General features: G+C 60.7%; 51 protein-coding genes and 1 pseudogene (1 of these 52 only partly in view). 36 read left to right on the forward strand and 16 right to left on the reverse strand.

The window, feature by feature from the left end; genetic code table 11:
* The 3 genes and pseudogenes from ROI90_RS11470 to ROI90_RS11480 all read left to right on the forward strand — a co-directional run.
* Window positions 1–112 (forward strand): annotated as a pseudogene (locus ROI90_RS11470) (IS5/IS1182 family transposase); the annotation flags it as partial.
* A 113-nt stretch (window positions 113–225) separates the two neighbouring features.
* Window positions 226–1953 (forward strand): ubiquinone-dependent pyruvate dehydrogenase, encoded by a 1728-nt coding sequence (gene poxB, locus ROI90_RS11475; protein WP_315998487.1) that lies wholly within the window; start codon window positions 226–228, stop codon window positions 1951–1953.
* A 282-nt stretch (window positions 1954–2235) separates the two neighbouring features.
* Complete coding sequence (locus ROI90_RS11480) at window positions 2236–3111, forward strand: transglutaminase-like domain-containing protein (protein ID WP_315998488.1); 876 nt, start codon at window positions 2236–2238, stop codon at window positions 3109–3111.
* Between the two features lie 202 nt (window positions 3112–3313).
* On the opposite strand, the gene ROI90_RS11485 is transcribed toward ROI90_RS11480, so the two are convergent.
* Window positions 3314–3922 (reverse strand): redoxin domain-containing protein, encoded by a 609-nt coding sequence (locus tag ROI90_RS11485; protein WP_315998489.1) that lies wholly within the window; start codon window positions 3920–3922, stop codon window positions 3314–3316.
* A gap of 85 nt (window positions 3923–4007) precedes the next feature.
* The gene (locus ROI90_RS11490; RefSeq protein ID WP_315998490.1) at window positions 4008–4667 is read right to left on the reverse strand and encodes a 4'-phosphopantetheinyl transferase superfamily protein; all 660 of its coding nucleotides are present in this window, start codon (window positions 4665–4667) and stop codon (window positions 4008–4010) included.
* Between the two features lie 140 nt (window positions 4668–4807).
* On the opposite strand from ROI90_RS11490, the gene ROI90_RS11495 reads away from it, so the two are divergent.
* The 9 genes from ROI90_RS11495 to ROI90_RS11535 all read left to right on the forward strand — a co-directional run bounded on the left by ROI90_RS11495 (window position 4808) and on the right by ROI90_RS11535 (window position 15937).
* Window positions 4808–5755, forward strand: a complete 948-nt coding sequence (locus ROI90_RS11495; RefSeq protein WP_315998491.1) for a WD40 repeat domain-containing protein — start codon at window positions 4808–4810, stop codon at window positions 5753–5755.
* A 128-nt stretch (window positions 5756–5883) separates the two neighbouring features.
* The gene (locus ROI90_RS11500; RefSeq protein ID WP_315998492.1) at window positions 5884–6867 is read left to right on the forward strand and encodes a DivIVA domain-containing protein; all 984 of its coding nucleotides are present in this window, start codon (window positions 5884–5886) and stop codon (window positions 6865–6867) included.
* Window positions 6868–7018: 151 nt separating this feature from the next.
* Complete coding sequence (folB, locus tag ROI90_RS11505; RefSeq protein ID WP_315998493.1) at window positions 7019–7375, forward strand: dihydroneopterin aldolase; 357 nt, start codon at window positions 7019–7021, stop codon at window positions 7373–7375.
* Between the two features lie 292 nt (window positions 7376–7667).
* Window positions 7668–8087, forward strand: coding sequence for a BlaI/MecI/CopY family transcriptional regulator (locus ROI90_RS11510; RefSeq protein ID WP_315998494.1), 420 nt, complete (start codon window positions 7668–7670; stop codon window positions 8085–8087).
* A complete protein-coding gene (locus ROI90_RS11515) occupies window positions 8084–10822 on the forward strand; it encodes a M56 family metallopeptidase (protein ID WP_315998495.1) in 2739 nt (912 codons plus the stop codon). Before ROI90_RS11510 ends, ROI90_RS11515 begins: the two co-directional genes overlap by 4 nt.
* Window positions 10823–11062: 240 nt before the next feature.
* Window positions 11063–13666 (forward strand): DUF5916 domain-containing protein, encoded by a 2604-nt coding sequence (locus tag ROI90_RS11520; protein ID WP_315998496.1) that lies wholly within the window; start codon window positions 11063–11065, stop codon window positions 13664–13666.
* 251 nt (window positions 13667–13917) lie between these two features.
* A complete protein-coding gene (locus ROI90_RS11525; protein WP_315998497.1) occupies window positions 13918–14643 on the forward strand; it encodes a dioxygenase family protein in 726 nt (241 codons plus the stop codon).
* A gap of 86 nt (window positions 14644–14729) precedes the next feature.
* Complete coding sequence (locus tag ROI90_RS11530) at window positions 14730–15245, forward strand: hypothetical protein (protein WP_315998498.1); 516 nt, start codon at window positions 14730–14732, stop codon at window positions 15243–15245.
* Window positions 15242–15937, forward strand: a complete 696-nt coding sequence (locus ROI90_RS11535) for a pirin family protein (RefSeq protein WP_315998499.1) — start codon at window positions 15242–15244, stop codon at window positions 15935–15937. Before ROI90_RS11530 ends, ROI90_RS11535 begins: the two co-directional genes overlap by 4 nt.
* A gap of 61 nt (window positions 15938–15998) precedes the next feature.
* Here ROI90_RS11535 and meaB read toward each other — a convergent pair whose 3' ends face one another.
* Window positions 15999–16976, reverse strand: coding sequence for a methylmalonyl Co-A mutase-associated GTPase MeaB (gene meaB / locus ROI90_RS11540; RefSeq protein ID WP_315998500.1), 978 nt, complete (start codon window positions 16974–16976; stop codon window positions 15999–16001).
* Window positions 16977–17105: 129 nt separating this feature from the next.
* Between meaB and ROI90_RS11545 the strand changes: the two genes are divergently transcribed.
* Complete coding sequence (locus ROI90_RS11545; RefSeq protein ID WP_315998501.1) at window positions 17106–18503, forward strand: DUF5723 family protein; 1398 nt, start codon at window positions 17106–17108, stop codon at window positions 18501–18503.
* Between the two features lie 286 nt (window positions 18504–18789).
* Here the strand turns inward: ROI90_RS11545 and ROI90_RS11550 are convergent, their stop codons facing one another.
* From ROI90_RS11550 to ROI90_RS11565, 4 genes are all read right to left on the reverse strand, one after another.
* A complete protein-coding gene (locus ROI90_RS11550) occupies window positions 18790–19890 on the reverse strand; it encodes a WD40 repeat domain-containing protein (RefSeq protein WP_315998502.1) in 1101 nt (366 codons plus the stop codon).
* A gap of 101 nt (window positions 19891–19991) precedes the next feature.
* Entirely contained in the window at window positions 19992–20534 is a 543-nt protein-coding gene (locus ROI90_RS11555) for an NUDIX hydrolase (RefSeq protein ID WP_315998503.1), read from the reverse strand.
* A gap of 93 nt (window positions 20535–20627) precedes the next feature.
* The gene (locus tag ROI90_RS11560) at window positions 20628–21428 is read right to left on the reverse strand and encodes a M57 family metalloprotease (protein ID WP_315998504.1); all 801 of its coding nucleotides are present in this window, start codon (window positions 21426–21428) and stop codon (window positions 20628–20630) included.
* A 105-nt stretch (window positions 21429–21533) separates the two neighbouring features.
* On the reverse strand, window positions 21534–22292 hold the full coding sequence (locus ROI90_RS11565; protein ID WP_315998505.1) for a L,D-transpeptidase family protein: 759 nt from the start codon (window positions 22290–22292) through the stop codon (window positions 21534–21536).
* A gap of 130 nt (window positions 22293–22422) precedes the next feature.
* Between ROI90_RS11565 and ROI90_RS11570 the strand changes: the two genes are divergently transcribed.
* The 4 genes from ROI90_RS11570 to ROI90_RS11585 all read left to right on the forward strand — a co-directional run bounded on the left by ROI90_RS11570 (window position 22423) and on the right by ROI90_RS11585 (window position 25674).
* Window positions 22423–23418, forward strand: coding sequence for an alpha/beta hydrolase (locus ROI90_RS11570; RefSeq protein WP_315998506.1), 996 nt, complete (start codon window positions 22423–22425; stop codon window positions 23416–23418).
* Between the two features lie 7 nt (window positions 23419–23425).
* Window positions 23426–23848: a DUF4174 domain-containing protein gene (locus ROI90_RS11575; RefSeq protein ID WP_315998507.1), complete on the forward strand. Its 423-nt coding sequence runs from the start codon at window positions 23426–23428 to the stop codon at window positions 23846–23848.
* A gap of 44 nt (window positions 23849–23892) precedes the next feature.
* The gene (locus ROI90_RS11580; RefSeq protein WP_315998508.1) at window positions 23893–25053 is read left to right on the forward strand and encodes an NAD(P)/FAD-dependent oxidoreductase; all 1161 of its coding nucleotides are present in this window, start codon (window positions 23893–23895) and stop codon (window positions 25051–25053) included.
* A 141-nt stretch (window positions 25054–25194) separates the two neighbouring features.
* The gene (locus ROI90_RS11585) at window positions 25195–25674 is read left to right on the forward strand and encodes a hypothetical protein (RefSeq protein WP_315998509.1); all 480 of its coding nucleotides are present in this window, start codon (window positions 25195–25197) and stop codon (window positions 25672–25674) included.
* A gap of 84 nt (window positions 25675–25758) precedes the next feature.
* Here ROI90_RS11585 and dnaA read toward each other — a convergent pair whose 3' ends face one another.
* From dnaA to ROI90_RS11600, 3 genes are all read right to left on the reverse strand, one after another.
* Window positions 25759–27258, reverse strand: coding sequence for a chromosomal replication initiator protein DnaA (dnaA, locus tag ROI90_RS11590; protein WP_315998670.1), 1500 nt, complete (start codon window positions 27256–27258; stop codon window positions 25759–25761).
* Window positions 27259–27578: 320 nt separating this feature from the next.
* Window positions 27579–28508, reverse strand: a complete 930-nt coding sequence (locus ROI90_RS11595) for a bifunctional metallophosphatase/5'-nucleotidase (RefSeq protein WP_315998510.1) — start codon at window positions 28506–28508, stop codon at window positions 27579–27581.
* Window positions 28509–28634: 126 nt separating this feature from the next.
* A complete protein-coding gene (locus tag ROI90_RS11600; RefSeq protein WP_315998511.1) occupies window positions 28635–29393 on the reverse strand; it encodes a 5'-nucleotidase in 759 nt (252 codons plus the stop codon).
* A 261-nt stretch (window positions 29394–29654) separates the two neighbouring features.
* Between ROI90_RS11600 and ROI90_RS11605 the strand changes: the two genes are divergently transcribed.
* The 4 genes from ROI90_RS11605 to ROI90_RS11620 all read left to right on the forward strand — a co-directional run bounded on the left by ROI90_RS11605 (window position 29655) and on the right by ROI90_RS11620 (window position 34892).
* Window positions 29655–31433 carry a methylmalonyl-CoA mutase family protein gene (locus tag ROI90_RS11605; protein ID WP_315998512.1) on the forward strand — a complete coding sequence of 593 codons (1779 nt, stop codon included), beginning with the start codon at window positions 29655–29657 and terminating at the stop codon, window positions 31431–31433.
* 124 nt (window positions 31434–31557) lie between these two features.
* The gene (gene scpA, locus ROI90_RS11610) at window positions 31558–33678 is read left to right on the forward strand and encodes a methylmalonyl-CoA mutase (RefSeq protein ID WP_315998513.1); all 2121 of its coding nucleotides are present in this window, start codon (window positions 31558–31560) and stop codon (window positions 33676–33678) included.
* A gap of 20 nt (window positions 33679–33698) precedes the next feature.
* Entirely contained in the window at window positions 33699–34421 is a 723-nt protein-coding gene (locus tag ROI90_RS11615; protein WP_315998514.1) for a hypothetical protein, read from the forward strand.
* A 33-nt stretch (window positions 34422–34454) separates the two neighbouring features.
* Entirely contained in the window at window positions 34455–34892 is a 438-nt protein-coding gene (locus ROI90_RS11620) for a hypothetical protein (protein WP_315998515.1), read from the forward strand.
* Between the two features lie 197 nt (window positions 34893–35089).
* On the opposite strand, the gene ROI90_RS11625 is transcribed toward ROI90_RS11620, so the two are convergent.
* A complete protein-coding gene (locus ROI90_RS11625) occupies window positions 35090–36211 on the reverse strand; it encodes an MBL fold metallo-hydrolase (RefSeq protein WP_315998516.1) in 1122 nt (373 codons plus the stop codon).
* A 271-nt stretch (window positions 36212–36482) separates the two neighbouring features.
* The gene (locus tag ROI90_RS11630; RefSeq protein ID WP_315998517.1) at window positions 36483–37004 is read right to left on the reverse strand and encodes a hypothetical protein; all 522 of its coding nucleotides are present in this window, start codon (window positions 37002–37004) and stop codon (window positions 36483–36485) included.
* Window positions 37005–37238: 234 nt separating this feature from the next.
* On the opposite strand from ROI90_RS11630, the gene ROI90_RS11635 reads away from it, so the two are divergent.
* Window positions 37239–37976 carry a metal-dependent hydrolase gene (locus ROI90_RS11635; protein ID WP_315998518.1) on the forward strand — a complete coding sequence of 246 codons (738 nt, stop codon included), beginning with the start codon at window positions 37239–37241 and terminating at the stop codon, window positions 37974–37976.
* A 59-nt stretch (window positions 37977–38035) separates the two neighbouring features.
* Window positions 38036–38341: a hypothetical protein gene (locus tag ROI90_RS11640; RefSeq protein WP_315998519.1), complete on the forward strand. Its 306-nt coding sequence runs from the start codon at window positions 38036–38038 to the stop codon at window positions 38339–38341.
* Window positions 38342–38459: 118 nt separating this feature from the next.
* Here ROI90_RS11640 and ROI90_RS11645 read toward each other — a convergent pair whose 3' ends face one another.
* Window positions 38460–38948 (reverse strand): ankyrin repeat domain-containing protein, encoded by a 489-nt coding sequence (locus tag ROI90_RS11645; protein ID WP_315998520.1) that lies wholly within the window; start codon window positions 38946–38948, stop codon window positions 38460–38462.
* A gap of 147 nt (window positions 38949–39095) precedes the next feature.
* Here ROI90_RS11645 and ROI90_RS11650 point away from each other — a divergent pair, with 147 nt between their 5' ends.
* The gene (locus ROI90_RS11650; RefSeq protein ID WP_315998521.1) at window positions 39096–39887 is read left to right on the forward strand and encodes an SDR family NAD(P)-dependent oxidoreductase; all 792 of its coding nucleotides are present in this window, start codon (window positions 39096–39098) and stop codon (window positions 39885–39887) included.
* A 101-nt stretch (window positions 39888–39988) separates the two neighbouring features.
* Here ROI90_RS11650 and ROI90_RS11655 read toward each other — a convergent pair whose 3' ends face one another.
* Entirely contained in the window at window positions 39989–40417 is a 429-nt protein-coding gene (locus tag ROI90_RS11655) for an OsmC family peroxiredoxin (RefSeq protein ID WP_226269841.1), read from the reverse strand.
* A gap of 171 nt (window positions 40418–40588) precedes the next feature.
* On the opposite strand from ROI90_RS11655, the gene ROI90_RS11660 reads away from it, so the two are divergent.
* From ROI90_RS11660 to ROI90_RS11680, 5 genes are all read left to right on the forward strand, one after another.
* Window positions 40589–42085, forward strand: coding sequence for a GH3 auxin-responsive promoter family protein (locus ROI90_RS11660; protein ID WP_315998522.1), 1497 nt, complete (start codon window positions 40589–40591; stop codon window positions 42083–42085).
* A gap of 193 nt (window positions 42086–42278) precedes the next feature.
* The gene (locus ROI90_RS11665) at window positions 42279–42893 is read left to right on the forward strand and encodes an SMI1/KNR4 family protein (RefSeq protein WP_315998523.1); all 615 of its coding nucleotides are present in this window, start codon (window positions 42279–42281) and stop codon (window positions 42891–42893) included.
* 52 nt (window positions 42894–42945) lie between these two features.
* Window positions 42946–43791 carry an endonuclease/exonuclease/phosphatase family protein gene (locus tag ROI90_RS11670; RefSeq protein ID WP_315998524.1) on the forward strand — a complete coding sequence of 282 codons (846 nt, stop codon included), beginning with the start codon at window positions 42946–42948 and terminating at the stop codon, window positions 43789–43791.
* 16 nt (window positions 43792–43807) lie between these two features.
* On the forward strand, window positions 43808–44239 hold the full coding sequence (locus tag ROI90_RS11675; protein ID WP_315998525.1) for a hypothetical protein: 432 nt from the start codon (window positions 43808–43810) through the stop codon (window positions 44237–44239).
* Window positions 44239–44685 (forward strand): 3-oxoacyl-ACP synthase, encoded by a 447-nt coding sequence (locus ROI90_RS11680; protein ID WP_315998526.1) that lies wholly within the window; start codon window positions 44239–44241, stop codon window positions 44683–44685. Before ROI90_RS11675 ends, ROI90_RS11680 begins: the two co-directional genes overlap by 1 nt.
* Here ROI90_RS11680 and ROI90_RS11685 read toward each other — a convergent pair whose 3' ends face one another.
* On the reverse strand, window positions 44686–45162 hold the full coding sequence (locus tag ROI90_RS11685; RefSeq protein ID WP_315998527.1) for a hypothetical protein: 477 nt from the start codon (window positions 45160–45162) through the stop codon (window positions 44686–44688). It lies immediately after the preceding gene.
* 295 nt (window positions 45163–45457) lie between these two features.
* Between ROI90_RS11685 and ROI90_RS11690 the strand changes: the two genes are divergently transcribed.
* The 3 genes from ROI90_RS11690 (at window position 45458) to ROI90_RS11700 (ending at window position 48706) form a co-directional block, all read left to right on the forward strand.
* On the forward strand, window positions 45458–46630 hold the full coding sequence (locus ROI90_RS11690; protein ID WP_315998528.1) for a 1-deoxy-D-xylulose-5-phosphate reductoisomerase: 1173 nt from the start codon (window positions 45458–45460) through the stop codon (window positions 46628–46630).
* A 93-nt stretch (window positions 46631–46723) separates the two neighbouring features.
* Entirely contained in the window at window positions 46724–48070 is a 1347-nt protein-coding gene (gene rseP / locus ROI90_RS11695) for an RIP metalloprotease RseP (protein WP_315998529.1), read from the forward strand.
* A 129-nt stretch (window positions 48071–48199) separates the two neighbouring features.
* Complete coding sequence (locus ROI90_RS11700) at window positions 48200–48706, forward strand: DUF6702 family protein (RefSeq protein ID WP_315998530.1); 507 nt, start codon at window positions 48200–48202, stop codon at window positions 48704–48706.
* A 183-nt stretch (window positions 48707–48889) separates the two neighbouring features.
* Here ROI90_RS11700 and ROI90_RS11705 read toward each other — a convergent pair whose 3' ends face one another.
* Complete coding sequence (locus ROI90_RS11705) at window positions 48890–50962, reverse strand: OmpA family protein (RefSeq protein WP_315998531.1); 2073 nt, start codon at window positions 50960–50962, stop codon at window positions 48890–48892.
* 429 nt (window positions 50963–51391) lie between these two features.
* On the opposite strand from ROI90_RS11705, the gene lon reads away from it, so the two are divergent.
* The 4 genes from lon to ROI90_RS11725 form a co-directional block, all read left to right on the forward strand.
* On the forward strand, window positions 51392–53848 hold the full coding sequence (gene lon / locus ROI90_RS11710) for an endopeptidase La (RefSeq protein WP_315998532.1): 2457 nt from the start codon (window positions 51392–51394) through the stop codon (window positions 53846–53848).
* Window positions 53849–53999: 151 nt separating this feature from the next.
* Window positions 54000–55061 carry a type IX secretion system protein PorQ gene (porQ, locus tag ROI90_RS11715; protein ID WP_315998533.1) on the forward strand — a complete coding sequence of 354 codons (1062 nt, stop codon included), beginning with the start codon at window positions 54000–54002 and terminating at the stop codon, window positions 55059–55061.
* A gap of 118 nt (window positions 55062–55179) precedes the next feature.
* Window positions 55180–56589, forward strand: a complete 1410-nt coding sequence (hslU, locus tag ROI90_RS11720) for an ATP-dependent protease ATPase subunit HslU (protein WP_315998534.1) — start codon at window positions 55180–55182, stop codon at window positions 56587–56589.
* An 80-nt stretch (window positions 56590–56669) separates the two neighbouring features.
* Window positions 56670–56865, forward strand: the 5' end (the start) of a protein-coding gene (locus ROI90_RS11725; RefSeq protein ID WP_315998535.1) for an SDR family NAD(P)-dependent oxidoreductase. It continues 563 nt past the right edge of the window; the window shows 196 of its 759 coding nt (coding positions 1–196); its start codon is at window positions 56670–56672; the stop codon falls past the right edge of the window.

Raw genomic sequence — 56865 nt, forward strand, 5'->3', positions numbered from 1 at the left:
TAGCCGCCTCAAGCAGTTTCGCCGCGTGGCCACGCGCTATGACAAGTTGGATGCCCATTTTCTGGCCTTTGTTCATCTTGCCGCAACCGTACTCTGGCTGCGTGACTGTTAACACTTCCTAAACCCCAAGCCAGCGTAATCCGTGACTTATGCGCCCTGGTGGGCCCTGAGTCGGCGCCACCGTACCCTTTGCCGTATAGCCTTCCAAACTTACTCTGGAAGATTATGGCGAAGAAAACTGTCGCGGAAATACTGGTAGATACTCTCCTGGCTGCTGGCGTAACGCGGGTGTACGGCGTGGTAGGCGACTCGCTCAATGGCATTACCGATGAAATCCGGAAGCGGGAGGGCATTGAGTGGGTGCACGTGCGCAACGAGGAGGCCGGCGCGTTTGCCGCTGGTGCGGAGGCCCACCTCACCGGCTCCCTGGCCGTGTGCGCCGGTAGCTGCGGCCCCGGTAACACCCATTTGCTCAATGGCCTCTACGACTGCCACCGCAGCCGGGTGCCAGTACTGGCCATTGCGGCCCAAATTCCCAGTGCCGAAATCGGGACGCAGTATTTTCAGGAAACTCACCCCGAAAACACTTTCAAGGAATGCAGCGCCTACTGTGAGCTGATTGGGCACCCCAGCCAAGCCGTGCGCTCCATTGAAAGGGGCATCCAGACGGCCATTGCCCAGCGCGGCGTGGCGGTGCTGGTGATTCCCGGCGACATCAACTACGAGGAAACTGAAGCACCCGAACCCCGCCTGCCGGTGCTGCGGAGCCGGGCTAAGCTGGTGCCGGCCATCGAAGATTTGCGGGCCGCTGCCGACCTGCTCAACACGGCCAGCAAGGTGACCATTATGGCCGGGGCCGGTTGCGCCGAGGCCCACGCCGAATTGCTGCAAGCGGCCGAGGCTCTCGGGGCTCCCGTGGTGCACGCCCTGCGCGGCAAGGAGTACGTGGAGGGCAACAACCCTTACGATGTGGGCCTGAGCGGCTTATTGGGTTTCACCTCCGGCTACCGCGCGCTGATGGATGCTGACGCCTTGCTTATGCTCGGTACCGACTTTCCCTACACCCAGTTTCTGCCCCAGGAAACCCGCACCGTGCAAATTGATTTGCGCGGCGAACATATCGGCCGCCGCACGCGGGTGGAGGTGGGGTTGGTGGGTGATGTAGCGGCTACCCTGCAGGCCCTGCTGCCCATTCTCAACCATAAGCAGGACCGCCACCACCTTGTAACGTCTCTGGAGCACTACCAGGAAGCTCGCCAAAGCCTGGATGAGCTGGCCACGGGTGAGGCCGGCGACACCAGCATGCACCCGCAGTACGTGGCCCGGCTCCTGAACGAGCAAGCCGCCGAAGATGCCATTTTCACCTGCGACGTGGGTACCCCCACCATCTGGGCTGCCCGCTACCTGCGCATGAATGGGCAGCGCCGGCTGATTGGCTCTTTCAACCACGGCAGTATGGCCAACGCCATGCCCCAGGCCTTGGGGGCGCAACTGGCCTGCCCCGGCCGCCAGGTAATTGCCCTGGCCGGCGACGGAGGCTTTGCCATGCTCATGGGGGAGCTGCTGACCCTGAAACAACTGAAAACGCCCGCTAAAATAGTCATCTTCAACAACGCCAGTCTATCATTTGTGGAGCTGGAGATGAAGGCAGCCGGCATTCTGGAATACGGCACCGAGCTGGAAAACCCCAACTTTGCCGCCCTGGCCGAGGCCGCCGGGGTGCGGGGCATCCGCGTATCGGACCCCGCCGACTTGCCCAGGGCCATTGCCGAAATGCTGGCTCACCCCGGCCCGGTAGTGCTGGATGCTGTAGTGAAACGCACGGAGCTGTCGATGCCACCCACCATTCAGGCCAGTCAGGTGAAGGGTTTCAGCCTCTATGCCCTCAAAGCTATTATGAGCGGGCGGGGCGACGAAGTACTGGAGCTGGCCAAAACGAACCTGCTGCGGTAAGGCTGAAAACGTCAGCTACTGGGCGTGATGAACGTGTCAGCTTGAGCACAGCAAAGGGCTTTATTGCGTTGCACCAACTTGCGCCAGCGTAATAGGGTTCTTCGCTCCGCTCAGGAAGCAAAACCCCAGGGCACCTCCACCGATTCGCTAAAAACTCTTCTGCACGAACAAAACGGCCTTTACTGGCTGTTGTTTGCTGATACATCCGTGGGTTGAAACGCGCGGGTTGTGTTTATTTGCTACTTCTGCCTTGCGCGGCCTCGGCCGCCCCTCCGCGCTTCCATGACCAACAAAGAAATTAAAGCCCTTATCTCCCTGCTCGACGACCCGGAAGTTGCCCCGCAGATTCAGGAGAAAATCCAGACCCTGGGCGAAACCATTATTCCGTTTCTGGAGGAAAGCTGGGAAGAAACCCTGGACCCTCAGCAGCAGCAGCGCCTCGAAGACCTGATCCATCACCTGCAGTTTGAGGGCCTGCAACAGCGCCTGCGCGTATGGCGCGACTCGGGAGGGGAAAACCTGCTGGAAGGCATGTGGCTGCTCAACAGCTACCAGTACCCAGATGCCGATTTTCAGGTGCTCAACCGGGCCATTGAGCAGCTACGCTTTGAGGTCTGGACGCTGTTGCAGCCCGAAATGCACCCCGCCGACCAGGTGCAGACGCTTAACCACGTGCTGTTTCGCACCCATAAGTTTGCCGCCAACACCCAGAACTTCCACTCCCCGGCCAACTCCATGCTGCACCGGGTGCTGGAAACCCGCCGGGGCAATCCGCTGACCCTCTGCGTGATTTACCTGCTAGTGGCCCAGCGCCTCAAGCTGCCGGTCTTCGGGGTGAATTTGCCCAACCTGTTTGTGCTGACCTACCGCGTGGAGCCCCCGCTGGAGCCGTTTTATATCAACTGCTACAACCGGGGCCTGGTGCTGTCGCGCACGGATATCGAGCACTACATTGCCCAGCTCAACCTCACGCCCAACGACATGTTCTTCGAGCCCTGCTCGCACCTGGACATCGTGCGCCGGGCCCTGCGCAATCTGCAGCTCAGCTTCGAGAAGCTGCAGGAACCCGCCAAAGCTGCTGAAGTAGGCCAGCTGCTCGCCATTCTGACGGTGGAAATGGTAGCCGATAACAACGACGCGGCCCCGGATGAGGAGTAGTAACCAGATCTGAGAATAATAAGCAGGGAGGGGTGAGACTTTCGTTCTGGCAGTGCGCCATCTGAACGAAAGTCTCACCCCTCCCTGCTTATTATCCTCAGATCTGTTTGGGAAGTGGTAGCACGTCATGCTTCGCTACGCTCTGCATGACGTGCTGGTAAGTTTTACAACTTTCTAAACAGCTTCTATATCATATCTTTACTTAAAACTTCTTAATCAGGCAGCCGGCGGCGCGTTTGTCGGCCAGGGTAGCGGTGCGGCCAGCCAGCAGACCGTCGAGCACCTGCTCCAGGTATTTTTCTTTCACGTAGGCCTCCACCTGAGGGTTGTCATCAATGGCGCCTTTGTAGCGCACAGCAAATCCGTCGCCAGCGGGCTGCAGCACCACCGCCTCGGGCGTTTTGCTGGCGCCCAACAGCGTGCTTACTTTCTGGCCTTCATCGGTGAGCAAGGGCAAATCAGCCCCCATGGCTTTTACTTTCAGCTTCTCGGCCTCGCCCGTTTCAGTGCTGGCTTCCAGGTTGATGGGCGCGTTTACGAACAGGAACTGCACGCCTTTGGCGCCATACTCGGCACTGAGCGCCGCCAGACGGTTTTGGTAGAGTTTGGAGAAAGCGCAGGCCGGATTTACGAATACTACTACAATGGCCTTGCTGCCGGCGTAGCTCTTGAGCGCAACTTCGGCGTTGGCGCCGTTCCGGAGGTTGAAATCCGCCACGGAGCGGCTGCCCTGGGCGCGGGCCACGCTCACGGCTACCGTGCAGAACAGCAGGGCAGCGGCAGTGACAAGAGAAATTCGGCGGAAAGACATAGCAGAGGCGAAGTGGTGAGGTTGTGAAGGGTGAAGTTGTGAATTGGTGAGTGGTAAGCGCAGAAAAAACATCAAACTCACCATTTCACTGACTCACAATTTCACCAACGGTGTAAGTCAGAATATAGCCGGGGCTGGGCTGCGAGTACTGAATCTGGTGTTGGCTGCGGGAGTTTTCGAGCAGCAGGTGTCCCGTCAAAACACCGGCCTCCCGCAGCTCAAACGGGCTGAGCAGCAACTGCTCTTTAAACACCAGGCCCCGGCGGCTGTGCAGCTTGTACAACGTCTCCTTGGCGCTCCAATACAGACAGTACTTCACCGCGTCGTCGCCGGCATTGGCCAGCTCGGATTCCGCTAGAACCCGGTGAGCCAACTTTTTAGCTTTGGGGCGGATCATTTCAATATCTATGCCAACTGCCTCCTGCGCAGAAAGTACCGCCGCCACCCACTCACCGGAGTGCGAGAGAGAAACGCCGCCAGCGGGCAGCTCCGGGAAGTAGGGCCGGCCATTTTCGTCGTTGTGCAGGGTGGCGGGGGCGTCGCTGAGTTCCCGTAGCAGCTGGTGGGCCAGCACCCGGCCCGCCAGCCACTGCCGGGCCCGCAACTCGTCGCGCCCCTGCGGAAAGCGGGCCAGGTAGTGCGCCTGCGCCGGCAGCAACGGCCACAACTCCTCGGCCGGCTCAGTTAGGTGCCAGAGGCCCAGCACGGCCGTGTGCGAAATGGGGGAGAGGGAGTGCAGGGGCAAGTGGGGAAGTTGGGAAATGGTGGAGGTGTGAATGGGAAAGGTACGAGGGAAAACGGAGGCCGGATGCTTGAGTAGCGAGCATAGTAGCCGCTGGGCGGTATCTTCGCCCTTTCACAACTTCACCCTTCACATTTTTACCCTTGTCTTCCCGTCCCCAGGTTCAGAAACTCGCCTCCCTTACCGGCCACCGCGACTGTGTGTATGCCCTCACCGGCCACGCGGGCCAGGATACGGTATACTCCTCGGGGGCCGATGGGCTGGTGGTGGCCTGGCGCGCCGACGCACCCGAGCAGGATGGTGACTTGCTGGCGCGGGTGGAAAACTCAGTGTACGCTTTGCTGCACCTGCCGGGGCGCAACCTGCTGGTGCTGGGCCACAACTTTCAGGGCATTCAGGTGATTGACTTAGCCACCAAGGCGTTGGTATACGCCACGGCTTTGCCGCCCGTCGCCATTTTCGACTTGACGTATTCCGAGCTGCGGCAGCGCCTGTACGTGGCCCTGGCCGATGGTACCTTGGCCGTGCTGCGCGCCACCGACTTCACGCTGGAAACCCTGCTGCGCCTCTCTGATAAAAGCCTGCGCTGTCTGGCTCTGCACGAGCAGCGCGGGGAGCTGGCTGTGGGCGGCTCCGACCACTTAGTGCGGGTGCTGGATGCGGACTCTTTACGGGTGCAGCACGTGATTGAGGGCGCCACCAACTCGGTATTCACCTGCGCCTACTCGCCCGATGGCCGCTACCTGCTCACGGCCGGCCGCGACGCCCACCTGCGCATCTGGGACGTGGCCGCTGAGTACCGGGAGCACCGCAGCATTGTGGCCCACATGTTCACCATCAACCACCTGGCCTTCTCGCCCGATGCCCGCCTGCTGGCCACGTGCAGCATGGATAAGAGCATCAAGCTCTGGGACGCCGAAACCTGGCAGCTGCTGCGCGTGGTTGACCGGGCCCGGCACGCCGGCCACGGCACCTCCGTAAACAAGGTAATTTGGCCGGGCAGCGGGAAACGGCTAGTTTCGTGTAGCGACGACCGTAGCCTGGCCGTGTGGGAAGTGGTCGGGGGTGAGCAACAAGAAGTGAGCGGGTAGCAGGCAAAGCGGTAAAGCCACGGCTTGCGCTTGCCTCCCCGTTTCATCGGCCTGCTTGTACCTCCAACGCCGCCCAGGTTTCTGTAAAATTTCGCTTCTGCCTCCTAACTTCTGTCTTCTAGCTTCTCATGAAAATTACCGCCCTCGATATCCGGCAGAAAACCTTTGAAAAAGCTTTCCGGGGCTTGGATAAGGACGAAGTACAGGCGTTTCTGCAAACCCTTTCTCAGCAGTGGGAACGAATGGGCGACGAAAACCGGGAGTTGCGCCTCAAGCTCGACCACGCCACCCAGGAGGTGAGCAAGATGCGGGAGGTGGAAACCAGCCTGTACCGCACCCTCAAAACGGCCGAAGACACGGGCAACAGCATTACGGAGCAGGCCCAGCGCGACGCCCAGCTGCGCATCCGGGAAGCTCAGCTCCAGGCCGAGCAGCTCCTGAACGATGCCCGCCAGAAGGCCCGCGCCGTGGTGGACGAGGCTTACCAGCAGGCCGAGCGCACCGTGGCCGAAATGCAGAAGGAGGTAAGCGGAATGGGGCAGGAGTGTCAGCGGCTCGAAAACCTGCTGGATGGCCTCACCCGTGACCTGCACAACCTGGCCTCCGAGGCGCTGGATAAGGTGGAGAAAACCCGTAACCGGCCGAAAGCCGCTACCTCGGCCATCCTTTCCCGGGCCGCCAGCGTAAAAGTGAATCGTCCGCACACCGCCGACGACTTACCCAAACCAGACGCCGCCATGTACGTTTCCACTTCTTCTACTGCTTCCGTGGCCGCCGTAGCGGGCGGAGCCGCTTTCCACGATGGCTCGGCCGCCAATACGGAGCGCCGCCCCATCGGCTACAACCCCAAGCCCGGCCAGCAGCCCGACCCGGGTCAGCAACCGGAACCCAACCAGCCCGAACGGCCCGAGCCCGAAATTGAGCGGCCCGGCTCCCCGATTCCCGGTGCCCCCAACCCCGACGTGCAGCCCGGCCAGCCCGATATCCGGCCCAGCGGCCCCGACCGCCCGGAGATTCCGCAGCCGGTGCCGCCCACGCACCCCGGCCAGTCGGACCAGCCCAGCATGCAGGGCGCGGCCCTTGGCGAGAAGTCGTTTTTCGACGAGCTGTAAGTCAGTCGTAGTACGTTTGAATTGCGCAAAGCCTACCTTTCGGGGTGGGCTTTGCTGTTTTACGCCTTCGTCGTGGAGTTGTACCTGTCAGGGCTTACCGGGGCCAGCTGAGTTATAATCCGGTATTCGTTTCACTTGCTTAGCTTATTCTATGGACCAGGTTGCGCTTGAAGGCATGGAGTTTTTTGCCTTTCACGGGTACTATGAGGAGGAGCAGAAAATTGGCAACAAGTACAGTGTAGACCTGTACATCGACACCGATTTACAGCAAGCCGGCACCTCTGATGAGTTGGAGAATACGGTAAACTACGTGGTGCTATACCAACTAGTGGCTGAAGAAATGCAGATACCGGCCCGCCTCCTGGAGCACGTGGGGCAGCGCATCATTAGTAGAGTGCAGGCGGCATTTCCGCACATTAGCGGAGTGAAAGTGAGCGTGTCGAAGTATAACCCGCCTTTTGGAGGTATCTGCTTCCGCTCCCGCGTAACCCTGGAGCGGAAAAGCTGACTTCGGCTGCCCGGGCTAAGTAAGAGTCACCCCTTGCCGCTACTGATGCCGAGTGCCCGTAGCTGCGGAAATAGGATAGCAGGCTAGTTGCAGAGCTGTTTTTCAAGTAGTTGAAATATTATACGAAGCATATCGTAGATTAAACTTGTATCTACGATATGCTTCGTATATGTTTGATGTACGAACTGATTCGTAGCTATGTCGTTGGCTGCTCCTGCGCGTAGGGGGCAGCTGGCAGGCAACGGTTGGCGGCAGTTCGGTAGTCATTCCCAGTACCTCTTAGTTTGTCTCCATGAGTAAATCTCCCATCCCCAAGCCCACCGAATCGGAGCTGGAAATTCTGCAGGTGCTCTGGCAGCACGGCCCCAGCACCGTCCGCTTTGTGAACGACGAGCTCAACAACCGCCGAGAGGTGGGCTACACCACTTCCCTGAAGCTGCTGCAACTGATGCTGGACAAGGGCCTGGTGCTGCGCGACGACGACAGCAAAACCCACGTGTACCGGGCCGCCGTGCGTGAGGAGGAAACCCAGGGCCTGTTGCTCGACCGGTTCGTGGATTCCACCTTCGGGGGGTCGGCCATGAAGCTGGTGATGCAGGCGCTGGGCAACCGCCGCACCTCCCGGGAAGAGCTGGCTCAGATTCGGCGCCTGCTCAACGACATTGAAATTCAGAACGACACCACTCCACCTTCAACCAACGACGCGCAATGAACTGGCTGGAAACCTTACTGCCCGCTGCGCTGGTGCGCGCCCTGGGCTGGACGTTAGTACACTCTCTCTGGCAAGGAGCTGTGGTAGCTCTGGCCCTGGCCGGCCTGCTACTGCTGCTGCGCCGCCACCAGGCCGAAATCCGCTACCGTACGGCGGCGGTGGCCCTGTTGGTACTGCTTGCGCTGGCTACCATCACGTTTGCCAGGTACTACACGGCAACGCCGGAGCCTTCCCCGGTAGCTGGGTTTGTAGTAGGGGATGAGGCCGCCGTGCGCGCCGATGGGGTAATGCCGCTGGCCACTGCCGGTAGCGCACCCGCCACGCTCTCAACCACCCCGGCCGTTGCACCAACTGCGCCTACGGGCCTGCAGGTCTGGCTTACATACTTTGATAACAACCTGCCGGTATTGGTAGCTGCTTGGCTACTGGGGTTGCTGGCTATGACGCTCCGCTTGCTGGGTGGCTTGGCCTATGTGCAGCGCCTGCGCCGCTACCGGGTGCAGCCTCTGGCCCAGGAGTGGCAACAGCGCCTGGGCGCGTTAGCCAATAAGGCCGGCCTGAAGCAGCCAGTGCAATTGCTGGAGTCGGCACTGGTGCGGGTGCCGGTGGTAGTTGGCCATGTAAGCCCCGTCATTCTGCTGCCGCTGGGTACCGTTACGGGCCTAAGCACGGCGTATCTGGAGGCCATTCTGGCCCATGAGCTGGCCCATGTGCAGCGCCGCGACTATCTGATGAACCTAGTGCAGTCGGTGGCCGAAACGCTGTTCTTTTATCACCCCGCCGTGTGGTTTATTAATGCCTGCCTGCGCACGGAGCGCGAAAACTGCTGCGACGACGCCGCCACGGCCCTGGTGGGCGGCAACCCCCTGACAGTAGCCCGGGCCCTGGCCGCCCTGGCCGAGCTAACAGCCACGCCCGAACCCACCGAAACCCGCCTGGCCATATCGGCCCTGGGGCCCGATGGCTCCGTGTTGGGCCGCATCCGGCGGCTGGTACAGGGCCGCACGGCGCCCACTTTCACGGAGGGCTTTATGGCCGCTTGCATCGTGCTGGGTGGGTTGGTGCTGCTGACCTCGGCCGTGGCCATTGCCGATCCGCACCCGGCCAGCGGCCTCAGCACCGACAGCGCGCTGCAACAGCTGCCCTTCCTGCTGGATGAGCCTGACACCACGCGCAAAGCTGCGGCAACCGACAAAATGCTGGCCGGCCTGGCCCCTGAAACGTTACCTGATGCGGCCCCCATAGCGGGCGAAGATGACCTGGCCGCGCTGAGCGCGCCCGAGGCAGCTCCTCTTGCCTCGGCTGCTGCCTCGGTTTCTTCATCGGCTACCCCGGCACCAAGCCTGGATGATGACGGGGACGACGACGGCAAAAAGCGCAAGCGTAGCCGGCAGCAGGTAGTAGTGGTGCCGGGCCCTGGCCGCAACCGCCCCGGCACTCTCGTAATCGAAAAGGATAAAAAGGGCCGAATTACCAATCTGCTGGTTGATGGACAGCGGGTAGAAACGGCCTCGGCCGGCAAGTCGAAAGGCAAAAAAACGGCCAGCCAGGTAGAGGTTATTCAGCTGCCGGGCAGGGGGCGGGGGTGGGCCAATGGGCAGAACTTTAATTTCAACTTCGACGACAACTTCCGCCGGAGCTTCCGTTTCCAGGGCCCCGGCCTGAGCACTGCCGAGGTGACCCGCATCAAAGCTGATGCCCAACGCATGGCCGAGGATGCCCGCCGCCAGTTTGGTAACAACCCGCAGTGGAGCCGCAACCTGGAGCAGAACACCGAAGTATGGGTTGACCAAGCCATGAAAGCCCGGGCCCAGGGACTGAAAATCCGGCTGCAAGCCCTGCAGGGTGCCGAAAAATCCTTGCGCAGCACCCTGGAAGACCGAGACCTGAGCGAGCAGCAGCGGGAACAGCTTCAGGAGCAGTTGGAAAACCTGCGGGAGCAGCAGCAGGACGCCCGCGACGACTTCCGGGACGAGGCGCGTGACCTGGCCGAGGAGGCCGAAGGCCGCACCCGCAACGGCGGCAACGAGGACGAAGCTGCCCGCCGCCGGGCCGAAGCCGAAATGCGCCGCCACGAAGCCGAGATGCGCCGCCTGGAAACCGAAATGCGACGCCACGAAAGTGAAATTCGCCGTAATGAAGCCGAGATGCGCCGCCACGAGTCGGATGACCGTCGGCGCGAGGCCCGGGACTCGGAAGAAGCCTTGCTGCGGGAACTGCGCAAGGATGGCCTGATCAAAAGCACCAGCAACGTGCAGGTGAATCTGTCGGCCGCTACGCTTATCGTAAATGGTAAAAAGCAGCCGGCCGCCGTGCGTGACAAATACCTGAAGCTGGTGGAAAAGCAAACCGGCCGCAAGCTCACCAAAGGCTCGTTTGTGCTCAACCGCCAGACTTCGGGCAGCACCACTACCACCCGCAGCCTGCAGGCCCCCCCGGCACCACCGGCCCCCCCAGCCCCGCCAGTAGCAGGTGCTCCGGCCCCGCCGCCGCCCCCAGCCCTTCCGCGTGCTCCCCGCTTCAACTCCGACAACATTCGGGCAGAGCTGCGCAAGGACGGTATCATCGGAGCCAACGAAAAGAGCTTCCAGTTTCAACTGAACGATGCCGGCCTGACCGTCAATGGTAAAAAGCAGTCGGCGGAGTTGACCGAGAAGTACCGCAAACTGGTGGACGCCCCCGATGCCAATGGCCGCAGCACCCACCGCAATATTCAGATTTCTATAAGTGAGTAAGGAGTGATAATGCCAGTATCGGCCGCCGCTGCAACGGCGGCCGATTTTTTTATCGGAAAGATGCCCCTACCTAGGCAACGGTTCGGGTAGGAGTGGCATCTATTACAAAATTCCGCCCCAGCGGGCCAAAAAGCCACCTTCTGCACCAATGTGCCAGCCAACTATTCTGGCAGGCAATTGGGCCTCCCACCTCCCTATTTACTGATTCGCTTGTTGTACTTTTCCTCTCGTCGTTGCGTCGTGAAGCGTTGTCGTGTGCTTTTACTGCTGGTGGCCCTGTGGGCTGCTACTGGGTCGGCGCAAGCTCAGTCGGCCCCCGAAACGGCCGCCACGGCGGCCCAGCCGGCTCCCAAGCGCCAGTTGCAGGCCTTGCGCATTACCGAGGCCATGAAGCTGGACGGCGCCCTGGACGAGGCCGCGTGGCAGCAGGCTCCCCTAGCCACGGATTTCATCCAGAACCGCCCCAGCCCCGGCCTCCTCGAAAAGCACAAAACCGAGGTGCGCGTGCTCTACGATGATGCCAACCTCTACATCGGGGCCATCATGCACGATGTGAGCCAAGACTCCATCATGCGGGAGCTGTCGGCCCGCGACGACATGGGCAACACCGACTTTTTCGGGGTTTTCCTGGATACCTACCACGATAAAATCAACGGCTACGGCTTCTTCGTGACCACCGGCGGGGTGCAGGCCGATGCCCGCTACTCCCCGGCCGGGGGCGAGGATTTCAACTGGAACGCCGTGTGGGACTCGCGCACGGCCCTGCGCGGTACTGATTGGGTGTGTGAGATGCGCATTCCGTACTCGGCCATCCGCTTCAGCAAAGCCCCCGAGCAACTCTGGGGCGTGAATTTTGTGCGCCAGCGCAAAAAGGATAATCAAGCTTTCTTCTGGAACGAGGTGAAGCCCGCCGTGGATGGGTTTGTAAATCAGTGGGGCGAGCTGACGGGCATCAAGGACGTGCAGCCCCCGCTGCGCCTCTCGCTCACGCCCTATATCTCGGCCTACGCCAACCATTACCCCTACGATGTGCAGGGCACCCGCAACACCAGCACCAGCTTCAACGGCGGGGCCGACGTGAAATGGGGCATCAACGAGAGCTTCACCCTGGATGCCACCCTGGTACCCGATTTCGGGCAGGTGCAGAGCGACAACCAGGTGCTCAACCTCTCGCCTTTTGAGGTACAGTTTCAGGAAAACCGGCAGTTTTTCACCGAGGGCACCGAGCTGTTCAACAAGGGCAACCTGTTTTACTCCCGCCGCGTGGGCGCCACGCCCATCGGCTTTGGCAACGTAAGCGGGCAGCTGCGGGCCGGCGAAACGGGCCCCGACGGGCAGCGGCGGCCGGGTGAGGCCGTGGTGAGCAACCCCGGCGTGACGCGCCTGCTCAACGCCACCAAAGTATCGGGCCGTACCAAGAACGGCTTGGGCGTGGGCGTGTTCAACGCCCTCAGTAATGATGTATACGCTGTGGTGCGCGACTCGGTGGATGGGCGGGAGCGGGACGTGCTGACCCAGCCCTTCAGCAACTACAGCATCATGGTGCTGGATCAGAGCCTGAAAAACAACAGCTACGTGTCGCTCATCAACACCAACGTTACGCGCTGGGGCAGCACCTACGATGCCAACGTGACGGGCGGCCTGTTCCGCTTCGCCGATAAGAAGAATGCCTACGCCATTGACGGGCGCGTGGTGTACTCGCGGCGGCGGGGCAACGTGTTCGGCTCGGAGGAGCGCATTGACGACCAGAACGGCTACAAGTACCAAGTGGGGCTGAGCAAAATCAGCGGCAACTTCACCTGGCAGCTGGGCCAGGGCATTGAGTCGGATACCTACAACCCCAACGATTTGGGCATTCTGTTCGGCAACAACAACATCTCCCAGTACGCCAACATCAGCTACAACAAGTACCAGCCCTTCTGGAAGGTCAACAACTTCTACTCCTGGGCCGGCCTGAGCCACTCGTTGCTCTACAAGCCCACCCGCTACCAGAACGCCAACATTGCGGCCGGCTGGAACACCACGTTCACCAAGAGCTTCCTGACCACGGGCATGAACTTCGATGCCAACCCCGTGACCCACGACTACTACGAGCCCCGCCAGTTTCCGCTGGGCGACTACTACGTGCGGGTGCCGGTGAATGCCAACGTGGGCGGCTTCGTTTCCACGGATTACCGCAAAAAGCTGGCCTGGGATGCCAATATCGGCGTGCGGTGGTACGCCCGCGACGAGCGGTTTGAGCGGCCCCGCCGCATGGGCTACGGCCTGAGCCTCTCGCCGCGCTACCGCGTGAGCAACCAGCTCAACTTCCGGTATAGCTTTGATTGGAACCTGCGTCAGAACCAGGTGGGCTACGTGAACGGCGGCCTCAACGGCAGCCTGCCCGACGACGCCCGCTTCCGCGACGACCACCCCGGCGACGTGCTGCTGGGCGTGCGCCGCGTGCTCACGGTGACCAACACACTGTCGGGGGGCTACACGTTTAACAACCGCATGTCCCTGACGGTGCGGGCGCGCCACTACACCAGCACCGTGAACTACAGCGAGTTTGCGCGCCTGGGCACGGGCGGCCAGGAGCAGCCCGTGGAGTACCGCCGCAACCGCGACAATACCTTTAATGCCTTCAACGTGGATGCCGTGTATGCCTGGTGGTTCGCGCCCGGCTCCCAGGTGAGCATCGTGTGGAAAAACGCCAGCTCGTCGTTTCTGGAAGCCAACGAGGCCACTCCGCTCTACTTCGATAATCTGAGCAATACCATCAATACGCCCCACAACAACAACCTGAGCATCAAAATCCTGTACTACCTGGATTACCTGATGCTCAAGCGCCGGGCCAAAGTGTAACCCGGCCGCGCGGGCCCGGCCTGAGTCAGCCGCTACGGCAGAAAAACACAAGCCCCCGGCGGTAGCGTCGGGGGCTTGCTTTTTTTGTCGGTACGGTGGAATGATGGAAGAGGCCTGCAATGCCGTTACGGTCCAGCTATCTGGCCCGGCCATCGGTAATTATGGCGTGCTTGTCGATAAGAATTGGTAACGGGGGAGGAGCAGGGCAAATTCAGCCAGGATTTCGCCAACTATCTAACCCGTAATGTCTTATGGAACGCAAGAATTTTCTGAAAAGCCTGTTTGTGGGCGCTGTTTCGGTGCCGGCCGTGCTGGCCGCCTGCAGCAAGGACGACGCGGACGCCGCCACGCCCGCCACCGGCGGCAGCACCTCGGGCGGCGGCAGCACCTCGGGCAGCTGCGCCGTGGCCCCCACCGAAACCGAAGGGCCTTTCCCCACCAAAGTGCCCTCGTCGTACGTGCGCGCCGATATTACCGATGGCCGCGCGGGCTACCCGATGACGGCCACCATCACCATTACCAACAGCAATAACAGCTGCGCCGCCCTGGCCGGCGCTTTGGTGGATATCTGGCACTGCGACGCTGAGGGCAACTACTCCGAGTACGGCGGCACGGGCATGCAGAGCACCAACTACCAGGCCGTACACTTCCTGCGCGGCCGCCAAACCACCGATGCCAGCGGGCAGGTGAAGTTTACCACCATCTTCCCCGGCTGGTACTCGGGCCGAGCCACCCACATTCACGTGCACGTGTACTCGGCCACCGGCACCTCGCTCAAAGTCACCCAGATTGCCTTTCCGGAGGGCACGGGCACGGCCGTAGCCGCCGTGAACGGCTATAAGAAGGGCCTGAGCGGATACACCAGCAACGCCCAGGACAACGTGTTCAGCGACGGGGTAGCCCAGGAGCTGGCCACCGTAACGGGCAGCACCACCGCCGGCTTCCAGCTGAATAGCACGTTTGCGGTACCGGCCTAGTGGGCCGCTCACGCCCCCACACCCGCGGAAACTGCGCGGGAGCGAGCCGCTGCGGCGCGGTTTTTTGCTGACCTGACCTCCTGACTATGGCTGAGCGTGTTATTACCCTGTGCTACCGCAAAATCGTGGATGCCACCTCCCAACGGCCCTGGGACAGGCTGGTATTTGAGGATACCTACGCCGAGCTGCGCCTCCAGGCCCAGACCTATAACCCCGAGGGCCGCTACCGTACCTATGCCGAGCTACTGCGCCACGCGCCGGGAGCCGGCCAGCTGCCGTTTCTGGTGAGTGCCGTGGCCCGGGCCTACCTGCCCCAGCTGGGCGGGCTCATCCCCGACGTGGCCGACAACCTGGGCCGGCATTTTCTGCGGTTCAGCCGGTTTCAGTTCGAAATCATCAACTCCGATTTTCAGGACAAAAGCCGCCACCAGGTAGCCATCAACTTCTTCTCCGACCCGCTCACCTGGCACGAAACCATCAACAGCCTGCTGCTGGTATCGGCGGCGGCGGCCGTGCCCGAAGGCGGGGAACTGCTCACGCATATGGTGGCTTTGCAGCCTTATCTGAGCATCTGTTCCATCCAGACAACTCCTGCCCCATGAGTCCGCCCTTGCCCGCCCGCATCTTTTTGGCCGACCAGCACGGGCTGCTCACCACGCCGCAGTCGGGCCGGTGCAGCGTGTTTTCGTTTGGCCCGTACCAGGATGCGCAGCGCCAGCCGCTGGGCCGGCTGCTGGCCATCAATGAGGAAACCCTGCACGGCGGCCAGGAGCTGGTGCTGCCCGCTTCGCAAGCGGCGTACTGCCTGGTGCTGCCCCTCACCGGCGAAATCAGCTGCGGCGTGGCCGCCGAGCTGGCGCTGGTGCAGGTGGAGCAGGCGTGGGGGGCCACGGTGGCGGCCGGCGCGGCCCTGACGCTGCGCAACCCCTACGCGGCGGAGGCGGTGCGCTTTCTGCACATCTGGGTGGCCGCGCCCGAAACCCCGCCCGCGCCGCCCGAAACCATCAGCTACACCTTTGCCCAGCTGGAAAACAACCTGGCGGAACTCGTCAGCACGTCCGGGAACCGGCCCTTTTCCCTGAGTCTGGGGCGCTTCAACGGACGGGAGGAAGCCGTGTATCACCTGCGCCACCCCGATGCCCTGTTCTTCGCCTACGTGCTGGCCGGGGCCTTTGAGGTAGAAGGCCGCCTGCTGCACGCCCGGGATGGTCTGGCGCTGTGGCAGCTGCGGCAGGCGGAGCTGGAGGCCCTCAGCAACAACGCGCTGGTCGTGGTGCTGGAAGTAGTGCCGTAGCGTGAGCGTTGCGGCTGGCCTGGTGCTTCCACGCAACGGGGCGGGCGGCCCCGGCGGCGCGCTACAACCCCAGCAGCTCCTCGGCCGCCCCGAAAGCCGACTTACCGCCCTGCATTACCTGCCGGCGCAGCTCCGGCAGAAGGGCGGCCACCTCGGGGCGGGCGTAGAAGCGGGTTTCCAGGGTTTCCCGGATGGTTTCGTGGAGCCAGTGCAGGTTTTGCTCCTGGCGGCGCTGCTGGAAGTAGCCGTTGGCCTGGGTGTGCCGCACGTACTGCTCCACCACCTGCCACACCTCGGGCACCCCGGCCCCCGTGAGGGCCGAGGAGGTGGTAACCACCGGGCTCCACTGCGAGGCGGCCAATGGAAACAGGTGCAAAGCGTTCTGATACTCGGCCCGGGCGCGGCGGGCGGCCAGCTCGTTGCCGCCGTCGGCTTTGGTGATGGTCACGGCGTCGGCCATTTCCATGATACCTTTCTTGATGCCCTGCAGCTCGTCGCCGGCCCCGGCCAGCATCAGCAGCAGAAAGAAATCCACCATGCCGTGCACGGCCGTCTCGCTCTGGCCCACGCCCACGGTTTCCACAAAAATCACGTCGTGGCCGGCGGCTTCGCACAAGGCCAGGGCCTCACGGGTACTGCGCGTGACGCCCCCGAGGCTGCGCCCGGCCGGGCTGGGGCGGATGAAAGCCTGCGGATGCGCGGCCAGCTCGTTCATGCGGGTTTTGTCGCCGAGGATGCTGCCGCCGCTGCGCTGGCTGCTGGGGTCCACGGCCAGTACCGCCAGGCGCTTGCCCTGCTCGCGCACCAGATGCAGGCCCAAGGCCTCAATAAACGTGCTTTTGCCCACGCCCGGCACGCCTGTAATGCCCAGCCGCACCGAGCGGCCGGCGTGGGGCAGCACCGCATCCAGCACCTGCCGGGCCAGTTCCTGGTCGGTGGGCAGGGTGCTTTCCACCAGCGTGATGGCCCGGCTGAGCATGACGCGGTTACCGGCCAGCACGCCGTCACTATATTCAGTAGAAGAAAAGCGTTTGGGCACGGGCAGAAATAAATGTGGCGTAAGCTTTAGCTTGCGCCGGACGCCGGTAAAACCGGCTATATTCAACGGCTGCCTGCCAAGGGGCGGCCAACTAACGGCGCAAGCTAAAGCTTACGCCACATTTTCGCTATGAACTTCTCCCGATTCGCCGCCGGCCTGGGCCTGGTAGTGGCTGCCGCTACCACCGGGCACGCCCAGAACGAGCTGAGCAACTTCACGGCCACCGGCCGGGGTGGCGTGGCCACCACCTTCGCCTCCGACTACCAGGCCATCGGCATCAACCCCGCCAACCTGGGCCGGGTGGGCGGGGCCACGGTGGCGTTTACCATTGGCGAGGTGGGGGCCGGGGCCGCGTCCCAGTCGCTCACGCGCCAGCAGCTGCGCCGGTTTATCCTCAACCCCAACGAGCAGCTCACGCCCGCCGAAAAGCAGGCGCTGGCCACGGCTTTCAACTCCGATAACGCCCTCAACTTCAACGCCGATGCCACCACCCTGGCGCTGGCCGTGCAGCTGCCCGTAATCGGGGGTATTGCCATCAGCAACCGGGTGCGCACCGCCGGGCACGTGGGGCTCAACAAAAATGCGGCGGATATTCTGTTTCTGGGCCGGGACGCGCCGCTGTACACCAGCACGGCGGCCGGCAACGTGCCCTTGGTATCGGAGGCGCTGGCCGGCACCGAAATGCAGCTGTCGGTGCTCAACGAGTTCAACCTGGCCTGGGGCACGCGTCTGCTCGATTTGCCGCTGTTCCAGCTCTCGGCCGGGGCGGGGTACCGCTACGTGCAGGGCGTGGGCATTGTGGATGTGCGCGTGCAGCCCGGCAACCTGCAGGCCTACACCTCCATGTCGCCGGTATTTGATATCGACTACGGCACCGTGGCCAGCAACCCCGGTTTCAACCTGCGCACCGGCAGCGGACTGAGCCCCGTGGGCAAGGGCCACGGCTTTGATCTGGGCCTGGCCGCCGAGGTGGGCAAGTCGTTGCGCCTGGGCCTGGCCGTTACCGACATCGGCCACATGACCTGGAACGGCAACCTGCTCACGGCCAACGACCAGAAGCTGAAGCGACTGAAATCCAGCGGGGTCGACAGCTATAACTTCGTGAAGGAAGCCGTCGAAATCTTCGCCTCCGGCACCGACAGCCTGTTTCAGTACCAGCCCGACCAGGCCCGCCGCGCCGCCCTGCCCACCAAGCTGCGGGCCGGGGCTGGGCTGCGCCTGAGCGAGTATTTCGAAGCTGGTCTGGATGTGACTATGCCCCTGAATGAGGTGGCCGGCAACCTGCCTTCCCCCTTCGTGGGCGCCGGCCTCGACTACAAACCGGCTAAGTGGCTGCGCCTGAGCAGTGGCCTGACGGGCGGAGCCGGCTACGGCTTCAGCGTGCCGCTGGGCGTTACGCTCGTCACCAGCTTCTACGAGGCCGGCCTCAGCACCCGCGACGTAGCCGGCCTGCTCACCTCTGAGCACCCCTACCTGTCGGCGGCCGGGGGCTTCCTGCGGTTTAAGCTGGGCGGGAAGTCGCAATAGGTGAAATGGTGAAGTTGTGAGTTGGTTAACCGTCATTGCGAGGCGGAGCCGAAGCACCCGCAGGACAGCGCAGCTAACCTTCCTTCACCATGCACCAAGCTTGAAATACGCCAAAGCCCCTGACGACCGTGCTGGCGTCAGGGGCTTTCTGCTTCTTCCAAGGGTTCACGCTGCGAAAAGGAGGGATTAGCTGCGCTGTCCTGCGGATGCGTCGACACTGGCTTGATGCGCCACATGCTCGCAATGACGGTTAATCAACTCACAACTTCACCCTTCACAATTTCACCTACTTCCCCGGCTCAGTGATGAAGATGGGCAGGCCCAGCTTGCTGCGGCGGCCCCCGAGTTTCAGGCCATCATCCACGTATTTGGCGGCCTCGGAGTTGGGGTTCTGAATGATGCCCAGAAACTGGTTGTCCTCGCGAGCCACGTAAATATTACCGTCGGGGGCGCGCTGCAAAGAGCCTACTTTGCGGTTCGAGGATTTGCCGATGACGGTGGCTTTGCCGGTTTTCAGATCGAACTGGTACACCTGGGCCTGGCCGCCGCCCTCGCCGTTGCTGGAGCCGTAGAGCTTGGAGCCGTCGGGGGAAAACTCCACGCCATAGGCTTCGGGGTAGGGGGCAAATGCCTTTACGTTCTTCACCAGGCCGGTGCTGCGGTCAAAGTCGAACACCTCGTACTTGTTGGCCTCCCGCCACAAAGCCACGGCCAGCTTGCGGCCATCGGGCGAGAACTTCATGGCCCCGATGGCATTGCGGCCGGGGCCGGCGTGCATGCTGCCCACGTTGCTCATAATGGGCTTGCTCTGGACCCCGTCGGCCGTCACCAGGAAGCTCACAAAGGCGTTGGAATTCCAGCGGTGGGCCACAATCCACACGTCGCGGCCGTTCTGGTGGCGCACGGCGGCCAGCTTCTCGGCCACGGGCGTAATCAGGAGGGCATTCAGGCGGGGCACGTCGCCGAGGCCGTTTTCCCGGGTCATATCCACCACCGAGTAGCGCAGACCGTTGGAGCCGCCCTGGGCGCCCACTGTAAACACGTAAAACACGTTGCCACTGCCGGGGTCGGGCACGATGAGGGCGCTCTGGGTGCTGGAGTTGGAGCCCATCAGCTTGCGGCCGTTGGGCATCACCTGATGCTGGCGGTTGAACACGAACTCGCCGTTGGTGTAGAACAGCAGCTGGCCCTGTTGGTTGGTGGCCACGGCCGAGCCCTCGTAGGTGGTCATTTTGCTGGTGAGCAGGGGAGTGGGTGCACCTCCGCCCTCAGGAAACTGCAGGCCGGCCTGCTGCCCGAACAGCCAAATGGATTGCTCCCGCTGGGCCAAGGCGGCTCCCGGCAGCAGCAGGGCCAGTAGTAGCGGCAAAAGGGAAAGTCGTTTCATATCAGGTCAGATGATTCGGTGCCAGTCAGGATGCAATTTCGTGCCAGATTTTTTCAAGGAGGCAAGAAGATTGAGTGCCAGCCTGCTGCCCGTTAAAGCTTTTATATTTCCCACTCCCCAGCCAGCAGGCGCGGAATGAGAGGGCGAATGATGTTGTAGCTGGCACCCCAGAGCGGGTGCCCGCCTGCTAGGCGGTAGAACGGGATGCGGCGCGGGCCGGGCCAGCCGGGCAGCTCCCAGGTTTCCTCGGTGTGGTTGGCGGCATCGGCCAGGAAGCGGAGCGGAATTTCCAGCACTTCATCCACCTCGCTGGTTTGCCACTGCCACGCCGCCGGCCGCCGGATGCGGCCCAGAAACGGGCTGATGCGGAACCCGGTAAGCACCGGCACAACAGGGAGGGCCGTCAGAATTGCAACGTTGGTGGGCGGCAGATACACTTCTTCAAACGCTTCCCGCAGAGCTGTGGCTTGCAAATCGGCATCCTGGGGTTCGGGCTTGCCGCCCGGAAACGCCAGCTGGCCGCCATGCACACCGAAGGCCGCCCGGCGTACCATCACCACCTGCAGCTCACCCGCCTCGTCGCGGAAAACAGGTACCAGAACGGCGGAGTCGCGGAGGGTTTTGGGAAACAGAAAATCAGACATAACGCAACAGCGCCGACGCGGGCTATTCCGCGTCGGCGCTGGCAAGTTACGGCTTCGGCCGACTCGGAGTTGAGCCGGCAACAGCCGCCCGTTTTAGTACAGGTAGCTTAGGGCGGTCCGGTCGTTGGCATTGAAGGGACGGCTCTGGCCCGAGCCAATGCAGGCCAGCATCCAGGAGCTGGGGTCGGCGCTGGAGGGTGTGCCCGGAATCAGAACGGCGCCCACCGTGCTGGCACCTTCATTGGCCGTGGAGCCCCCGCAGCTGTAACTCCGGTCCATGTAGTCGGTGTGGCGGAAGCCAATGCAGTGGCCAATTTCGTGGGCCAGAATGGTAGCTAAGTAGGCGGTGGCCGGGGTGTTGCCAATGGCCCGCGAGTTCACTTTTACCTCATTAAACGGTGCCCCCGCGCTGGTAGGGAAGCCCGCCGAAGCCAGGTAGCTGCCGTTGCCGCGCACGATGCTGATGGCTGCTCCCGAGGCTACGCGCTGAAAAGTGAGCTGCAAGCCCTGGGCGTTGTAGCGGGCAATGGCTTCATCGAGGCCGGCCACGTAGGAGGCGGGCAGCTGGCTGGCAATACTGATGGTTATTACCCGGGGCAGGCCGGTAACCAGGTTGGTAGTGCGGTATTGCTCATCCTGGCCCACGCGCAGCAGCTGCACCGGGTTGTGGGCGCTCAACTCAGCCGGCGACAGGGCAATGTCTCCCTCCACAATGTAGCTGCCGTCCTCGTCGCGCGAAACATTGGCAATACTGAAGCCCAACTGCCGGATTTGCGTCAGCGCCTCGGCGCTAATGTCCTCCTGCTTGTTCACTACGGCTTCTTTTTCGGAGCAGCCACTCAGTACAGGCAACGCGGCAATGCCTGTCATCAGTAGAAATGAGGTGAGCTTCATAGGTATGTGGTTGTGGTGAATGGATGCTGATAATGTAGCTATATAAATGAATGCTAGCGTTATAGTAATCTGATTTTAATGCTGCGGCCGAGTGCCACTGCCATGCTAGTTAGCGCAAGCGTAGCTGCCAGAGGCCGTAATGGCTACCGTGGGCAGCTCGTGGGTGCGCTCGAAAAACTGGTAGCCGGGCGCCAGCTGCTGCCAAAACACAAAGTGGGGGCTAGCCATACGCCGGGCCAGGTTCTCGTCCGTTAGCTCAAAGGGAAAGATGTGAACCGGTATACTGGCCTGCCCGGCGCCGCGCGCCTCCACCGCCAGCACGTACAGCTCCCGGATGCCCTCGTCGGTGATAGGCAGGCAGCCAATGGTTTCATCGGAGCCGTGGATGAAAATATCGTTGCCGGGGTCGAGGGTACCGGCGCGTACCTGGTCGGCGGCGTTAGGGTAGTCGAGGCCCAGCGAGAGGTAGTACTTGCTGTCGGGGTTGAAGCGGTTAATGGTATAAAATCCCTCCGGAATCTGCCCGTCGCCGGCCTGGCGCTTGGGACCCAGCGTGCCGGAGGTGCCGGCGAGCCGGAAGGTGCGCAGCAGCACAAACTGCCCCCGGCCCCGGTTGCGCCCCCACACCTCTACCCGCCGGCCCACTTTAAATGCCCGCAGAAACAGCTCCAACCGCTCCGGGGCCAGGCCATTGCGGCGCAACAGGGCGTGGGCCGCGTTCTGGTGGGCCGCGTAGGCCACTCGTACCCTGGGGAACAGCAGTTGGTTGGCTCGGAAGGCTGGGTTGGGCTCAGGCGCGCGCACTGAGGAGCGCGCGGCGGCCGCTACCAGCAGCACAGCGGCCGTTAGCACTAGAAAACGCATACGAGGGAGAGAAAAACGGCTACTTAGCCGCCAGAGACAAGTAAACGGGCCAGCCAGGTGGTTTCGTATAGAGCAGGTGCTATATTCAGCAACAGCAGTATCGGGGGGCGCGGTTTTGCGTAGGCAGGCTATGGCTCCCACTCCTACGTCCCTTCCTACTTACCAGCCCGATGTATTGGGGGCGGGTTTCGAACAGCTCATTCTGCCCCAGCCCGCCGACTATGAAGGGCCCGTGCGGGCCGTGCTGATCCGGTGCCAGTCCGGCCAGGAGGGCCCCTCCAGCGGCCGGGCGGTGCTTTATGTGCATGGTTTCAACGACTATTTCTTCCAGCGGGAGCTGGCCCTGGAATGCATTGCCCACGGCTACGGCTTCTACGCCCTTGATTTGCGTAAATACGGCCGGGCCCTGCTGCCGCACCAGCAGCCCAACACGGTGCGCCACCTCAGCGAATATTACCCCGACCTGGACGCCGCGTTGGCTCAGCTGCGCCAGGAAGGCTATGCGGAAGTGGTGCTGATGGGCCACTCCACGGGCGGGCTGATTACGGCCCTCTACACCGCCCAGCGCCAGCCAACCCAGGTGCGGGCATTGGTGCTGAACAGCCCGTTTCTGGAGCTGCACCAGTCGTGGCTGCGGCGGCATGTGGCCGTGCCGGCGGCCGTGGCCGTGGGAGCGGTATGGCCCACGCTGCCGTTGCCCGCCGGCCTGCCCGATACCTACGGCCAGAGCCTGCACCGTGCCTACCGGGGCCACTGGGACTATAACCTGGCCTGGAAACCCAACCATGTGTTTGCGGTGAATGCTGGCTGGCTGCGGGCCATCCGGCGGGGCCAGGCCCAGGTAAAGCGGGGTCTGGGCCTGCGCCTGCCGGTTCTGGTGCTGCACTCCGACCGCACGGCCACCGGCCGGCGCTGGCAAGCGGATTTTCAGCGCGCTGATATTGTACTTGATGTGGAGCACATCCGTCGGCTGGCGCCCCGCCTGGGTTCCCAGGTAACCAACCTGCCCCTGCCCGGAGCCGTGCACGACGTATTTTTATCTGGTTCGGAAGTGCGGGCCACGGCTTACCAGCAGCTGTTTGCCTGGCTGGATACGGTGCCGGTTTTGGCTACACACTCCTTATAACCTGGCTATGCTACTCCGAATAAGCGTGGTACTATGCTGCCTGGGGTTACTGGCCACAACCTGCCCGGCCCAGACTTCTCTGGCAGCCTTGCTTAAAGCCAGCAAATGGCAGAAGCGCGTGTTGTTGCTTTGTGCTCCCACCGCCGATGACGCTAATTTGCGCCGCCAGCAGCAACTGCTCGGGCCCGTTGGGGCCGACATGAATTCCCGCGACCTGCTAGTGCGGGAAGTGCTGTTCGACCATCTCTCTGACCCCGACCGGCGCTACCTGCGTGAGCAATTGGGCGTGAAAACCACTGGCTTCACGGTGCTGCTGATTGGCAAAGATGGGGGCGTGAAGCAACGCGCTGGCACGCCCCTGCCACCCGCCCGGCTTTTCACCACCATCGATGCCATGCCCATGCGCCGCCAGGAAATGCGCCGCCCCTGATAGGGGGCCAGACTGCAAAGACAAGTTGCTGCGTACTTTCGGCCATGAGCTCACCCGCGCCGGAGTATGATGTGCTGATTGTTGGAGCCGGCCCGGCTGGCACGGCCTGCGCCCTGGGGCTCGGAGGCAGTGGCCTGCGGGTGGGGCTGCTAGACAAAGCGCAGTTCCCGCGCGACAAGGTGTGCGGCGACGCCATTCCGGGTCCCACGCTCAAGGCCCTGGCCCGGCTCAATCCCCGGTACGCCCGGGACCTGCTCGCCCTTACCGCCCCCCACCGCACCGATGTAGCGTGCAGCCGCCTGGTGTCGCCGGCGGGGCAGGAGGTAAGCGTGGCGTGGCAGGCCCCGGCCTTCAACAGCCCCCGGTTGCAGTTTGACGCGGCTTTGCTCATGCTGGTGCGCCGCCACACGGCCACCGAGGTACTGGAAAGCAGCACCGTAAAAACGGTAGCGGCCACCGCCAGCGGTGCCACTGTTACGCTCCACAACGGCACTCAGCTTGCGGCCCACTTGTTAATCGGCTGCGACGGGGCCAACTCCGTAGTGGCGCGTCACTTGGCCCCGCACCCCCTCAACCGGCAGCGACACTGCGCCGCCGTGCGGGCCTACTACCAGGGCGTAACCGATGCGCCCGAAACCACCAGTGACTTCCTTTTTATCCGGCGTTACCGGGCGGGCTACTGCTGGGTATTTCCGGTGGGCAACGGCCTGTACAATGTCGGTTTTGGTATGCTGTCCTCGGATATAGCCCGCCATAAAGTAGACCTGAAGCGGGTGCTGGCCGAGTTACTGACTGCCCATCCGCACCTAGCGCTCCGCTTTCAGAACGCCCGCCAACTAGGGCTGGTGCAGGGGTTTGGGCTACCGCTGGGTGGCTCCCGGCGGCCCCTTACCGGTTCCCGCGCCCTGCTCTGCGGAGATGCCGCCGCCCTCATCGACCCCCTGCAGGGCCACGGCATCGATAAAGCGGTTATCAGTGGCTTGCTGGCCGCCGAGCACGCCCGCCGCTGCTGCGCCACGCAGGATTTCACGGCGGCAGCGCTGCTCCCGTACGAGGTGGCTGTGCAGCGGCGGCTGGGCCAGGAGCTGGGGCAACGCTACCGCCTCATGCAGCTGCTGGCTCGGGCACCGTGGCTGGCAGAAGCGGCCTTTTGGGCAGGCCGCTGGCCCTGGCTGCGGCGGCGGCTGGTGCGGGCGTTGGGGTAAAGGGAAACAGAAAACCGGCCATCAAGCCCAAAACAGCGTAGAAACCCAAGAATGGCCCGGCAGTTCAGCTGGGCTTTAACGCATAGCTTCCGCAACAAATAAGTACTTACTTTTGCGGGCCTCAGCGACTCTTCCGCCCTTATGCATCCAGATTCTACCCGCATCCGTCTTCAACCCGCCAACACGCAGCGCATCCCGTTCTGGGGTCAGCTTTTCCTAGGCCTGCTCTGGATAGCCTACACTGTGTCTCTGATTGTGACGGGCGAGGGCGCCAGCGACATGCACTTTCTGCACTATGTGTTTCTGGTATTCAGCTTGATTTACCTGGGCTATGTGCTGGTGCACAATGCACCGGTGTTCGGTACGCAGAGTTACCTGGAGTTCACGCCCGCCTACATTGTGCATAAAGACGGCCTATTCCGGCCCAAACAGGCATTTCCCGCCGAAAATATTGCGGGTCTGGAGCTGGCACCCCAGCAGCTGCGCGTGCAGCTCAAAGAAGGTGGCAATTACTCCCTGAGCCTGCGCCAGGTGAAGGGTGCCAAGCGCAAGCGTATGCTGCGTGAGCAGGTACGCAGCTTCGCCGCCAAGCATAACTTGCCCCTCCGCGACGCCCAGTAAGCATCAACCTCCTCTCCAAAAAGGCCACGGGCCGCAACTTCTATGGTTGCGGCCTGTGGCCTTTTCATGTCAAGCGCAGCGTGTTTACTTGCCCGCAAACTTCTTGCGCAGCTCCACAATGGTGCTGCGGAACGACTTGTCGGAGTCAATCAGATCGGACACGGTTTGCACCGAGTGAATCACGGTGCTATGGTCGCGGCCCCCAAAATGGTGGCCGATGCTTTTAAGCGAGTGGGTGGTGTGCTCCTTGGCAAAGTACATGGCCACCTGCCGGGCCGTTACCACTTCCTTCTTGCGCGTTTTGGCCTTGAGCAAATCCAGGGAAACCCCGAAATACTCGGCGCAGGTCTTCTGAATGAAGTCGAGGTTTACTTCGGCCTCCACTTCCTCAATAATATGCCGCAATGCCTGCTTGGCCATTTCCAGGTCAATTTCGCGGCGGTTGAGGCTACTCTGGGCCACCAGGGAAATCAGCACGCCTTCCAGCTCCCGCACGTTGGTGTTCACCGAGTGGGCCAAATATTCCACCACCTGCGGCGGAATATCAATGCCATCCTGCTGCATCTTGTTCTGGATGATGGCCATACGCGTCTCGAAGTCGGGGCTCTGCAAGTCAGCCGTGAGGCCCCATTTAAAGCGCGAGAGCAGCCGGTCTTCCAGCCCTACCAGGTCGCGAGGCGGGCGGTCCGAGGTCATCACAATCTGCTTGCCCGCCTGGTGCAGGTGGTTGAAGATGTGGAAGAACATTTCCTGGGTTTTGTCCTTGCCCGAGAGGAACTGCACGTCGTCCAGAATCAGGATATCCACCAGTAGGTAGAAGTTGGCGAAGTCCTGCACCTGGTTGGAGCGCAGGCTTTCAATGAATTGGTTGGTGAACTTCTCGGCCGACACATACAGCACGAACTTATCGGTGTTCGTGGCCTTGATGTGGTTACCGATGGCCTGTACCAGATGGGTTTTGCCCAGGCCCACGCCCCCGTAAATCATGAGGGGGTTGAAGCTGGTGGTACCGGGCTTGTTAGCCACGGCCAGCCCCGCCGAGCGGGAAAGGCGGTTACAGTCGCCCTCAATGTAGTTTTCGAAGGTGTACGTTGTGTTCAGCTGCGACTTCAGGTAGTCGCGCTCAATGGTTTTGCTGGCCTCGAAGGGGTTGCGCAGGGTGGCCGGGGTAGGCGCCGGGGCCACCGAAGCCGCCGCCACGTTGCGGGCCGAGGCCGTCATGGCGCTGGTGGCCATAGCCGTAGCGGCCGGCGTAGCGGAAGCGGCCGGCCCCGCCGATTTGCGGGCCGTAGGTAGGTTGAGGGTGCGGGGCTTCTGCTGGGCATTGCCCTGGTCCACCACAATGCTGTACTCCAGGCGGCCATCGGGTCCCAGCTCCTGGTGGATAGCGCGCTTCAGCTCCTCCACGTAATGCTCCTCCAGAAATTCGTAGAAATAGGTGCTTGGCACCTGAATCAGCAGAATGTTATTATGGAGCTGCACCGGCACAATGGGTTGAAACCACGTCCGGAAACTCTGCTCACCAATCGTTGCCTTGATGACACGCAGACAGTTGGCCCATACGGTTCGACAATCCTTGAGCATCAATAAGATAGGGGCAGGAGCAACGGGTGTGCAGGTGAGAAAAATAACGGGCTGGCCCAGGGCCGCAAACGGCCCGTTTTTTCTAGGGGGAGACAAAAATGTGGAAAACTCCTCAGACAAAAAAAACTTATACCCCTTGGATTTTTCGCGCTTTTACCACTTGCCTCATTCCCTAACAGCCGGGTTAGCCTAACGCAGGCCGTCCCCCGGCGGTATACGAAACGCCCGAAAAAAGACGGCCTTTATCCGCGCAAAACCGCACCGGTCCGGCGGGTTTCCCCGGCCAAACCGGTGCGGTTTTGCCGTCCGGTAACTGCGCCTTACGCCTGCCGGATGGGTACCACCGCCGAAGCGGCCACCGTGGGGCGGCGGGTGCCGTGCTCGAATGAGTAATCGAGGCGGCCGAGGTTGATGCCCGACCAGCCCACCTGATTTACCAGCGTTGCCTGGCCATTGGGACTGGCAATAGGCTCAGGCTGCTCCAGGAAGGTATGGGTGTGCCCACCCAAAATCAGGTCGATGCCGCTGACCTGCGCGGCCAGCTTCCGGTCGTCAAGTTTGCTGCTCTCGTACTTGTAGCCCAGGTGGGACAGGCAGATAACCAAGTCGCATCGCTCGGGGCCGCGCAGCTTGGTTACCATATCCTTGGCTACGGCTACGGGGTCGAGGTACTTGGTGGCGCCGAAGTTTTTATCGGCTACCAGCCCGGCCATTTCAATGCCCAAGCCAAACACCCCAATGCGGACGCCCTGCTTCTCAAACACCTTGTAGGGTTGAAACTTGCCGGCCAGGATAGTGCCCGTGAAGTCGTAGTTGGCAATGAGGAAGGGGAAGGTGGCGTGGGGCAGCTGCTTTTGCAGGCCCTCCAGGCCGTTGTCGAAATCGTGGTTGCCGAGGGTACTGGCGTCGTAGGCCATCTGGCTCATGAGCTTGTACTCCAGCTCGCCCTGGAAGAAGTTGAAGTAAGGGGTACCCTGCCAGATGTCGCCGGAATCCAGCAGCAGCACGTTGGGCTCCTGCTTCCGGATTTGCTCGATAAGTGTCGCGCGCCGGGCCATGCCGCCCATGCCGGCCCACTGGGCGGCATTATCGGGGAAGGGCTCGATGCGGGAGTGCATATCGTTGGTGTGCAGAATGGTCAGGCGCACGGCCCTTTTGTCGGCGGCAGCGGCCGGCAGCGCGGCAGCGCCCAGCAGGCCCAGGGAAGCGGCACCCAGGCCGGAGTATTTCAGAAATTCGCGACGATCCACAGTGGTAATGTGCTGAATGTGGTGGAATGTGAGAAATGTGGAAATGGTGGGAGGAAAGGATGGAGTTACAGGATTAGCAGGGTATGCAATCCGCATACTTTCCCTATTCCACGCACATTTCTCACATTAAAACTTTACCCGACCTTCTACTTTGGCCTCAATGGGTTTGCCCTGCTTGGTTTGCTCCTGGATGTACTCGGCAATGGCGGAGCGCAGCAGTACGCCGGTACCCCGGGGCTTAATGGGCTTGAAAAACACCATATTGTCGCCGCCCCCGGCCAGATAGTCGGATATGGCCACGGTGTAGGTGCGGCTGGCATCAAACGGCTGCTCATTGATGAGGATGTCTTGGGGCTTGCCATCGGCAGCCACAGTGTAGGTAGCGCCCGAAACAGCCATTTTGATGCGGGCCGCGTAGGCAAACAGCTGCTGCACCACGGCCCCGGAGGCATCCAGCACTACCAGTTCGTTCTCGAAAGGCATCAGCTCAAACACCGAGCCCATGGTTACGGCTCCGGCCGGAATAGGGGCCCGCAGTCCGCCGTTCGACATCACGCCCAAATCCACGGGCTCACCCAGCTCCCGGCTGGCGCGCACCCGCTGAATATCGGCCACAAAGTTAGACAGCGGCGACTCCCCGCTGTTTTTGGTGAGAGCCACCGGAGCCTGGCCGATGACGGCCGTCATCTGGTCGGTGACGCGTTGGCGGTAGGGGGCAATAGTAGCGGCGGCCTGAGCATTGTCGGGCAGGGCTTTGCTAACGGGCTGGGCCGTAACGGGCGCCAGCTGCGCCTTGGGCAGGTAAGCACCACGCTGACAGGCGGGAGCCAGGGCCACCGTAGCCAGCAGGCCCAACGCCGCCACCCGGGAACGAATAAACTGCATGAGTTCAGGAAAAGAAGGAAGGCAAAGCGCAAAGATACAGCCACCCGCTGGGAGTTGGAATTCGTTGGCCTTCTATTACGCCTTTCCCATGCCTGCCTAGTTGCCATCCGGCCAAAAGCGGGGCAGTATGGACACCATCTGTTTCGATAGGTCTGGATTCTGACCAAATCTGCCGGATGCCGGATGGCTGGCTTTCCCCTGCCAATCCGGTATCTTTAGCCCGCCCCTGGGGCTTGTTCCACCCATCCCACCCGCTGCCGTATGGCCGATTTGCCGCGCCCCGCCCTCGTTTCTTTTTCTGAGTTTGATGCCGTGTCCACCGCCCAATGGCAGGAGCGCATCACCCGCGACCTGAAGGGCAAAGACCCCGCTACCCTGGTTTGGGCCACGCCGGATGGGTTTCCGGTGCAGCCGTTTTACCACCAGGAGGCTCTGGCAGCGCTGGGGGGCACCCCGCTGCCCCAGGCCCGGCCCGCTGGCTACTGGAGCAACGTGCCTACCTACTCGGTGCCTGCTTTGGAGCGGGGGCACAACGCCATTGAGCGGGCTGCCGAAGCGCTGAAACGCGGAGCCGATGGGGCGCATTTTGTGCTGGGTTTGGCCGAGGGTTTTGACACGGAGCACCTGCAGCAGCGCCTGCCCCTGGCCGATACCTATGTGGGCTATACTGTGCGCAACGGGGCAGCCGGCCTGGTGCAGCGCCTGGCCGCCGCGGGTAGTGCCCCGCGCGGCTTCCTGGTATCCGACCCTATTACCCGCCATGCGACTAACATGACGGCGCAGCTGGAGGAGCTACGGGCGGCGGTGCAGACGGCCCACAATTGGCCGGAGTTTAAGGCGCTGGGGCTGGATGTGGCCTACTACGGTAACCGGGGCGCTACTGCCACCCAGCAAATTGCCTTTGCCCTGAGCACGGCCGCCGCCTACCTGAGCGAGCTGCCTACCGCCGACCTCCCGGTGGCCGAGGTGGCGGCAGCCCTGCACCTGCACGTAGCAGTAGGCCCCAACTACTTCTTCGAAATGGCCAAGCTGCGGGCGTTGCGCCGGCTGTGGGCTACGCTGCTGCACGCCTACGGCCTGCCGGCTGAAGCCGCTCAGCAGCTCACCATTTTCGCCAGCACCGCCACCTGGAGCCAGACCACCCTCGACCCGCACACCAACCTGCTGCGCACCACTACTGAAGCTATGAGTGCCGTAATGGGCGGAGCCGATGCTGTAAGCGTGGGCACCTTCGACAGCCTGTTTCACGCCCCCAACGAGTTTGCCGAGCGCTTGGCCCGCAACCTGCCGGTGCTGATGCGCGAGGAAGCCTACCTCGACCGGGTGCAGGACCCCGCCGCTGGCTCCTACTACGTGGAAACCCTCACCGACCAGTTGGCCCGGGAGGCCTGGACGTTATTTCAGCAGATAGAGCAGCAGGGGGGGCTGCCCGCCGCCACTGGCTTTGTACTGCAGGAGCTCCACGCCTCGGCCCAGGCCCAGTTCCAGCGTATTGCCAGCGGGGAGCAGGTGGTAGTGGGCACCAACAAGTTTCATAACCCCCAGGAGAAGTTCGACTACAACCCCAAGCGCCTGTTGCGCAGCCGGGACTTCGACAGCACCCGCGCCACGTATCCGGCGGAGGTGTTGCGCCTGGCTACGGCCCTGCACTTTGAGCGGCGGGAGAAAAAGAAGAAGCGGGCTGCGCTGGTGCTGCTGGGTTCGCACACCAACCAGACCATTCTGGAGTCGTTTCTGCTGACCTTGCCCGAGGCCGACCGAAGTGAGCTGCACAAGGCCCGCCCCGAGGGCACGCTATCGGTGCTGTTTTCTTCCCCGGAAGAAGCTACGCTGATGTACGCCACGCCCGAGCAGTTCGGGCGCCTGGCCCGGGCCATCAGCCACGTGCCCATCGACGAGCCCAACTTCATTCCGCCCGCCCTGCTCACCGCCGACCTGGCCACCATGCAGGAAGCCACCCAGCTCTTCGGCCTCAAGGAGTTCAGCGTGCACGGCTATTCCACTGAGGACGTGCTGGCCCGTTTGCAGGGGAAGAAGTGAGATTGTGAAGTGGTGAAATGGTGATTGACGCTCCGGCGGCGCTACCTGCGCTTTGCTGTTCTACAATCCATTTCACTATTCCCATCCATTCACAATTTCACAAACTCACCATTTCACTATTGCCATGAAGCCCGACTTCTCTACTATATCCTACGACGCGGCCCAATTGCCTGCGCCAGCCATTGAACCTTCTGAAACCAGCACACCCGAGGGTATTGCCTTAAAGTCGTTCTACACGGCGCAGGATGTGCAGCACCTCACGCACCTCGGTTTTGGGGCGGGGCAGGCGCCCTACCTGCGCGGCCCCTACGCTACTATGTACGTGCAGAACCCCTGGACCATCCGGCAGTACGCGGGGTTCAGCACGGCCGAGGAAAGCAACGCCTTTTACCGCCGCAACCTGGCGGGCGGGCAAAAGGGCCTGTCGGTAGCGTTTGACCTGGCTACGCACCGGGGCTACGACTCCGACCACCCCCGCGTGGAAGGCGACGTGGGTAAGGCCGGCGTGGCCATTGACTCGGTGGAGGACATGAAGGTGCTGTTTGACCAGATTCCGCTGGATCAGATGTCGGTGAGCATGACCATGAACGGGGCCGTGCTGCCGATTCTGGCGTTTTACATTGTGGCGGCTGAGGAGCAGGGCGTAACGCCGGATAAGCTGGCGGGCACCATTCAGAACGACATTTTGAAGGAGTTTATGGTGCGCAACACCTACATCTATCCGCCCCTGCCGAGTATGCGCATCATTGCGGATATCTTCAGCTTCACGGCCCAGAAGATGCCCAAGTTCAACAGCATCAGCATCTCGGGCTACCACATGCAGGAGGCCGGGGCCACCGCCGACCTGGAGCTGGCCTACACCCTGGCCGATGGGCTGGAGTACGTGCGGGCGGGCCTGTCGGCGGGTATGAAGATTGACGATTTCGCCCCGCGCCTGTCGTTCTTCTGGGCCATTGGCATGAACCACTTCATGGAAATTGCCAAGCTGCGGGCCGGCCGCTTGCTCTGGGCCAAGCTCATTAAGCAGTTCGAGCCCCGGAACCCCAAGAGCCTGGCCCTGCGCACCCACTGCCAGACCTCGGGCTACTCGCTCACCGAGCAAGACCCCTTCAACAACGTGGCCCGCACCGCCATTGAGGCCATGGCGGCGGCCCTGGGCGGCACCCAGAGCCTGCACACCAACGCCCTCGACGAGGCCATTGCCCTGCCCACCGACTTCTCGGCCCGCATTGCCCGCAACACCCAGCTCTACCTCCAGCACGAAACCGACATTACCCGCGTGGTGGACCCCTGGGGCGGCTCCTACTACGTGGAAACCCTCACCCACGAGCTGGCCGACAAAGCCTGGGCCCTGATTCAGGAAGTGGAGGAGTTGGGCGGCATGGCCAAGGCCATTGAAACCGGCCTGCCCAAAATGCGCATCGAGGAAGCCGCCGCCCGCAAGCAGGCCCGCATCGACTCGGGCAAGGAAACGGTGGTGGGCGTGAACAAGTACCGCATCAACGAGGCCACCGACATTGAGGTGCTCGACATCGACAACGCCGCCGTGCGCGAGTCGCAAATCACCCGCCTGAACACCATCAAAGCCGCCCGCGACACGGCCGCCGTGCAGCAGGCCCTGGAGGCCCTCACGGAAGCCGCCCCCACCGGCACCGAGAACCTGCTGGCCCTGGCCGTAAACGCGGCCCGCCTGCGCGCTACGCTGGGCGAAATTTCGGATGCGCTGGAGAAAGTGTACGGCCGTCACCAGGCTACTATTCGGGCTATTTCGGGCGTGTATTCCCAGGAAATGAACTACGACGAGGAGTTTGCCAAGGCCCGCCAGCTGGCCGATGAGTTTGCCCAACGGGAAGGCCGCCGCCCCCGCATGATGGTAGCCAAAATGGGCCAGGACGGCCACGACCGGGGCTCCAAAATCATTGCTACCAGCTTCGCCGACGTGGGCTTCGACGTGGACATTGCGCCTCTGTTCCAGACGCCCGCCGAGGTAGCCCGCCAAGCCGCCGAAAACGACGTGCACGTAGTGGGCGTGAGCAGCCTCGCCGCCGGCCACAAAACCCTGATTCCGCAGCTACTCCGGGAGCTGCAGCAGCTCGGCCGCGAGGATATCCTCGTCATTGCCGGCGGCGTCATCCCCGCCCAGGACTACCAGTTCCTCTACGATGCCGGCGTGGCCGGCGTGTACGGCCCCGGGACGGTTATTGCCGTAGCTGCGCAGGAGATTTTGGGAAAGCTTGGGGAATAATATACCTAATACGTTGAATCATGAATATAAAATCTAAATCATTAGAGCTTATAGCTGATATACTAAGAGCATTCGGGCTAGATGAGTATGGAAATAAGACAAGGCGTCTAAAAAACACAAAAGGCGATGTAGACAAAAATGACATAATATTTGGATACTTAGATGCAGTAGACAAAGGATTTGCTGTTCAAAGTGAATCTAAAAAACAACAAGCTCTTGTTTATATTAGTATCCCGCAGCATTATATACAAAACGAAGACCTAGACAATATTCTAGAAAGCGTAAGCACATTCATGAGTGTTTGTGGTTTTGAATATCAATCAGAGGAAGAACCAATCCTTGGATCATTTATTCAAAGCTTAATTTTTTGGACAAAAAAGCCTAAAACGCAGCAACAGGTCCACGAAATATATGATAAAGGTAAAGCTGCATTAGAGGCCAACTATCTGGGTAAACCGGTCGCAGAGTCAACGGCACAACTATCAAGTGCGGCAGCTCAGCTTATAGCTGCTTGTCAGAATGTTGATGAAATAGTTCTTCGAACAGGAGCACTAATTATTGTAAAGGCGATAATTGACGGAAGAACTATAATGAGTGTAGAAACGATTTCTCCTCAACTAATGAATCATCTTGATCAAAATCCTGGATTACTTAGAGACCCTCGTTTGGTATATCACTTTCTAGATAATCTCCCGGCAGCATTAAAATCAAGTTCTAGCCAGTCTTTAACATTTGGTGGATAAGCTTTATGCACCGTCTTATACAAGCATTCAATCATGCGCATTCACGATATCGACCAAGAAGACGCCGACATTGATTACTTCGCCGCCGACGAGGCCGGGCACATTGTGCACGTCGCGTCCGGGGGCGGGGTGCTGCCGGAATCGGTGGCGGCGGATGAGGTGGCGCTGCTGGAGCTGCACCAGTATTTCCTGACGCGGCCGGAAACCGATTCGGCGGTGGCGGCCGCGCCGGCTTTGGCCCAGGACGGGGCCTACCCGGGTGCCGCCCGCTACGCCCGGCGCGGGCTGTTCTCCTTCGCCAAAACCCGCCTGCATGAGCGCGCCGATTCGCGCTACTACGCGGTGGCCCGGCCCCTGCAGCCCCTCACCCTGGCCGAGCTGCCGCCGCCACTGGCGGAGCTGCTGCGCCGCACCCAACTGCCCGGCCCCGCAGCCGAGCTGGAAACGCTGGATATGGCCAGCATTGCCTGAAACTGAAACCGGCCCGCTGCAGCAGCGGGCCGGTTTTTTAGAGCTAAAGCTAGTTCCCCTCCTCAGATGAGGAGGGGCTAGGGGTGGTTGATGAACGCCAGGATGATTATTAGAGCTCGATGATGTGCAACGATTGTCAACCACCCCTAGCCCCTCCTCATCTGAGGAGGGGAACCAGTTTTTTAACAATAGCCTACTTACTCCCACCACCGCAGTTGCGGCAGGGGCTGGCCGAGGGTGACGGGCTGGCCCAGCTCGGGGGTGGTGATGGGGAGCTGGTGGAGGGCCGCAGCGGCGGTGGCGCGGCGCACGGGCTCGTTCCAGGCGTGGTGGGCCTCGGTGAAGGCGCCCCAGTGCACCGGCTGCATGGTGCGGGCGCGCACATCCAGGGCGGCCTGCACGCTTTGCTCGGGCAGCATATGAATCTGGGCCCAGCTGGCGTCGTATTGTCCGCACTCCATCAACGCTAGGTCGAAGGGGCCGTGCTGGCGGCCGATTTGCTGGAAGTGCTGGCCGTAGCCTCCGTCGCCGCTGTAGAATACGCGGTGGGCGGGCGTTTTTAGCACCCAGGAGCTCCAGGAAGTAGAGTTGCGGTTGGTGAGGCCCCGGCCCGAAAAGTGGCGCGCGGGCGTGCTGATGATGGTAAGGCCCGACAGCTGCACCGAATCCTGCCAGTTTAGCTCCTGCACTTTCGCGGGGGCCACGCCCCAGGCCAGCAGGTGCGCCCCCACGCCCAGGGGCACGTAGAAGTGGGCCACTTTGTCCCGGAGCTTCACAATGGTCTGGTAGTCGAGGTGGTCGTAGTGGTCGTGGGAGATGAGCACGGCGTCAATGGCCGGGAGCTGCCCGGCGGTAATGGCCAGGCTGGGGTTGTAGCGTTTGGGCGTCACCCAGGAAAGCGGCCCCATCTTCACGCTCAGCATGGGGTCGAGCAGCACGTTTTTGCCCCCGATTTCCACCAGCGAGGCCGAGTGCCCGAACCACGTCACGCGCACCAGTTCGGGCGTTTTGCGGGTGATGCTGGCGGAGTCGAGCGGCTGCGTAGGGAGGGGCGCGGCCGGGGCCGCGTTGGGTACTTTGGTAAACAGGAACCGCCAGAGCACCGAGAACGTGCTGCCGTCCGTCATCATGGTAGTGGGCTCCAGGTTCTGAAACTCCCCGTCGTGGTAGCGGCCGGTGCGGGCGTAGGCAGCTTTTTGGGCTTTAGTGGGTTTGCCGCCCAGCTCGGGGCTGAGGTTGGCAAAAGCCACGCCGGCCACCACCAGTATGGCTACCACTATCAGCGCCAGTCGGCCGGTTATCTTCAGAAATCTGCGCATCAATTCGAGCTATAAGCACCGGCCTGCGGGGACGGTCTTGAGGTAGTCGGATTGATACGGGAAATATTGCACCGGCGCTGTCTGCTCCGGCAGGGCGGCCCGGTCCGGCGGCTGCAAGCCGTCGGGCCGGTTGTCGTCTGGTTTAGCCGCACGAGGTCATAGCAACATCAGCAACCAACGGCCCGATGGCTTGTCGCTGGGCCAGGCCAAATGCAACCACCCTGCCCGGTTTCCCAGGCAGGGTGGTTGCATGTGGCGGCCAGCAAGCTGCTTAACCCCGGCCGTTGAAGTCGCGGCGCTCGGGGCCGCCGCGCCGCTCACCGCCCTGGCGGCTTTGCATCTGGCGCATGCGCTCCTGGCGCTTGGTTTCAAACTGGGCATACTGCTTTTTGGACAGCACGTCTTTCAGCTTCTTGTCGGTGCCTTCGTGGATGCGCTTGAAATCGGCCATCCGCTGGCTGCGGTCCTTTCCGCCCGATTGGCCGCGCAGGGCCTGCATCTGCTGCTGTTGGTCCTGGAAGATTTTCTCCACCTTGGATTTCTGCTTGCTGCTCAGGTCCAGGTCTTTGGCCATCTGGTCGAGGCGTTGCTGGCGGCGCTGACCGTCTTGGCGCTGACCGTCTTGGCGCTGGCCATCCTGGCGCTGGCCTTTGCGGCCCTGGCGGCCGTCTTTATCGTGGCGGTCATCCTGGCGCTGCGCCTGCCCGAAAATGGCGGGGGCGGCCAAGGAGGCTTCGGAAGCCGAGGCAATCAGACCGAGAAGCAGGGCAAGGCTCAACAATTGCTTTTTCATGGGTACTTGGGTTGGAAAGTGAAAGTCGAAGGGAAGTGGGGTTCAGAACCGTGCGTTCTTGTCTCCCTGTATTCAAACCCAGTGCCGCAGATGGGCCGCGTTGGGCCAGAATCCAGCAACCCCGCAGAAAAACCGACCAACCGCCGCATTTCTTCGCCCACGCCCTGCGCCTCCAATTCGGCGCGGAGCTTTACTTTGCCGCTTCCGGATCATTACCCCTATTCCCTTACTTCTATGACGCCTGCCACCACCCAGCTGCAGCTGCTCGGCCACGCCAGCTTCCGCATTACTACACCTGAGGGCCGCATTATTCTGCTGGACCCCTGGCTGAGCAATAACCCCTACGTGCCAGAACACCTGCGCCACCCTGAGCGCGCCGACCTCTTGCTGCTCACCCACGGCCACGACGACCACTTGGACGCCGAGCTACCTGCTCTGCTGGCCCGTACCGGAGCCAAAATAGCTGCCCCCGCGCCCGTGCGGTTCTACTTGCAGGAGCAGGGCGTACCGGCCGGTCAGTGCGAAGCCATGAACGTGGGCGGCAGCATTGACGTGCTGGATGTGCGCCTGACCATGACGGTAGCTCACCACGCCGCCCACGTCGACCGGCCCGACGGTACCACCAGCCACCAGCACGAGGGGGTAGGCTTTATTCTGCGCTTCTCGGATGGTACAGTGCTATATGCCGCCGGCGACACGGCCTTGTTCGGGGATATGCGCCTGCTGGCCGAACTCTATCAGCCCACCATTGCCCTGCTGCCCATCGGCGACCGGTACACCATGGGGCCGCTGGAGGCCGCCCACGCCGTGCGGCTGTTGGGTGCGCGCCATGTAGTGCCGTTTCACTACGGCACATTTCCTTCACTGGTAGGCACGCCCGAGCAGCTGCGGCAGCACTTGGGCCCAAACCAATCTGTAACAATACATATCCTGCAGCCCGCCGAAACGCTAATCCTGAGTGAGTTGCGCTAGTGCTCGGCGGCGAGCGGGCGGCTTGCGTATAGCGAAGTCGCACCCACCTGATTTCAGTTATGACTGCCGATACTTTCTCCACCGGCCCGGCCGGCGTGTACGCCCACATTGAACACCAAGGCCAGCGGGTTACCGTTGTGAAGCTGCAGGAAGCCCTCCTCACCGAGGCCAGTACGCTGGAACCGCAACTCCGCTCCGCGCTCGGGCTGGCGGCTAACGAGCTACTGTTGGTGCTGCCCACGGAAGGCGCACCGTTACTCGGTCAGGGCCCAGCCGAGCAAATCTACAACGACTTCCTATCCACGAATACCGCCGCCGTGGTAGAACAACGCTGGCTACCCCTGGAAAAGCGGCAACCAGAGTAGCTACAGAAAAACGGCCTTCCAAGCAAAGCCGAGAAACCTTGCGGGTTGATGTTGCAGGATTCACCCTGACATCAGCCCGCGAGGTTTCTCGGCTTTGCTTGGAAGGACAGTTAGCTACTTATTCCTGCGGCAGAATTTGCAAGGCGGTTTCGTTGCCTTGCTGAATGGCCAGGTCGCGGGCAGAGAGGCCACGCACGTCGCGCAGGGAGGTATCGGCGCCGGCGTTCAACAACAGGGGCACGATGTTGTGGCGGCCGAACAAGGTGGCAAACATCAGGGCCGTACCATCGTTGCCATTGCGGGCGTTAAGGTCGGCGCCGTTGTCGATGAGCAGTTGGGCAATTTCGGGGTAGCCTTTGAAGGCCACGCCCATCAGAGCGGTGTTGCCGCTGGCATCGTGCACGTTGGGGTTGGCTCCGACTTCCAGCAGCAGGCGGGTGGCATCGATGTGGTTGTCGTAGGCCGCCAGAATCAGGGCCGTGAAGCCGCGTCCGTCCTGGGTGTTTACGTCCACGCCTTCTTGCAGCAGGCGTTGCAGGGTGACCACGTCGCCCTGGCGGGCCGCGTTAAAAAACAGGTCTTCGGGGCGGGAAGAGGTGAACTCCATGAGTAGGTTGGTTGGGAAATACGAGGGCAGATGCTGCGCGTAGCTAGCCTGGGCAGTTACGCAGCCGGCCCGAAATGGATAGTCTGGCAGACAAAATAGCGGCCGTGGAGTTATACAACTTCATTCTTTCCATTCAGGTTATTTCCCATGGATTTACAGCTCACCAATAAAACTGCCTTGGTTACGGGCTCCACGGCGGGCATCGGCCTGGCTATTGCCCGCCGCCTGGCCGCCGAAGGCGCCGAGGTTATCATTACCGGCCGCACCGAAGCCCGCATCAACGAAGCTCGAACGGCTATTCTGCAGGAAACGCCCAATGCTAAACTGCGGGGCGTACCCGTCGATTTTGGCCGGGCCGAGCAGGTGCAATATCTGCTGAATGAAGTACCTACGGTGGATATTCTGGTAAACAACGTGGGCATCTTCGAACCCAAGCCCTTCGCCGACATTACCGACGAAGACTGGCTGCACTTCTTTGAAGTGAACGTGCTGAGCGGGGTGCGCCTCTCGCGCCAGTATTTCCCGCAGATGCTGGAAAAGAAGTGGGGCCGCATCCTGTTCATTTCCAGCGAATCGGGCCTGCAGATTCCGCAGGAAATGATTCACTACGGCACCACCAAAACGGCCCAGCTGGCCGTAGCCCGGGGCCTGGCCGAACTCACGACCGGCACGGAGGTAACGGTTAACTCGGTGTTGCCCGGCCCCACGGCCTCCGAAGGCGTGGAGGAGTTTCTGCAAAAGCTGGCCGGCGACGGCAAAACCCGGGAGGAGGCTGAGCACGAGTTCTTCCGCGACGCGCGGCCCTCGTCCTTGCTTAAGCGCTTCATCACCCCCGAGGAAATTGCCAACATGGTAGCCTACCTCGCTAGTCCGCTGGCCGTGGCCACCAACGGGGCCTCCGTGCGGGTAGATGGCGGCGTAATCCGCAGCATTGGGTAAGCATAGCCAAGCGGAGCACGCACGAAAACGCCCCCGGCGTGGTGGTTCAGCCACTGCACCGGGGGCGTTTTCATGCGTAGCTAGCAGCTATAAACAGTAGGCTACTTCAGCTTGGCCGAGGCCAGTTCCATTTCCGGTACAGCCTTCAGCAACACTGAAATAGGGCAGTTTTCCTTGGCTTTCTCGGCGTACTGCTGGAATTCTTCCTGCGAAATGCCCTCTACTTCGCCTTCGGTGCTGAGGCTGATTTTCACCACTTTCGGTACGTCGCCCGAAGTGTCCAGGGTTACCTTCGATTCGGTGTGCAGTTGCTTTACCTGCTTACCGTCTTTGCTCAGGATGCTGTTCAGAAACATGGTGTAGCAGCCGGCGTGGGCCGCGCCAATCAGCTCCTCGGGGTTGGTGCCCTTCTGGCCCTCAAACCGCGCCCCTACTGAGTAGGGAGCTTTTACGGTGCCGCTCTGGGTAGAAATTTCGCCGCTGCCTTTAATGTCGCCGTTCCAAACGGCCGTGCCACGTTGGTTGATCATGGGATGAAAGAAATATGGTTGAGTTGGTAGGTCGGTAATACGGCGGGTAACCGGGAAAGGATGAGCCCGGCGGCTCCTGGCAGAAGATAGGCGGAAGTGTACCTTTGAAAAGCTGCTGGCGTAGGCCGGCCAGCGCCGCCCCCATCTGCCACTTCCCTCATTCCTTCCCCCATGGGCCTGAAATCAACCCTCAGCCGACCTTTGGCCGCCTACATTGCCCGGCAATACGCCCAGTGGCAGCACGACCCTATTGGCACCCAGCAGCGGGTGCTGCGCGAGTTGCTGGAGCGCGGGGCAAACACGGCCTTCGGGCAGGCCCACCACCTGGGCGGGGTGCGTACGGCCCAGGATTTTGCCTGGCAGGTGCCCGTGCGCGACTATGAGGCCCTGAAACCCTGGTTTGAGCGGGTGAAGCAGGGGGAGGCTAATGTGCTCTGGCCCGGTAAGCCCCTGTACCTGGCCAAAACCTCCGGCACTACTAGTGGGGCCAAGTATATTCCGCTAACTAAGGATAGTATTCCCAACCACATCAACGGAGCCCGGGATGCCCTGCTCCATTACGTACATAAAACGGGTAAGAGCCGTTTCCTGGATGGCAAGCTGATGTTTCTGTCGGGCAGCCCGGAGTTGGAAATGGTGAGCGGCATCCACACCGGCCGGCTCTCGGGCATCGTGAACCACCATGTGCCGGCCTATTTGCGGCGCAACCAGCTGCCCAGCTATGCTACCAACGTAATTGAGGATTGGGAAACCAAGCTCGACCAGATTGTAGATGAAACCGTAAACCAGCCCATGACGCTGATTTCGGGGATTCCGCCCTGGGTGCAGATGTATTTCGACCGGATTGTGGAGCGCACCGGCCGGCCGGTAGGGGAGGTGTTCCCGGGGTTCGACCTGTTTGTGTACGGGGGCGTCAACTTCGAGCCCTACCGCAAAAAGCTGCTCGAAACCATTGGCCGCCCCGTGGACAGCGTGGAGCTGTTTCCGGCTTCCGAAGGCTTCCTGGCCTTCCAGGATGAGCCCGGCAACCCCGGCCTGCTGCTGCTGCTGGACGCGGGTATTTACTACGAATTTGTGCCCGTCGAGCGGTTCTTCGAGAAAAACCCGCCCCGCTGCACGCTGGCCGATGTGGAGCTGGACCGCCAATACGCCCTGGTGCTCAGCAGCAACGCCGGCCTCTGGGGCTATTCCCTGGGCGATACGGTGCGCTTCGTGAGCAAGTACCCGTTTCGGGTGGTGGTGACGGGCCGCATCAAGCACTTTCTGTCGGCTTTCGGTGAGCATGTTATTGGGGAAGAAGTGGAGCAGACCCTGCGCGAAGCCATGCGCCAGCACCCCGAGGTAGAGGTGGTAGAATTCACGGTGGCCCCCCAGGTCAGCAACAACCCCGCCGTGCCCTCCCGCCACCAGTGGCTCGTAGAATTCGCCCGCCCGCCCCACGATGCCGCCGCCTTCGCCGCCACCCTCGATGCGGGCCTTCGCCAGCGCAACGTGTACTACGACGACCTGCTGCGCGGCCACATTCTGGCCCCACTGCAGCTCACGCCACTACCGGCCGGGGCTTTCCAGCGCTACATGAAAAGCCAGGGCAAGCTCGGCGGCCAGAACAAGGTGCCCCGCCTCAGCAACGACCGGACGCTGGCTGAGGGGCTGTTGAGCGTGGGGTAAATCGGCTTCAACAAATACTGTAGCGGCTTTCGAACGGTGTAGAGACGCGACACTTCGCGTCTCGTAGTTGAACGGCTCGTTCGAACCGCTTTACACAACGTCAGCAACGAGGAGACGCGAAGTGTCGCGTCTCTACAATCTGGTCTGACCATGCACAAATCCGCTATATTCCCTTTCTATACTATCACTCAATATGAACTTCACAACGCCCGCCGAGTGGTTGGAGCTGCTTCAGCTAATCAACAAGGAAATTCTGACCGACCCGGATTTTACGGATGGCAACTTGGCCGAACTGGTAACGCCAGCCCAACGGCAGGCCGGCTGGCTGGGCGCCCCAGGTGCTACGGAAGCTGAAGTGCTACAGTTGGAGCAACGGCTGCAAACCAACCTGCCGCCGTCTTACCGGACGTTTTTGCTGGCTTCCAATGGATTTGGTCCGATGGAGCAATTGATTTGGCGGTTGCGGCCAATTCAGGAGGTAGATTGGCTAGTGAATACCGATGCTGATCTGGTAACCTTATGGGAAAAAGATGTTGAATCAATTCCAAGCGTGCCTGATGAAGACTATTTCCGCTACGACGACAACCAAATAGATGGTCAGGCAAGGGGAGAATACTTTCGGGGGCTGCTGATGATTTCAGATTGGGGCGACGCCGGGTTTTGGGCCCTGAATCCGGCCGTGCAGCAGGCCGGTGAATGGGAGGCGTGGCACTTTGCCAACTGGATGCCCGGGGCCGTTCGTTACCGCTCTTTTATCGAACTCGTGCAGGCCAGCTTTGCCGGATACAAGGAAACCCGTAACGGGTAGCACAAAGGCCAGAACCCGTAATTTGTCCCGCCTTCCACCTACCACTTCCTCCATGCGCCTGCTTTTTCTCGCTCTGCTGACTTTTATACTCGGGAGTCAGCCCGCCGCCGCTCAGAAACAAAGCCAGCCCTTGCGGGTAGCTACCTATAACCTGCGCCTCAATGTGGCCAGCGACGGAATTAATGCCTGGCCCAACCGCAAGGAGATGGTCAAAAATTTGGTTAAGTATCACAACTTCGATGTGTTTGGTACCCAGGAAGGCTTTCGCGGCCAGCTCAACGATATTGTTGAACTGCCCGAGTACAGCTTCGTGGGCCACGGCCGCGACGATGGCAAAGAAGCGGGGGAACATTCTGCCATCGTGTACAAAAAAAGCCGCTTGCAACTGCTGCAATCCGGCGACTTCTGGCTAAGCCAGACGCCCAATCAGCCCTCCAAAGGTTGGGACGCCACCTGCTGCAACCGCATCTGCAGCTGGGCGAAGTTCCGGGACCTCGCCACCAAAAAAGAACTGTTCTTCTTCAGCGTCCACTTCGACCACGAGGGCGTAGAGGCCCGCCGCCAGTCGGGCCTGCTGATGGTGCAGAAGATCAAAGAAATTGCCAAGTCTGTCCCGGTCATCTGCGTAGGCGACTTCAACTCCACCCCCGATACCGAGCAAATCCGGACGATGCAGACGCTGCTCCGTGACTCCTTCCGCGCCACCAAACAGCCGCCCTACGGCCCCGTAGGCACCTTCACCGGCTTTAAAATCGATGCCCCGCTGACGGACCGTATCGACTATATCTTCATAAGTCAGCAATTCACCGTATTGGATTACGCCGTCCTCACCGATTCTATGCGCGGCCTGTACCCTTCCGACCATTTCCCGGTAACGGTGAACGTAGTGCAGCTGTAATAAATCCGTGTTTGATATGTTACAAGGAAATATATTGATTCGTGCCAGCCTCGATGAGTATGATTACGATTGGTGTGAATTTGAAGTGACTATAACCAAAGGCCGGTCCGAAACTCAAGTCCATTTTGGTAGTGCTATAGGTACTTGGAAAGAATTTGGACTTGCTTTACAGTCTTACCCCTCAAAAGCAACTGACTACGTATTATTCGAATCAGGAATAGGAGGTTTATATGAGGAAAAACTCATTTTGAAAGCATACTGCTACGACACTATTGGACATACTGCTCTTACCGTCAACATTGACCACAAAAAAGAGCCGCCCGACGATTTTCGTATTCACTTTTCTGTTCTAGCTGAGGCAGCTTCGCTTAATCATTTAGGCCGGTTATTGGCAAACTGGGAAGTGAAGAACAATTCTGAACTCTACTGGCAAGCCTACACGAGCTAATGCTAAAACCCCACCTCCACGCCCTTTGCCTAGCCTACGTGCAGGAGCGCATCGACGCCTGCCAAGCCGCCATCCGGGCCGCCCAGGAATCGGCCAATTCCGAAACCAAGAGCAGCGCCGGAGACAAGTATGAAACCGGCCGCGCCATGGCCCAGAACGAGCGGGACCGGAACGCCATCCAGCTGCAGCAGGCCCAGCAGCTCCAGGGCGAGCTGCAGCGCATCAACCCCGCCCTGCCCTGTGACACCGTGCGGCCCGGTGCATTGGTGCGCACCAGCATGGGCACGTTCTACCTCGGCATCAGCGCGGGTAAGCTCACCGTGGAAGGGCAGGACTACTTTGCCATATCGGCTGCCGCGCCCGTAGCTGCCGCTTTGGCCGGTAAGCGCGCCGGGGAGGCAGCCGTGTTCAACGGTAAGCCGGTTCAGGTTACGGCTGTTGAGTAACTACACCCGCGGCAGCAGCCCCGAAATGCCCCGGATGTTGAGGCGCACGAAGTTGCGGACCCGCTCGAAGCGGGCGGCGGCTTCCTGCATCTCCTCGTCGGGCTCCTGCTTGGTCGGTCGGTGCGTGTCGAGCAGGGCAAACACGGTTTCGGCTAGGTCCATGTAGCCCAGAATCATCAGGAACAGCAGCTTCTTATCGTCTTCCTGGTATGATTTCTGGCGCACGGCTTTCACCAGGCTGTCGAGCTGGGTGGTTTCGTCCACGTACAGGTCGCGCAGCACGGCCCGCTGGTGCTGGTAGTCGAGCAGTTGCTGGGGCTCCAGGCTGGCGGCCGAAAACGGGAAGGTATCGGTGAAGCGGGTGGCGGCCCGGAAGTCCTTTTCGGCGGCGTACACCGTGCTCAGGTGCTTTTGCAGGCTGGCCCAGAGGCCGGTGCGGGCTTTATCGAAGGCGGAAGGAGCGGCGGGTTCGGTCACGGAGGAGCAGGAAAGAAGCGGAAAGCCCAAAAGTACGCCGATTCGCGCGCCGCAGCTGTAAAAAACTGTAACGGTTTGATGAGCGGTCCGGTCCGGCGGGCGCAGCCCGTCGGGCCGGTTGAAGTAGGCTACCACCCGAACGATGACGCAACAACGACGCGACATCAGCTTGCTTAAACCGGCCCGACGGGCTACGCCCGCCGGACCGGACCATCCGCCCCGGCTGGTAGTCGAACTTCCGCGTACTTTTGCTCTGCTTCCTGCCGTTTCTTTTCTGCTCCGCTAGTTATAGTTCATGTCCACTACCCCTAAACGCGTCAGCCTGTTGGGTTCCACCGGGTCTATTGGCACCCAGGCTCTCGACGTAGTACGCGCCCAGCCCGGCCGGTTTCAGGTCACGGCGCTTTCGGCCCAGTCCAACGCCGACCTGCTCATTGCCCAGGCCCGAGAGTTCCAGCCCGCTGCCGTGGTTATCGGCGACGAAGCTAAATATCAGCAGGTGCGTGAGGCTTTGGCTGGCCAACCTGAAACCGAAGTGCTGGCCGGGGCCGAGGCCCTCACCGAAGTAGCCGCCCGCCCCGACGCCGACGTGGTGCTGACGGCCATGGTGGGCTACGCCGGGCTGCTGCCCACGGTGGCTGCCATCCGGGCCGGGAAGGACATTGCCCTGGCCAACAAGGAAACCCTGGTAGTAGCCGGCCAGCTCATCACGGGGCTGGTACAGGAACACGGCGTGCAGCTGCTGCCCGTCGATTCGGAGCACTCGGCCATTTTCCAGTGTCTGGTGGGGGAGGAGCAGAATCCCATCGAGAAAATCATCCTCACGGCCTCGGGTGGGCCGTTCCGGGGGCGCACCCGGGAGCAGCTGGCCCAGGTAACCAAGGCCCAGGCCCTCAAGCACCCTAACTGGGACATGGGCGCCAAAATCACCATCGACTCGGCTTCCCTGATGAATAAGGGGCTGGAGGTGATTGAGGCGAAATGGCTGTTTAACCTGCGCAATGAGCAAATTGATGTGGTAGTCCATCCCCAGAGCATCATTCACTCCCTGGTACAGTTTGAGGATGGCTCTTTGAAGGCGCAACTGGGCCTGCCCGATATGAAGCTGCCCATTCAGTACGCCCTGGGCTACCCCCGGCGCCTGGCCAACCAGTTCCCCCGCTTCAGCTTCCTCGACTACCCCCAACTTACCTTCGAGCAGCCCGATACCACTGCTTTCCGCAACCTGGCCCTGGCCTTTGAGGCCCTGAAACGGGGCGGTAACGCCGCCTGCATCCTCAACGCGGCCAACGAAATTGCCGTGGCCGCTTTCCTGCGCGACGAAATCGGGTTTTTGGAAATGTCGGACGTGGTAGAATCTAGCCTCGCCCGGGTTTCGTACCTTGCCACTCCCTCGCTCGACGACTACGTGCTGACCGACCAGGAAACCCGCCGCGTGGCCCGGGAGCTTTGCTCCGCCCGCGTCTGACACCTTGGCGGAACCAGGCGGCAACTCTAAGCTTCGGTGCGTTGTTTGTTGCGGCGGGCCTAGTACCCTTCATCACCTCATTACCTACTTCCCTTGACAGGACTTATCATGGCCGGGCAGATGCTGCTGGGCCTTTCCATACTAGTTGGCTTGCACGAGTTTGGCCACTTTGCCGCCGCCAAATACTTCAAAATCCGGGTCGATAAGTTTTACATCTTCTTCGATTTCCTGTTTCCGCTGCCCGGGGTGATGAACTTCGCCCTGTTCAAAAAGAAAATCGGGGAGACGGAGTACGGCCTCGGCTGGTTCCCGCTGGGCGGCTACGTGGCCATCCACGGCATGATTGACGAAACCCAAGATGCCGAAACCCTGGCCTCGGAGCCCCAGCCCAACGAGTTCCGCTCCAAGCCGGCCTGGCAGCGCCTGATTGTGATGCTGGGCGGCATTATCATGAACGTCATCACCGGCATCGTCATCTTCTCGCTGCTGACGTTCAAGTATGGTGAATCCTATCTGCCGGCTTCGGAGGCCCGTTTCGGAATTGTGCCGAATGAGTTGGGCAAGCAAATCGGCTTCCGCGAAGGGGATAAAATCGTGAAAATCAACGGACAGCCGTTTGAGGATTTTAGCGACGTATATAGCCCCGAGGTTATTCTGGGCAACAACGCCTACTACACCGTGGACCGTAACGGGGAGCTGCGCGACATTAACGTGCCCAACAACTTCATGGACCGCCTGGCCGATGAAGGGGAGCAGCGTTTCGTGCAGCCCCTCGACCCCTTTGTGGTGGATGAGGTAACGCCCAGCAGCCCCGCCGACCGCGCCGGCCTCCAGGCCAACGACCAAATCCTAACTGTAGCGGGCAAAACCACGCAGTTCTTCCCCCAACTCCAGCAAGCACTCAAGGACAACGCCGGTAAAACGGTACCCGTGCAGGTAAAGCGCGCCGGCCAGCCCGTTACCATCAAGGTAGCCGTGGATGACGACGGTAAAATTGGCTTCCGCCCTAAGTCCTTGCTCAATGTGAAAACCCGTCAGTACGGCTTACTGCAGGCAGTGCCAGTAGGCACCAAAACGGCTTTTGGCGTTGTAACTACGCAGGTAAAGGCGTTTGCTAAGATTTTCCGGGGCGAGGCCTCCTTCCGCAAATCCATTGGCGGCCCCATTGAAATTGCCCAGCAGTACGGCGGCAAATGGGATTGGTATCGGTTCTGGACCCTCACGGGCATGCTCTCCATGGTGCTAGCCTTTATGAACCTGCTGCCTATTCCGGCCTTGGACGGCGGCCACGTTATCTTCCTGCTGTACGAAATGATTGCTGGCCGTAAGCCTTCCGACAAATTCCTGGAAAACGCGCAGAAAGTGGGCATGATGCTGATTCTGGCCCTAATGGCCTTTGTACTCATCATCAACCCAATTCTCAAAAAGCTGGCGTTATAAAATCCCATAAAACCGCATCGAAAGCCGTGCCGCCCGCGAAGGGTGGCACGGCTTTTATATGAAACGGGTTTTGCGGGTGCCAGGCAACTTCCGCCCGCAACCCGTTTTCCAATTCCTCGTCTGTACGCCATGAAATTCCTTCGTTTTCTGCTGCCGATGGCGGTTGCGCTGTCCGTTAGTCTGGCCGCCTGGGCCCACGCCTACCACGCCAGCATCATGGAGTTGCGCTTCAACCCGGAAAAGCAGCGGCTGGAAATGGCCCTGAAAATCTTCACCGACGACCTAGAGCAGGAGCTATCCGCCGGCAAGCCCCGGCCCGTGCGCACCGACCAACTCACGCGGGCCCAACTGAACCCGCTGCTGGTCGATTTGCTGCGCCGCTCGGTGCAATTCAGCGCCCGTCCCAATGAGGCCGCGCTGCCCCTCACGCTGGTAGGCTTGCAGAAAGAGAAAGATGCCTATTGGCTCTACTTCACGGCCCCGCTGCCTGCCAAGGCTGCCGGCGTCAGCCTGCGCCACCAACTCCTGCTGGCCACTTTTCCCGACCAGATGAACATCGTTAACCTGGAGGCAAAGGGCCAGAAGCAAAGCCTCCTCTTCCGGGAAGGAGAGACGCAGCAGCAGTTGAAGTGGTAGGTTGCCGTTGCGAACAGAGCGAAGCAATCCTTTTTCCTTTTAACGTAAACCACTGGCCTGTTCCGAAGCCTTCAAGTGCATGAGCAAAGAAAAGGCAGGATTATTTTGCTCTGCTCGCAATGACGAAGGTGGTTAAGAAGCCCGGTTTATTCGCTTGCCTGTCATCCTGAACAGCTTCGAGGCCTACCACTCCAGTTTTCCATCCTTATCACCGGCGGCAGGCTTGGGTGCGGGCTTGTCAGGCTGAACAGGGTCGGCTTTGAACTCGGTGTCCTTGTCGCCATCGGGGCGGATAAGGCGGAACTCCACGCGGCGGTTGGTTTTGGCGTCTTCCTCGGTCACCTCATCCTTGAGCGGGCGAGAGGAGCCGTAGCCAAAACTATCAATACGGTTGGCGGTGAGCTTACCCTTCTGCTCAATGTAGCGCCTAATGGACTGGGCCCGCTCCTGGGAAAGCCGCTCGTTGAAGTCCGGGTCACCCTTGCCGTCGGTGTGGCCCGTAATGCTGAGCCGGAAGGTGGGGTGGTCCACCATAAACACGGCAATGCGGTCCAGTATCGGGTGCATGCTGGCCCGGATGTGCGACTTGTCCTGGTCGAACTCAATATTCTTGAAAATCAGCGGCAGCTTGTAGTCGATGGAGTTGGTCATCAGCTTCATCACCGTGTCGCCTTCCAAAGCAAACTTCTTCTCCACACTGAAGAAATCCGGGCTCTGAATTAGCATCACGTAGTGTGAGCCTTCAATCAGGTCGAAGTCAAACGAGCCGTCGTCGCGCAGGTATTTGCTGGCTACCTCAATGCCGTTGTCGGTGTCAATGATGCTTATGATGCCGTTGAGCGGCTTTTGGCTCACGGAGTCAATCAAAGAGCCCTCCACGTGGGTGGTAGCCAGGGGCTGGGCCTCCATGGGCAGCGGGAAGGAGTAGAGGTCCAGGTTTTTCATGTCCTGGGCCTCGGAGCGCGCGTAGTACAGGCTCTTGGAGTCGGAATCAATGGTGAAGTAGTACTCCGAGCCCTTGCCGTTCACCAGCGGCCCGATATTGATGGGCTCCTGCCAGCGGCTGCGCACCCGGTAGGTTTTGTAGATATCAAAGTCGCCGAAGTTGAGCAGCTGCCCCCGGGAGCTGAAATACAGCACGTGGTAGAGCGGGTGGTAGAAGGGGCTGACCTCACTTTCACGGGTGTTTACTACGGGGCCCATGTTCTGGGCCCGGCTCCACTGCCCGTTCTTCTGCTTCACCGTGTACCAGATATCCGACAGCCCGAAGCCGCCCAGCCGGTCGGAGGCGAAGTACAGCGTGTCCTCGTTGGGTGAAAGGGTAGGTTGCGAGTCCCAGGCGGTGGAGTTGACGTTGGTGCCCAGGCTCTTGGGCATGGTCCATTTGCCGTCTTTGAGCGTGGCCGTGTACAGGTCGCAGTTGCCGTGGCAGGTGGGACACTCGCAGCGGGCGAAATACAGCGTTGTGCCATCCTTGCTGATGCAGGCCGAACCCTCGTTGTAGGAAGAGTTGATGGGCTTGGGCAAGGGCTCAGCGGGTGCCCACACGCCATTCTCGCGGCGGGCCGTGTACAAATCCTCGTCGATGACGCTGTGCAGGCCGCGCATTTTGCGCTTGGAGGAAAAAATCAGCAGGTCGGCGTCGGCGCTCAGGGTAGGCCCATAATCCTCGCGCTGGGAGTTGATGGCCTCGCCCATGGTGGTGTACACGCCCTTGGGCGGCCGGAAGGTGGCAATGTTCTTCCGGTACTCCACAATATCGTAGTACGTTTTCAGGGGTACGTACAGCTCCGTTTCCTTTTGCTCCAGGGAGTCATAGTAGCGCTGCACTTTGGTAAGTGACTGGCGGCGGTGCTTGAGGGCGAGGCGGTAATAGGCCTTGGCGCGGTCCTCATTGCCGGCTTTATCCCAGAGCTGGCCCAGGTGCCAGAGCAGCACGTTGTCCTTATAAAAGTTTTCGATGCCAAATTGGCCTACGTAGGCTTCCAGCAGGTTGCGGGCGGCCGTCCAGTTCTTGCGCTTCTCGGCCCGCTGAATCTCACGCATGGCCTTCTTATCCTGGAAGTAGGCGAGGCGGTTGATATTCGCAAACTCTGGGGTGGCATCGGTACGGGCCCGGGCCTGCCGGATTACCTTGGCCGTAAGCTTACGTTGCGCGTTAGGAACTCCTGATTTTTGTTGGGCGGATAGGGTAGTGGGCAGGCCCAGTGCAAGAAGCACCGCGCATAAGGAGAGCAGACGGGCAAAGAAACGCATAGCAGCAATAAGGCACGAAAGCGGTGGGAACCGGCAAGCATCAAAAATAGGAAATTTTGGATACCAGCGGAGAGGAAATAAGTGAAAGAATGGAGCTGAATTGAATAGGTTGTCATCCTGAGCGGAGCGAAGGGCCTTGCTACGCCTGCACAAGTTCTTTCATCCTAGTAAGGCCCTTCACTCCACCCCGAACGACAAATTCGTCCTTTCCTGCCCTCATTTTCTCATTTCCCCATTGATCCTGTCGATGTGGCCGCTTGCTTGGGTGGCACGGCGCTTGCCGAATCCCTACCTTCGATACCTACGTTAGCCTCCCGGTCCTAAAGCCTACTTGTTTGCCTGTCATTGTGGCATCCGGCTGTGGCTTTGCCCGTCTTTCATTCCATGAGCCGAAATACTCCGCCCTCCTCTCCTTTCTCTTCCTTGCTGATGACTGAAGATCCCGCCGAAATGGTGTCCATCGTGGCCTCGGACCCCGACCAGCCGCTGGGGGCCGATGAGTCGCCGGAGGTGCTGCCGCTGCTGCCGGTGCGCAATACGGTGCTGTTCCCGGGGGTAGTGCTGCCCGTAACCGTCACGCGGAAGAAGAGCATCCGGCTGGTGCGCAAGGCCTACCGGGGCAATAAGATTGTGGGCGTAGTGGCCCAGAAAAATGGGCAGAGCGACGACCCCGAGCTGGCCGACCTGTATCCGGTGGGCACCATGGCCAAAATCCTGAAGCTGCTGGTGCTGCCCGATGGCAATACAACCATCATCATTCAGGGCCAGTCGCGCTTCCGGATTGAGGAAGCCGTGCAAACCACGCCCTACCTCACGGCCCGCGTAAGCTACATTCCGGAGGTGTTCCCGGCCAAAAGCTCCAAGGAAGTGAAGGCGTTGGTGTCGTCGTTGAAGGAAGCGGCGGCCCGTATGCTCAAGCTCAACCCCGAAATTCCGCAGGAGGCCCAGGTGGCCCTGGACAATATTGAGTCGCCTTCCTTCCTCACGCACTTCCTGTCCTCCAACATCAACGTGGAGGTAAGCATGAAGCAGCAGCTGCTGGAAACAGCCGACGGCGTGGAGCGCGGTACCCGCCTGCTGGAGCTGATGATGAAGGAGATTCAGTTGCTGGAAATCAAGCGCGAAATCCAGACCAAAGTCCACACCGATATCGACCAGCAGCAGCGCGACTATTTCCTGCGCCAGCAGATTAAAGTGCTGCAGGATGAGCTGGGCTTCGATGGCCCCGATCAGGAGGTCGAAAAGCTGCGCCAGCGCGCCAAAGGCAAAAAGTGGCCCGAAGCCGTAGCCAAGCACTTCGCCAAGGAGCTGGACAAGCTCACCCGCATCAACCCCCAGGCCGCCGAGTACCCGGTAAGCCTGAACTACGTGGAGTTTCTGCTGGATTTGCCCTGGGGTGAGTACACCAAGGACAACTTTAACCTGAAGCGCACCCAGAAAATCCTCGACCAGGACCACTATGGTATGGAGAAGGTAAAGGAGCGCATCATTGAGTACCTGGCCGTGCTCAAGCTTAAAAACGACCTGAAAGCGCCCATTCTGTGCCTGTACGGGCCTCCCGGTGTGGGCAAAACCAGCCTGGGCCGCTCCATTGCCAAAAGCCTGGGCCGCCAGTACGTGCGCATGAGCCTGGGCGGGGTGCGTGACGAGGCCGAAATCCGGGGGCACCGCAAAACCTACGTGGGGGCCATGCCCGGCCGCATTATCTCGCAAATCAAGAAAGCCGGCGCCTCCAACCCGGTGATTGTGCTGGATGAAATCGACAAGCTGGCTTCTGACTTTCGCGGCGACCCGTCGTCGGCGCTGCTGGAAGTGCTGGACCCCGAGCAGAACAGCACCTTTACCGACAACTTCCTGGAGGTGGAGTATGACCTCTCGCGGGTACTGTTCATTGCCACGGCCAACTCCCTGGACACCATTCAGCCCGCTCTGCGCGACCGAATGGAAATCATCGACCTGACCGGCTACACCCTGGAGGAGAAAACCCAGATTGCCAAAAAGCACCTCTGGCCCAAGCTCCTGCACGAGCATGGCCTCACGCTCAAAGACGCCGGCATCACCAACGGGGCTTTGCAGCGTGTAATTGATGATTACACCCGCGAATCGGGGGTGCGGAGCCTGGAGCGCAAGCTGGGCGCGGTGGTGCGCAACATTGCCAAGAGCAAGGCCATGAAGGAGCCCCACCCCGCCACGCTAGAGCCCAAAGACGTGCGCCGCATCCTCGGGGCCGCCATCTTCGACCGGGACCAGTACCAGGACAACGAAACGGCTGGCGTGGTAACGGGCCTAGCCTGGACGTCCGTGGGTGGCGACATTCTGTTCATTGAAAGCCTGCTGAGCCGGGGTAGGGGCAAGCTCACCCTGAGCGGCCAGCTCGGCGACGTGATGAAGGAGTCGGCCGTGACGGCCCTGAGCTACTTGCGCAGCCGGGCCGAGGAGCTGGACATCGACTACCGTCTCTTCGACCAGTACGACCTGCACATTCACTTCCCCGAGGGGGCCGTACCCAAGGATGGTCCCAGCGCCGGCATTGCCATTTTCACCAGCATTGCCTCGGTGTTTACCCAGCGTAAAATCCGCAGCCACCTGGCCATGACTGGCGAAATTACCCTGCGGGGTAAGGTGCTGCCGGTGGGCGGCATCAAGGAGAAGATTCTGGCCGCCAAGCGGGCCGGCGTGCGGGATATTATTCTGTGCCCGAAGAACAAAAAGGACATCGACGAAATATCGGCCGAGTATCTCAAGGACCTTACCATCCACTACGCCGACCGGGTAGATGACGTGCTGCGGGTGGCTTTGTTGGATGAAAAAGTGGCCCACCCCATTAAGTTGGTGGTGCGCGACGAAGCTCCGCTGCCGGCCGGCCCCAGCGTGGAAGTTAGCTAAGCGGTACTGTCACTCCCGCGAAGGAGGAATCTGGGTAAAGCATTACAGTGGTAAATCCAGAATCCCCCCTTGTTGGAGTGGCACCTTTACCGTACAATAAACCGCGCTGTTTTGACGTCCTAAGTGGCAACCCGCTTTATCTTCGTTGCTGATGATGCTACCCCTACGCCGCGCCTTTCTTCTTGCTGTTTCCTCGTTGGCTATGCTGGCGGCCGCCCCGGTGGCTCAGGCCCAGATTGGCGGGCAGCAGGCCATGTCGTTTCTCAACCTGCCTACCAGTGCCAAGCTGGCTGGGCTGGGCGGCGTGAACGTTTCAGCCCGCGACGCCGATGGCACCATGCTCTACGGTAACCCAGCCCTGCTGAACCCTGAAATGGATGGCCGTTTGGCGCTGGGCTTCGTCGATTACCTGGCCGATATCAAGCAGAGCACGGCCGCTTACGTGTTCAATACCGAGAAGGCTGGCCGCTTCGGGGTGGGGCTGACGTATCTGAGCTACGGGCAGTTTGAGCAATTCGACGCGGCGGGCAATTCCCTAGGGCAGTTTTCGGTGAATGAGTACGCCCTGAGCATTGCGGATTCCTACACTACGGGCGCTTTCACTATCGGCGGCACACTCAAATTGGTGGGCTCGGGCATTGCCGGTAACCACTCCTACGCGGCCCTGGCCGATGTTGGGGGCCTGTTCAAACACCCTGAGCAGGATTTTGCGGTCGGTTTGGTAGTGCGCAATGCCGGTATTCAGTTGAAACCCTACGACGGCGCTGGTCGGGAGCCTATGCCACTGGATGTACAATTGGGCACCTCCTTCAAGCCTGAGCACCTACCACTCCGCTTCTCCTTCACGGCCCACCACCTGCAACAGCTGGATATCGTCTACCTCGACCCTAACCAACGGGGTCAGTTGGATGAGAACGGGGAGGAGATAAAGCCTAAAAAAACGCTCGGTGATAAAATTGCCCGTCATTTTGTGGTGGGAGGGGAGTTGCTGTTGAGCAAGAACCTGAACGTACGGGTGGGCTATAATCACTTGCAGCGTCGGGAGCTGCGCCTGGAAAATACGGCGGGCGGTGCAGGTTTCTCCTTCGGTGTGATGCTGCGCATCAGCCAGTTTCAGCTGGATTACACGCATGCAGGCTACCATGCTTCAGGGGGAGCTAACTACTTCACCATTGCCCGCAACCTCGATTCCCTGTTCAAAAAGCAGCCCTAATTGAATGTGGGAAATGTGAAGAATGTGTTGAATGTGGCCGTTCATTAATTGCCGCGCGTAAACGTATTCTGCTCCCGCACATTTTACACATTCGGCACATTTATCACATTACCCCTGCATGCTTGACTCCGCTGAGTTTCTAACCCCGGCCCAGATTGTGGCTGAACTTGATAAGTACATCATCGGCCAGCATGACGCCAAGCGGCATGTGGCTATTGCCCTGCGTAACCGGTGGCGCCGCCTGCACGCCCCTGCGGAAATGCAGCGCGAAATTGTGCCCAACAACATCCTCATGATTGGCTCTACAGGCGTGGGCAAAACCGAAATTGCCCGCCGTCTGGCCAGCATTGCCGGCGCGCCTTTTACCAAAGTAGAGGCCTCTAAATTTACTGAAGTGGGCTACGTGGGTCGCGACGTGGAGAGTATGGTGCGCGACCTGGTGGAGCAGTCAGTAAATATGGTGAAGCAGCGCCGCAAGGAGGAGGTAAAAGTGCAGGCTGCACAAGTGGTGGAGGATATTATTCTGGACATCCTGATTCCGCCCGTAACGGCTGGCCCTGCGGCGGCCCCTAAGCCCACGGTAGGCTTTCCCTTGCCCGCTACCGGTGATACCGCGCCCGATTCTGACATGGAATTGAACGAGCGGACCCGGGAGCGTTTTCGGGAAAAGATTCGGAATGGGGAATTAGATGAGCGCAAAATAGACATTCGAGTGCAGCAGCACAGCGGCCCCGGTATTGGCGTGGTGGGTGGCCTTGATGAGGCCAGCATGGCCGGCATTCAGGATATGCTGGGTTCTATGCTGCCCAAGAAAACCCGCAAGCGCAAGGTAACCGTGGCCGAAGCCCGCAAGATTCTTCTGGACGAGGAAGCCGCTAAACTCATTGATATGGATGAGGTGAAGGACGAAGCTATCCGTCAGGCCGAAAACGCCGGTATCATCTTCATCGATGAAATTGACAAGGTAGCCAGCCGGAGTGGCAAGGGCGGCGGCGGCCCCGACGTCAGCCGAGAAGGCGTGCAGCGCGACTTGCTGCCCATTGTGGAGGGCTCGGCCGTGAGCACCAAGTACGGCGTCATTCACACCGACCACATCCTGTTCATTGCCGCTGGGGCTTTCCACGTGGCCAAGCCCTCCGACCTGATTCCGGAGTTGCAGGGCCGCTTTCCAATCCGGGTAGAGTTGCAGAGCCTCAGCAAGCACGACTTCTACCGTATTTTAAAAGACCCCAAAAATGCCCTTACCAAGCAGTATGAAGCTTTATTGCAGGCCGAAAATGTGAAGCTTTCTTTCGAGGATAATGCTCTGGAGTGTTTGGCTGAAATTGCGTTTGAGGTGAACAGTGAGGTAGAGAATATCGGAGCCCGTCGTCTGCATACCGTCATGAGCCGTCTGCTTAATGATATTCTCTTCGATGTACCCGACGTTATTGGAGCCAATGCACACATTGTCATCACCCGGGAACTAGTGGAAGAGCGCCTCCACGACATGGTGCGCAACCGCGACCTGAGTCAGTATATTCTGTAGCCCATTGCCAGCGGTTCAGAACAAGCAGCAGATTACCGGTAAAAGAGGCAGTAGCACTGCCTCTTTTTTTGTTTTGCCGTATGGCTGAATACCCCGTTCCTACTCACCATACTATGCACTACTACATCATCACCGGAGCCAGCCGTGGACTGGGCAAGGCCCTTGCTGAAACGCTGCTGCAGCAGCCAGACACGTTTGTACTAGGCGTGTCGCGCCACGCCACCATTGCGCATCCCCGCTACCAGCATCAACCCCTCGATTTGTCTGATATGCTGG

This window comes from Hymenobacter endophyticus (assembly GCF_032464715.1).
GTDB lineage: Bacteria > Bacteroidota > Bacteroidia > Cytophagales > Hymenobacteraceae > Hymenobacter > Hymenobacter endophyticus.

What these genes read in the sequence shown, in the direction of transcription:
- ROI90_RS11665 (WP_315998523.1), top strand. Translation starts at nt 42,279, where the DNA reads ATGAACTTCACAACGCCCGCCGAGTGGTTGGAGCTGCTTCAGCTAATC.
- lon (WP_315998532.1), top strand. Translation starts at nt 51,392, where the DNA reads ATGACTGAAGATCCCGCCGAAATGGTGTCCATCGTGGCCTCGGACCCC.
- ROI90_RS11655 (WP_226269841.1), bottom strand. Translation starts at nt 40,417, where the DNA reads ATGATCAACCAACGTGGCACGGCCGTTTGGAACGGCGACATTAAAGGC.
- ROI90_RS11600 (WP_315998511.1), bottom strand. Translation starts at nt 29,393, where the DNA reads ATGCAGTTTATTCGTTCCCGGGTGGCGGCGTTGGGCCTGCTGGCTACG.
- ROI90_RS11555 (WP_315998503.1), bottom strand. Translation starts at nt 20,534, where the DNA reads ATGTCTGATTTTCTGTTTCCCAAAACCCTCCGCGACTCCGCCGTTCTG.
- ROI90_RS11550 (WP_315998502.1), bottom strand. Translation starts at nt 19,890, where the DNA reads ATGAAACGACTTTCCCTTTTGCCGCTACTACTGGCCCTGCTGCTGCCG.
- ROI90_RS11560 (WP_315998504.1), bottom strand. Translation starts at nt 21,428, where the DNA reads ATGAAGCTCACCTCATTTCTACTGATGACAGGCATTGCCGCGTTGCCT.
- porQ (WP_315998533.1), top strand. Translation starts at nt 54,000, where the DNA reads ATGATGCTACCCCTACGCCGCGCCTTTCTTCTTGCTGTTTCCTCGTTG.
- ROI90_RS11620 (WP_315998515.1), top strand. Translation starts at nt 34,455, where the DNA reads ATGCGCATTCACGATATCGACCAAGAAGACGCCGACATTGATTACTTC.
- ROI90_RS11635 (WP_315998518.1), top strand. Translation starts at nt 37,239, where the DNA reads ATGACGCCTGCCACCACCCAGCTGCAGCTGCTCGGCCACGCCAGCTTC.
- ROI90_RS11535 (WP_315998499.1), top strand. Translation starts at nt 15,242, where the DNA reads ATGAGTCCGCCCTTGCCCGCCCGCATCTTTTTGGCCGACCAGCACGGG.
- ROI90_RS11630 (WP_315998517.1), bottom strand. Translation starts at nt 37,004, where the DNA reads ATGAAAAAGCAATTGTTGAGCCTTGCCCTGCTTCTCGGTCTGATTGCC.
- ROI90_RS11480 (WP_315998488.1), top strand. Translation starts at nt 2,236, where the DNA reads ATGACCAACAAAGAAATTAAAGCCCTTATCTCCCTGCTCGACGACCCG.
- folB (WP_315998493.1), top strand. Translation starts at nt 7,019, where the DNA reads ATGGACCAGGTTGCGCTTGAAGGCATGGAGTTTTTTGCCTTTCACGGG.
- ROI90_RS11650 (WP_315998521.1), top strand. Translation starts at nt 39,096, where the DNA reads ATGGATTTACAGCTCACCAATAAAACTGCCTTGGTTACGGGCTCCACG.
- ROI90_RS11615 (WP_315998514.1), top strand. Translation starts at nt 33,699, where the DNA reads ATGAATATAAAATCTAAATCATTAGAGCTTATAGCTGATATACTAAGA.
- ROI90_RS11640 (WP_315998519.1), top strand. Translation starts at nt 38,036, where the DNA reads ATGACTGCCGATACTTTCTCCACCGGCCCGGCCGGCGTGTACGCCCAC.
- ROI90_RS11605 (WP_315998512.1), top strand. Translation starts at nt 29,655, where the DNA reads ATGGCCGATTTGCCGCGCCCCGCCCTCGTTTCTTTTTCTGAGTTTGAT.
- ROI90_RS11570 (WP_315998506.1), top strand. Translation starts at nt 22,423, where the DNA reads ATGGCTCCCACTCCTACGTCCCTTCCTACTTACCAGCCCGATGTATTG.
- scpA (WP_315998513.1), top strand. Translation starts at nt 31,558, where the DNA reads ATGAAGCCCGACTTCTCTACTATATCCTACGACGCGGCCCAATTGCCT.
- ROI90_RS11525 (WP_315998497.1), top strand. Translation starts at nt 13,918, where the DNA reads ATGGAACGCAAGAATTTTCTGAAAAGCCTGTTTGTGGGCGCTGTTTCG.
- ROI90_RS11580 (WP_315998508.1), top strand. Translation starts at nt 23,893, where the DNA reads ATGAGCTCACCCGCGCCGGAGTATGATGTGCTGATTGTTGGAGCCGGC.
- ROI90_RS11675 (WP_315998525.1), top strand. Translation starts at nt 43,808, where the DNA reads ATGTTACAAGGAAATATATTGATTCGTGCCAGCCTCGATGAGTATGAT.
- ROI90_RS11515 (WP_315998495.1), top strand. Translation starts at nt 8,084, where the DNA reads ATGAACTGGCTGGAAACCTTACTGCCCGCTGCGCTGGTGCGCGCCCTG.
- ROI90_RS11670 (WP_315998524.1), top strand. Translation starts at nt 42,946, where the DNA reads ATGCGCCTGCTTTTTCTCGCTCTGCTGACTTTTATACTCGGGAGTCAG.
- ROI90_RS11530 (WP_315998498.1), top strand. Translation starts at nt 14,730, where the DNA reads ATGGCTGAGCGTGTTATTACCCTGTGCTACCGCAAAATCGTGGATGCC.
- ROI90_RS11690 (WP_315998528.1), top strand. Translation starts at nt 45,458, where the DNA reads ATGTCCACTACCCCTAAACGCGTCAGCCTGTTGGGTTCCACCGGGTCT.
- dnaA (WP_315998670.1), bottom strand. Translation starts at nt 27,258, where the DNA reads ATGCTCAAGGATTGTCGAACCGTATGGGCCAACTGTCTGCGTGTCATC.
- ROI90_RS11485 (WP_315998489.1), bottom strand. Translation starts at nt 3,922, where the DNA reads ATGTCTTTCCGCCGAATTTCTCTTGTCACTGCCGCTGCCCTGCTGTTC.
- ROI90_RS11585 (WP_315998509.1), top strand. Translation starts at nt 25,195, where the DNA reads ATGCATCCAGATTCTACCCGCATCCGTCTTCAACCCGCCAACACGCAG.
- ROI90_RS11705 (WP_315998531.1), bottom strand. Translation starts at nt 50,962, where the DNA reads ATGCGTTTCTTTGCCCGTCTGCTCTCCTTATGCGCGGTGCTTCTTGCA.
- ROI90_RS11680 (WP_315998526.1), top strand. Translation starts at nt 44,239, where the DNA reads ATGCTAAAACCCCACCTCCACGCCCTTTGCCTAGCCTACGTGCAGGAG.
- ROI90_RS11575 (WP_315998507.1), top strand. Translation starts at nt 23,426, where the DNA reads ATGCTACTCCGAATAAGCGTGGTACTATGCTGCCTGGGGTTACTGGCC.
- ROI90_RS11660 (WP_315998522.1), top strand. Translation starts at nt 40,589, where the DNA reads ATGGGCCTGAAATCAACCCTCAGCCGACCTTTGGCCGCCTACATTGCC.
- ROI90_RS11700 (WP_315998530.1), top strand. Translation starts at nt 48,200, where the DNA reads ATGAAATTCCTTCGTTTTCTGCTGCCGATGGCGGTTGCGCTGTCCGTT.
- ROI90_RS11510 (WP_315998494.1), top strand. Translation starts at nt 7,668, where the DNA reads ATGAGTAAATCTCCCATCCCCAAGCCCACCGAATCGGAGCTGGAAATT.
- hslU (WP_315998534.1), top strand. Translation starts at nt 55,180, where the DNA reads ATGCTTGACTCCGCTGAGTTTCTAACCCCGGCCCAGATTGTGGCTGAA.
- poxB (WP_315998487.1), top strand. Translation starts at nt 226, where the DNA reads ATGGCGAAGAAAACTGTCGCGGAAATACTGGTAGATACTCTCCTGGCT.
- ROI90_RS11645 (WP_315998520.1), bottom strand. Translation starts at nt 38,948, where the DNA reads ATGGAGTTCACCTCTTCCCGCCCCGAAGACCTGTTTTTTAACGCGGCC.
- ROI90_RS11500 (WP_315998492.1), top strand. Translation starts at nt 5,884, where the DNA reads ATGAAAATTACCGCCCTCGATATCCGGCAGAAAACCTTTGAAAAAGCT.
- ROI90_RS11565 (WP_315998505.1), bottom strand. Translation starts at nt 22,292, where the DNA reads ATGCGTTTTCTAGTGCTAACGGCCGCTGTGCTGCTGGTAGCGGCCGCC.
- ROI90_RS11625 (WP_315998516.1), bottom strand. Translation starts at nt 36,211, where the DNA reads ATGCGCAGATTTCTGAAGATAACCGGCCGACTGGCGCTGATAGTGGTA.
- ROI90_RS11545 (WP_315998501.1), top strand. Translation starts at nt 17,106, where the DNA reads ATGAACTTCTCCCGATTCGCCGCCGGCCTGGGCCTGGTAGTGGCTGCC.